This window comes from Anoxybacillus sp. LAT27 (assembly GCF_022030075.1).
GTDB classification, from domain to species: Bacteria; Bacillota; Bacilli; order Bacillales; family Anoxybacillaceae; genus Anoxybacillus; species Anoxybacillus kestanbolensis.
In genome coordinates, this window is record NZ_JAIWYK010000421.1 from 32446 (window position 1) to 89983 (window position 57538).

Annotated in this window: 63 protein-coding genes and 1 pseudogene; 9 read left to right on the top strand and 55 right to left on the bottom strand. The window is 44.1% G+C overall.

Annotation, left to right across the window (positions count from 1 at the left end):
- From LD028_RS10220 to LD028_RS10380, 33 genes and pseudogenes are all read right to left on the bottom strand, one after another.
- Window positions 1-245, bottom strand: a pseudogene (locus tag LD028_RS10220) (NADH-quinone oxidoreductase subunit C); the annotation flags it as partial.
- On the bottom strand, window positions 246-758 hold the full coding sequence (locus tag LD028_RS10225) for a NuoB/complex I 20 kDa subunit family protein (RefSeq protein ID WP_006319894.1): 513 nt from the start codon (window positions 756-758) through the stop codon (window positions 246-248).
- Complete coding sequence (locus LD028_RS10230; protein ID WP_237811754.1) at window positions 749-1147, bottom strand: NADH-quinone oxidoreductase subunit A; 399 nt, start codon at window positions 1145-1147, stop codon at window positions 749-751. The genes LD028_RS10225 and LD028_RS10230 overlap by 10 nt, the downstream gene beginning before the upstream one ends.
- A 121-nt stretch (window positions 1148-1268) precedes the next feature.
- On the bottom strand, window positions 1269-1673 hold the full coding sequence (locus tag LD028_RS10235) for a F0F1 ATP synthase subunit epsilon (protein WP_006319892.1): 405 nt from the start codon (window positions 1671-1673) through the stop codon (window positions 1269-1271).
- 24 nt (window positions 1674-1697) lie between these two features.
- Window positions 1698-3119: a F0F1 ATP synthase subunit beta gene (atpD, locus tag LD028_RS10240; RefSeq protein ID WP_004893005.1), complete on the bottom strand. Its 1422-nt coding sequence runs from the start codon at window positions 3117-3119 to the stop codon at window positions 1698-1700.
- A gap of 28 nt (window positions 3120-3147) precedes the next feature.
- Entirely contained in the window at window positions 3148-4008 is an 861-nt protein-coding gene (locus LD028_RS10245; RefSeq protein ID WP_237811755.1) for a F0F1 ATP synthase subunit gamma, read from the bottom strand.
- 70 nt (window positions 4009-4078) lie between these two features.
- Window positions 4079-5593, bottom strand: coding sequence for a F0F1 ATP synthase subunit alpha (gene atpA, locus LD028_RS10250; protein WP_006319888.1), 1515 nt, complete (start codon window positions 5591-5593; stop codon window positions 4079-4081).
- A gap of 24 nt (window positions 5594-5617) precedes the next feature.
- Window positions 5618-6154: a F0F1 ATP synthase subunit delta gene (locus tag LD028_RS10255; RefSeq protein WP_012576186.1), complete on the bottom strand. Its 537-nt coding sequence runs from the start codon at window positions 6152-6154 to the stop codon at window positions 5618-5620.
- Window positions 6151-6660 (bottom strand): F0F1 ATP synthase subunit B, encoded by a 510-nt coding sequence (atpF, locus tag LD028_RS10260; protein WP_035019917.1) that lies wholly within the window; start codon window positions 6658-6660, stop codon window positions 6151-6153. The genes LD028_RS10255 and atpF overlap by 4 nt, the downstream gene beginning before the upstream one ends.
- A 167-nt stretch (window positions 6661-6827) precedes the next feature.
- The gene (gene atpE / locus LD028_RS10265) at window positions 6828-7040 is read right to left on the bottom strand and encodes a F0F1 ATP synthase subunit C (RefSeq protein ID WP_003253662.1); all 213 of its coding nucleotides are present in this window, start codon (window positions 7038-7040) and stop codon (window positions 6828-6830) included.
- Window positions 7041-7091: 51 nt separating this feature from the next.
- A complete protein-coding gene (gene atpB / locus LD028_RS10270) occupies window positions 7092-7802 on the bottom strand; it encodes a F0F1 ATP synthase subunit A (protein WP_006319877.1) in 711 nt (236 codons plus the stop codon).
- Between the two features lie 6 nt (window positions 7803-7808).
- Window positions 7809-8186, bottom strand: a complete 378-nt coding sequence (locus LD028_RS10275; protein WP_237811756.1) for an ATP synthase subunit I — start codon at window positions 8184-8186, stop codon at window positions 7809-7811.
- Window positions 8183-8410, bottom strand: a complete 228-nt coding sequence (locus tag LD028_RS10280; RefSeq protein WP_004893022.1) for an AtpZ/AtpI family protein — start codon at window positions 8408-8410, stop codon at window positions 8183-8185. Before LD028_RS10280 ends, LD028_RS10275 begins: the two co-directional genes overlap by 4 nt.
- 148 nt (window positions 8411-8558) lie before the next feature.
- Window positions 8559-9713 carry a non-hydrolyzing UDP-N-acetylglucosamine 2-epimerase gene (gene wecB / locus LD028_RS10285; protein ID WP_237811757.1) on the bottom strand — a complete coding sequence of 385 codons (1155 nt, stop codon included), beginning with the start codon at window positions 9711-9713 and terminating at the stop codon, window positions 8559-8561.
- A 10-nt stretch (window positions 9714-9723) separates the two neighbouring features.
- Window positions 9724-10353: a uracil phosphoribosyltransferase gene (upp, locus tag LD028_RS10290; protein WP_006320960.1), complete on the bottom strand. Its 630-nt coding sequence runs from the start codon at window positions 10351-10353 to the stop codon at window positions 9724-9726.
- Window positions 10354-10459: 106 nt separating this feature from the next.
- On the bottom strand, window positions 10460-11695 hold the full coding sequence (glyA, locus tag LD028_RS10295) for a serine hydroxymethyltransferase (RefSeq protein WP_041639136.1): 1236 nt from the start codon (window positions 11693-11695) through the stop codon (window positions 10460-10462).
- Window positions 11696-11767: 72 nt separating this feature from the next.
- On the bottom strand, window positions 11768-12337 hold the full coding sequence (locus tag LD028_RS10300) for a TIGR01440 family protein (protein ID WP_370642790.1): 570 nt from the start codon (window positions 12335-12337) through the stop codon (window positions 11768-11770).
- 22 nt (window positions 12338-12359) lie between these two features.
- Window positions 12360-12803 carry a ribose 5-phosphate isomerase B gene (gene rpiB, locus LD028_RS10305; protein ID WP_006320966.1) on the bottom strand — a complete coding sequence of 148 codons (444 nt, stop codon included), beginning with the start codon at window positions 12801-12803 and terminating at the stop codon, window positions 12360-12362.
- Window positions 12804-12890: 87 nt separating this feature from the next.
- Window positions 12891-14180, bottom strand: a complete 1290-nt coding sequence (locus tag LD028_RS10310) for a methyl-accepting chemotaxis protein (protein WP_370642787.1) — start codon at window positions 14178-14180, stop codon at window positions 12891-12893.
- A 17-nt stretch (window positions 14181-14197) separates the two neighbouring features.
- Window positions 14198-14635, bottom strand: a complete 438-nt coding sequence (locus LD028_RS10315) for a low molecular weight protein arginine phosphatase (RefSeq protein WP_006320970.1) — start codon at window positions 14633-14635, stop codon at window positions 14198-14200.
- Between the two features lie 101 nt (window positions 14636-14736).
- A complete protein-coding gene (locus LD028_RS10320; RefSeq protein ID WP_237811759.1) occupies window positions 14737-15282 on the bottom strand; it encodes a manganese efflux pump MntP in 546 nt (181 codons plus the stop codon).
- A gap of 62 nt (window positions 15283-15344) precedes the next feature.
- A complete protein-coding gene (locus tag LD028_RS10325) occupies window positions 15345-16406 on the bottom strand; it encodes an L-threonylcarbamoyladenylate synthase (RefSeq protein ID WP_237811760.1) in 1062 nt (353 codons plus the stop codon).
- 148 nt (window positions 16407-16554) lie between these two features.
- Window positions 16555-17187, bottom strand: coding sequence for a stage II sporulation protein R (spoIIR, locus tag LD028_RS10330; RefSeq protein ID WP_237811761.1), 633 nt, complete (start codon window positions 17185-17187; stop codon window positions 16555-16557).
- Between the two features lie 90 nt (window positions 17188-17277).
- Entirely contained in the window at window positions 17278-18129 is an 852-nt protein-coding gene (prmC, locus tag LD028_RS10335) for a peptide chain release factor N(5)-glutamine methyltransferase (protein WP_237811762.1), read from the bottom strand.
- Complete coding sequence (gene prfA / locus LD028_RS10340; protein WP_006320978.1) at window positions 18119-19195, bottom strand: peptide chain release factor 1; 1077 nt, start codon at window positions 19193-19195, stop codon at window positions 18119-18121. The genes prmC and prfA overlap by 11 nt, the downstream gene beginning before the upstream one ends.
- 56 nt (window positions 19196-19251) lie before the next feature.
- Window positions 19252-19872 carry a thymidine kinase gene (locus LD028_RS10345; RefSeq protein WP_237811763.1) on the bottom strand — a complete coding sequence of 207 codons (621 nt, stop codon included), beginning with the start codon at window positions 19870-19872 and terminating at the stop codon, window positions 19252-19254.
- Window positions 19873-20114: 242 nt separating this feature from the next.
- Window positions 20115-20315 carry a 50S ribosomal protein L31 gene (rpmE, locus tag LD028_RS10350; RefSeq protein WP_003397039.1) on the bottom strand — a complete coding sequence of 67 codons (201 nt, stop codon included), beginning with the start codon at window positions 20313-20315 and terminating at the stop codon, window positions 20115-20117.
- Window positions 20316-20425: 110 nt separating this feature from the next.
- Window positions 20426-21712 (bottom strand): transcription termination factor Rho, encoded by a 1287-nt coding sequence (gene rho / locus LD028_RS10355; RefSeq protein WP_012576203.1) that lies wholly within the window; start codon window positions 21710-21712, stop codon window positions 20426-20428.
- Window positions 21713-21881: 169 nt separating this feature from the next.
- On the bottom strand, window positions 21882-22844 hold the full coding sequence (gene glpX, locus LD028_RS10360) for a class II fructose-bisphosphatase (RefSeq protein WP_035020150.1): 963 nt from the start codon (window positions 22842-22844) through the stop codon (window positions 21882-21884).
- 26 nt (window positions 22845-22870) lie between these two features.
- The gene (locus LD028_RS10365; protein ID WP_077429160.1) at window positions 22871-24157 is read right to left on the bottom strand and encodes a UDP-N-acetylglucosamine 1-carboxyvinyltransferase; all 1287 of its coding nucleotides are present in this window, start codon (window positions 24155-24157) and stop codon (window positions 22871-22873) included.
- Window positions 24158-24211: 54 nt separating this feature from the next.
- Complete coding sequence (gene fsa / locus LD028_RS10370) at window positions 24212-24859, bottom strand: fructose-6-phosphate aldolase (protein ID WP_035020152.1); 648 nt, start codon at window positions 24857-24859, stop codon at window positions 24212-24214.
- Between the two features lie 83 nt (window positions 24860-24942).
- Window positions 24943-25803, bottom strand: coding sequence for a class II fructose-bisphosphate aldolase (locus LD028_RS10375; RefSeq protein ID WP_009360981.1), 861 nt, complete (start codon window positions 25801-25803; stop codon window positions 24943-24945).
- Between the two features lie 204 nt (window positions 25804-26007).
- Window positions 26008-26367, bottom strand: a complete 360-nt coding sequence (locus LD028_RS10380) for a response regulator (protein WP_006320988.1) — start codon at window positions 26365-26367, stop codon at window positions 26008-26010.
- 172 nt (window positions 26368-26539) lie between these two features.
- Between LD028_RS10380 and LD028_RS10385 the strand changes: the two genes are divergently transcribed.
- Complete coding sequence (locus tag LD028_RS10385; protein ID WP_237811764.1) at window positions 26540-27058, top strand: DUF2529 domain-containing protein; 519 nt, start codon at window positions 26540-26542, stop codon at window positions 27056-27058.
- Window positions 27059-27085: 27 nt separating this feature from the next.
- On the opposite strand, the gene LD028_RS10390 is transcribed toward LD028_RS10385, so the two are convergent.
- From LD028_RS10390 to LD028_RS10430, 9 genes are all read right to left on the bottom strand, one after another.
- Window positions 27086-28681, bottom strand: a complete 1596-nt coding sequence (locus tag LD028_RS10390) for a CTP synthase (protein ID WP_237811765.1) — start codon at window positions 28679-28681, stop codon at window positions 27086-27088.
- Between the two features lie 154 nt (window positions 28682-28835).
- Window positions 28836-29435, bottom strand: coding sequence for a DNA-directed RNA polymerase subunit delta (rpoE, locus tag LD028_RS10395; RefSeq protein ID WP_255706719.1), 600 nt, complete (start codon window positions 29433-29435; stop codon window positions 28836-28838).
- A 71-nt stretch (window positions 29436-29506) separates the two neighbouring features.
- Window positions 29507-32761: a fused isobutyryl-CoA mutase/GTPase IcmF gene (gene icmF, locus LD028_RS10400; RefSeq protein ID WP_237811767.1), complete on the bottom strand. Its 3255-nt coding sequence runs from the start codon at window positions 32759-32761 to the stop codon at window positions 29507-29509.
- A gap of 20 nt (window positions 32762-32781) precedes the next feature.
- A complete protein-coding gene (locus tag LD028_RS10405; protein ID WP_035020162.1) occupies window positions 32782-33405 on the bottom strand; it encodes a TetR/AcrR family transcriptional regulator in 624 nt (207 codons plus the stop codon).
- 10 nt (window positions 33406-33415) lie between these two features.
- Window positions 33416-34555 carry an acyl-CoA dehydrogenase gene (locus LD028_RS10410; protein WP_006320994.1) on the bottom strand — a complete coding sequence of 380 codons (1140 nt, stop codon included), beginning with the start codon at window positions 34553-34555 and terminating at the stop codon, window positions 33416-33418.
- The gene (locus tag LD028_RS10415; RefSeq protein WP_006320995.1) at window positions 34552-35703 is read right to left on the bottom strand and encodes an acyl-CoA dehydrogenase; all 1152 of its coding nucleotides are present in this window, start codon (window positions 35701-35703) and stop codon (window positions 34552-34554) included. The genes LD028_RS10410 and LD028_RS10415 overlap by 4 nt, the downstream gene beginning before the upstream one ends.
- Window positions 35704-35716: 13 nt before the next feature.
- Entirely contained in the window at window positions 35717-36562 is an 846-nt protein-coding gene (locus LD028_RS10420; protein WP_237811768.1) for a 3-hydroxybutyryl-CoA dehydrogenase, read from the bottom strand.
- A 14-nt stretch (window positions 36563-36576) separates the two neighbouring features.
- Window positions 36577-37758 carry an acetyl-CoA C-acetyltransferase gene (locus LD028_RS10425; RefSeq protein ID WP_237811769.1) on the bottom strand — a complete coding sequence of 394 codons (1182 nt, stop codon included), beginning with the start codon at window positions 37756-37758 and terminating at the stop codon, window positions 36577-36579.
- 165 nt (window positions 37759-37923) lie between these two features.
- Window positions 37924-40062 carry a (Fe-S)-binding protein gene (locus tag LD028_RS10430; RefSeq protein WP_237811770.1) on the bottom strand — a complete coding sequence of 713 codons (2139 nt, stop codon included), beginning with the start codon at window positions 40060-40062 and terminating at the stop codon, window positions 37924-37926.
- A gap of 87 nt (window positions 40063-40149) precedes the next feature.
- Between LD028_RS10430 and cls the strand changes: the two genes are divergently transcribed.
- Window positions 40150-41328, top strand: coding sequence for a cardiolipin synthase (gene cls, locus LD028_RS10435; protein WP_237811771.1), 1179 nt, complete (start codon window positions 40150-40152; stop codon window positions 41326-41328).
- 38 nt (window positions 41329-41366) lie between these two features.
- Here cls and argS read toward each other — a convergent pair whose 3' ends face one another.
- From argS to speE, 5 genes are all read right to left on the bottom strand, one after another.
- Window positions 41367-43037 (bottom strand): arginine--tRNA ligase, encoded by a 1671-nt coding sequence (gene argS / locus LD028_RS10440; protein ID WP_006321001.1) that lies wholly within the window; start codon window positions 43035-43037, stop codon window positions 41367-41369.
- Complete coding sequence (locus LD028_RS10445; protein WP_077429149.1) at window positions 43034-43471, bottom strand: YwiB family protein; 438 nt, start codon at window positions 43469-43471, stop codon at window positions 43034-43036. Before LD028_RS10445 ends, argS begins: the two co-directional genes overlap by 4 nt.
- A 90-nt stretch (window positions 43472-43561) precedes the next feature.
- Window positions 43562-43930, bottom strand: a complete 369-nt coding sequence (locus LD028_RS10450) for a cytochrome-c oxidase (protein ID WP_237811772.1) — start codon at window positions 43928-43930, stop codon at window positions 43562-43564.
- Between the two features lie 113 nt (window positions 43931-44043).
- Window positions 44044-44916 carry an agmatinase gene (gene speB, locus LD028_RS10455; RefSeq protein ID WP_004893113.1) on the bottom strand — a complete coding sequence of 291 codons (873 nt, stop codon included), beginning with the start codon at window positions 44914-44916 and terminating at the stop codon, window positions 44044-44046.
- Between the two features lie 12 nt (window positions 44917-44928).
- On the bottom strand, window positions 44929-45756 hold the full coding sequence (speE, locus tag LD028_RS10460) for a polyamine aminopropyltransferase (protein ID WP_237811773.1): 828 nt from the start codon (window positions 45754-45756) through the stop codon (window positions 44929-44931).
- 176 nt (window positions 45757-45932) lie between these two features.
- On the opposite strand from speE, the gene LD028_RS10465 reads away from it, so the two are divergent.
- A complete protein-coding gene (locus tag LD028_RS10465; RefSeq protein WP_237811774.1) occupies window positions 45933-47984 on the top strand; it encodes a transglycosylase domain-containing protein in 2052 nt (683 codons plus the stop codon).
- A 138-nt stretch (window positions 47985-48122) separates the two neighbouring features.
- Here the strand turns inward: LD028_RS10465 and LD028_RS10470 are convergent, their stop codons facing one another.
- Together LD028_RS10470 and LD028_RS10475 are read right to left on the bottom strand one after the other, a co-directional pair.
- Window positions 48123-48629: a YwhD family protein gene (locus LD028_RS10470; RefSeq protein WP_237811775.1), complete on the bottom strand. Its 507-nt coding sequence runs from the start codon at window positions 48627-48629 to the stop codon at window positions 48123-48125.
- Window positions 48630-48646: 17 nt separating this feature from the next.
- Window positions 48647-49315: a site-2 protease family protein gene (locus LD028_RS10475; RefSeq protein ID WP_237811776.1), complete on the bottom strand. Its 669-nt coding sequence runs from the start codon at window positions 49313-49315 to the stop codon at window positions 48647-48649.
- A 130-nt stretch (window positions 49316-49445) separates the two neighbouring features.
- Here LD028_RS10475 and LD028_RS10480 point away from each other — a divergent pair, with 130 nt between their 5' ends.
- Complete coding sequence (locus LD028_RS10480) at window positions 49446-49634, top strand: 2-hydroxymuconate tautomerase (RefSeq protein ID WP_003397075.1); 189 nt, start codon at window positions 49446-49448, stop codon at window positions 49632-49634.
- A gap of 10 nt (window positions 49635-49644) precedes the next feature.
- Here LD028_RS10480 and LD028_RS10485 read toward each other — a convergent pair whose 3' ends face one another.
- The 3 genes from LD028_RS10485 to LD028_RS10495 all read right to left on the bottom strand — a co-directional run bounded on the left by LD028_RS10485 (window position 49645) and on the right by LD028_RS10495 (window position 51812).
- Complete coding sequence (locus LD028_RS10485; RefSeq protein ID WP_237811777.1) at window positions 49645-50157, bottom strand: YwgA family protein; 513 nt, start codon at window positions 50155-50157, stop codon at window positions 49645-49647.
- Window positions 50158-50169: 12 nt separating this feature from the next.
- On the bottom strand, window positions 50170-51492 hold the full coding sequence (locus tag LD028_RS10490; protein ID WP_237811778.1) for an HD domain-containing protein: 1323 nt from the start codon (window positions 51490-51492) through the stop codon (window positions 50170-50172).
- A 95-nt stretch (window positions 51493-51587) separates the two neighbouring features.
- On the bottom strand, window positions 51588-51812 hold the full coding sequence (locus tag LD028_RS10495) for a YuzB family protein (RefSeq protein ID WP_003397078.1): 225 nt from the start codon (window positions 51810-51812) through the stop codon (window positions 51588-51590).
- Window positions 51813-51957: 145 nt separating this feature from the next.
- Between LD028_RS10495 and LD028_RS10500 the strand changes: the two genes are divergently transcribed.
- A complete protein-coding gene (locus LD028_RS10500) occupies window positions 51958-52629 on the top strand; it encodes an RsfA family transcriptional regulator (protein WP_077429144.1) in 672 nt (223 codons plus the stop codon).
- 26 nt (window positions 52630-52655) lie between these two features.
- Here LD028_RS10500 and lipL read toward each other — a convergent pair whose 3' ends face one another.
- Together lipL and pta are read right to left on the bottom strand one after the other, a co-directional pair.
- Window positions 52656-53483, bottom strand: a complete 828-nt coding sequence (gene lipL / locus LD028_RS10505) for an octanoyl-[GcvH]:protein N-octanoyltransferase (protein WP_237811779.1) — start codon at window positions 53481-53483, stop codon at window positions 52656-52658.
- Window positions 53480-54463 (bottom strand): phosphate acetyltransferase, encoded by a 984-nt coding sequence (pta, locus tag LD028_RS10510; RefSeq protein WP_237811780.1) that lies wholly within the window; start codon window positions 54461-54463, stop codon window positions 53480-53482. The genes lipL and pta overlap by 4 nt, the downstream gene beginning before the upstream one ends.
- A 195-nt stretch (window positions 54464-54658) precedes the next feature.
- Between pta and LD028_RS10515 the strand changes: the two genes are divergently transcribed.
- The 4 genes from LD028_RS10515 to gerQ all read left to right on the top strand — a co-directional run bounded on the left by LD028_RS10515 (window position 54659) and on the right by gerQ (window position 57027).
- Window positions 54659-55222, top strand: coding sequence for a YqaA family protein (locus LD028_RS10515; protein WP_237811781.1), 564 nt, complete (start codon window positions 54659-54661; stop codon window positions 55220-55222).
- A gap of 67 nt (window positions 55223-55289) precedes the next feature.
- On the top strand, window positions 55290-56036 hold the full coding sequence (gene hemQ, locus LD028_RS10520; protein ID WP_035020173.1) for a hydrogen peroxide-dependent heme synthase: 747 nt from the start codon (window positions 55290-55292) through the stop codon (window positions 56034-56036).
- A 122-nt stretch (window positions 56037-56158) separates the two neighbouring features.
- Entirely contained in the window at window positions 56159-56581 is a 423-nt protein-coding gene (locus LD028_RS10525) for a cell wall hydrolase (protein ID WP_006321022.1), read from the top strand.
- 14 nt (window positions 56582-56595) lie between these two features.
- Window positions 56596-57027: a spore coat protein GerQ gene (gene gerQ / locus LD028_RS10530; RefSeq protein WP_237811782.1), complete on the top strand. Its 432-nt coding sequence runs from the start codon at window positions 56596-56598 to the stop codon at window positions 57025-57027.
- A gap of 26 nt (window positions 57028-57053) precedes the next feature.
- Here the strand turns inward: gerQ and LD028_RS10535 are convergent, their stop codons facing one another.
- Window positions 57054-57416, bottom strand: a complete 363-nt coding sequence (locus LD028_RS10535; protein ID WP_237811783.1) for a DUF423 domain-containing protein — start codon at window positions 57414-57416, stop codon at window positions 57054-57056.
- Window positions 57417-57538 lie beyond the last annotated feature (122 nt).

Below are 57538 nucleotides of genomic sequence, written 5' to 3' on the forward strand. Positions count from 1 at the left end.
TTCTTCGCTAATTCTTCTTCGCTTATTTCCCCTGTCTCCGCAGCTTTTTGTTTCGCCAATGCTGCTGCTTTTGCTTTCGCTGCTGCCGCTGCTTTTTTCTTCGCAAGCGCAAGGTCATCTTCGCTTTCGAGCGATGGCTCAGTTTGTTCGGCTGCTTGTTTTGCTGCCAATCGCTCTTTTGCTAATTGTTTCGCCCGTTCCGCTGCTTCTTTTTTTAGTTGCTGTAAATCTTTTTCATCACTCATTTACAGCACCTTCTTTCCCGTTTTCGCTTCATAGCGAATTTTTTCTTTTAGTTTATTAATGCCATAAATTAATGCAGCTGGATTTGGCGGACAGCCCGGAATGTATACGTCAACCGGTACAATTTGATCGACACCTTTGACGACGCAATACGACTTCACATATGGCCCGCCTGCTGTCGCACAAGAGCCCATCGCAATGACCCATTTCGGCTCAGGCATTTGATCGTATAAACGGCGAACGATAGGCGCCATTTTCTTTGTCACCGTTCCGGAGACGATCATGACGTCAGATTGACGAGGTGACGTACGGAAAAAAGATCCAAAGCGATCTAAATCGTAATGTGAAGAACCGACCCCCATCATTTCAATGGCGCAACAGGCAAGACCGAACGTCAACGGCCACAATGAATTGCTGCGCGCCCATGCTTTTAACTGTTCTAATGTCGTTAAAAACACATTGCGACGCATTTCTTCCATTTCCTGATCTGATACGTTTAACAATTTTACATCCATTTTAACACCTTCTTCTTCCAAGCATACACAAGTCCAATTAACAACATGACGACGAAAATAAGCATTTCGATGAGCGCAAATGCACCGAGTTTTTCAAACGCGACCGCCCACGGATATAAAAATACAGTCTCTACATCAAAAATGACGAACAATAACGCAAAAATGTAATACCGTACGTTAAATTGCACGCGCGAATCGTGGAAAGGGTCCAATCCGCTTTCGTACGTTGTTTGTTTCGCTGCATTCGGTGCATGTGGACGAAGAAAACGTCCCGCTGTGAGCGCAACGATTGGAAGTAAAATACCTAAACAAAGAAACACAAAGACGACTACATAACTGTTTACATAAACGTTCAACGATGCCCCACCCCTTTGTGACTTTATACACATTTTTCGAAAACATCATACTATTACGACTGTAACCGATAACATTATATCACTTCTTCACATATGTGTCGATAAAACTTGTTCCAAAAATAAACAAAAACCCTAAGAGACGATGCTCTTAGGGTTAAAAGTTACGATTCGCCACATTTAAACGGTTAATCGCACGGCGTAAAGCTAATTCCGCACGCTTATGATCAATATCCTCTTGCTTTGCTTGTAAGCGGCGTTCAGCTCGCTCTTTCGCTGCTTTTGCGCGTGCCACGTCAATATTTTCTGCACGTTCTGCTGCTTGTGCCAAAATCGTCACACGATCAGGGCGAACTTCTAAAAAGCCACCGCTCACCGCTACAAGTTCAGTTGCGTTTCCTTTTTTTAAACGAACCGCGCCAATCTCTAGCGGTGCGACCATCGGAATGTGCCCTGGCAACACGCCGAGTTCGCCGCTTTGCGCTTTAGCGCTCACCATTTCCACATCCGCTTCATATACTGGGCCGTCCGGAGTTACGACACTGACTTTAATCGTCTTCATGAAAAAATCCTCCTCGGTCCCTTATTAAACTTCTACGCCCATTTTTCTCGCTTTTTCAATCACTTCTTCAATGCGACCAACTAAGCGGAACGCATCTTCTGGAAGATGGTCATATTTTCCTTCCAAAATTTCTTTAAAGCCACGAACTGTTTCTTTTACAGGTACGTATGAACCTGGCTGCCCTGTAAACTGTTCAGCGACGTGGAAGTTTTGTGACAAGAAGAACTGAATGCGACGAGCGCGATGAACGACAAGTTTATCTTCTTCTGAAAGTTCATCCATACCAAGGATGGCGATAATGTCTTGTAATTCTTTATAGCGTTGCAACGTTTGTTGTACTTTACGAGCAACTTGGTAATGCTCTTCTCCAACAATCTCAGGAGAAAGCGCACGAGATGTTGATGCAAGCGGGTCTACCGCTGGGTAAATACCCATCTCAGATAATTTACGCTCTAAGTTCGTTGTCGCATCTAAGTGTGCGAACGTTGTCGCTGGTGCTGGGTCTGTATAGTCGTCCGCCGGTACGTAAATCGCTTGAATCGATGTAACCGAACCGACAGCTGTTGATGTAATACGCTCTTGTAATTGACCCATTTCTGTCGCAAGTGTTGGTTGGTAACCTACCGCTGAAGGCATGCGTCCTAATAACGCAGAAACCTCCGAACCTGCCTGTGTGAAACGGAAAATGTTGTCGATGAAGAACAATACGTCTTGTCCTTGCTCATCACGGAAATATTCCGCCATTGTTAACCCTGTTAACGCTACACGCATACGTGCTCCAGGTGGCTCGTTCATCTGACCGAATACCATCGCTGTTTTGTTAATAACGCCAGAGTCTTTCATTTCGTGGTACAAGTCGTTTCCTTCGCGCGTACGCTCACCAACGCCGGCGAATACAGAAATACCACCGTGCTCTTGCGCGATGTTGTTAATTAACTCTTGGATTAAAACTGTTTTTCCTACCCCTGCACCGCCGAACAAACCGATTTTTCCACCTTTAATGTAAGGCGCGAGAAGGTCGACAACTTTAATCCCTGTTTCTAAAATTTCAACTTGTGTAGAAAGTTGTTCAAATTTTGGTGCTGGACGGTGGATTGCATCGCGGCGAGCGTCTGCTGGGATTTCTTCTCCTAAGTCAATCGGCTCACCTAGTACGTTGAATACACGTCCGAGCGTGACTTCACCGACAGGAACAGAGATCGGTGCTCCTGTATCGATAACTTCCATTCCACGCACTAATCCGTCTGTCGTTGACATCGCAATTGTGCGCACTGTATCGTCCCCAAGGTGAAGGGCTACTTCTAACGTTAAGTCGATATCGACTTCTTTTTCGTTACGCGCTTTATGTTTAATTTTTAGGGCGTTGTAAATCGCCGGTAAGTGTCCGTCTTCGAACTTTACGTCTACAACAGGACCCATAACTTGAATAACGCGTCCTTTTGCCATCGTTTTCCCTCCTAACTGCTAATCAATCTTATTGCAATGCGTTCGCTCCGGCAACAATCTCTGTAATTTCTTGCGTAATCGCTGCTTGACGGGCACGGTTATAAGAAAGTGTAAGTGTCCGAATCAATTCTTTTGCGTTGTCTGTTGCGTTTTTCATCGCTGTCATCCGCGCTGCATGTTCGCTCGCTTTCGCATCGAGCAATGCACCGTAAATTAAGCTTTCTGCGTATTGTGGCAACAACACTTGTAAAATTTCTTCTTGTGACGGCTCAAATTCGTATGTCGTTAACTTTTTATCGGAAGCTAAATCCGTTAATGGTAATAGCTTTTTCTCTGTGACATCTTGTTGGATGGCGCTGACGAAATGGTTGTAAAACATATATAACTCATCGAACGTACCATCTGCAAACATGTTTACTGTTTTGTTCGCAATTTCTTTAATATCCGCAAATGCCGGTTGGTCTGGCAAGCCGGTAATATGTAAAGCTACCGGGATGTTGCGGCGTTTAAAGAAGTTTAAACCGACGCGACCAATCGCAATAATCGCATATTCTTCTGGCGAACGGTGACGCTCTTGAATCGTTTGAAAAACGGTACGAAGCACGTTGCTGTTGTAGGCGCCAGCTAAACCACGGTCAGATGTAATAACCAAATATCCTGTCTTTTTGACTGGACGCTTTACAAGCATCGGATGAGAAGCGTCGTTGCTTCCGAGCGCAACGCTCGCTACGACCTCTTGAATTTTTTCCATATACGGCGTAAACGATCTTGCATTATGTTCCGCACGGTTTAATTTTGATGCCGAGACCATTTCCATCGCTTTTGTAATTTGGCTCGTCTTTTTTGTTGTGTTAATGCGCGCTTTTATATCGCGTAACGATGCTCCCAAAGGTTTCACCACCTTTTTCGCTCAATTGTTGAAAGGGGGCGGAACAGCTTAACTGCTCCGCTTACGTTTCTTACTCCGATACGACAAACGTCTTTTTGAACGCTTCAATTGCTTTGTTGAAGTCTTCTTCGTTTGGAAGATCGCCTGTTGTGCGAATATGTTCCATTAGTTTTTGACCGTTTTCGTCTTTATCTAACCATGCATGGAACTCTTTTTCAAAGCGGCGAATGTCTTCGACTGGAATATCATCTAAGAACCCGCGCGTTAATGCGTAAATGATCGCTACTTGCTTTTCTACTGGTAGCGGCTCGTGTAAACCTTGTTTCAACACTTCAACTGTGCGCGCACCGCGAGCAAGTTTTGCTTGTGTCGCTTTATCAAGGTCTGAACCGAATTGCGCGAACGCCTCTAACTCACGATATGCCGCTAAGTCAAGACGCAACGTACCTGATACTTTTTTCATCGCTTTAATTTGTGCGGCTCCACCGACGCGCGATACGGAAAGACCGGCGTTAATCGCTGGACGCACGCCTGAGAAGAACAAATCAGACTGCAAGAAAATTTGTCCGTCTGTAATGGAAATGACGTTCGTTGGAATGTATGCTGAAATGTCGCCCGCTTGCGTCTCAACGAAAGGCAACGCTGTTAACGAACCTGCACCTTTTGCATCGCTTAATTTTGCTGCGCGCTCAAGCAAGCGAGAATGCAAGTAGAATACGTCACCTGGATACGCTTCACGACCTGGCGGACGGCGTAATAATAACGAAAGCTCACGATAAGCTGCTGCTTGTTTTGATAAATCATCATATACAACGAGAACGTGTTGTCCTTTGTACATGAAGTATTCGCCCATCGTTACGCCCGCATATGGCGCTAAGAATAAAAGCGGAGCTGGTTGTGACGCAGACGCTGTAACGACGATTGTGTAATCTAATGCCCCGTATTTACGCAACGTTTCAACGACGTTACGAACGGTTGATTCTTTTTGTCCGATCGCCACATAAATACAAATCATGTTTTTACCTTTTTGGTTGATGATTGTATCTACCGCAACGGACGTTTTACCTGTTTGACGGTCTCCGATAATTAACTCACGCTGACCGCGACCGATTGGCACAAGCGCGTCAATCGCTTTAATTCCCGTTTGTAATGGCTCATGAACAGATTTACGATCCATGACGCCAGGCGCTGGACTTTCAATCGGGCGGGTTGCTGTCGTTTCAATTGGACCAAGCCCGTCAACTGGTTGTCCTAACGGGTTTACGACACGACCGATTAACGCTTCACCGACTGGCACTTCCATAATGCGACCTGTACGACGTACTTCGTCGCCTTCTTTAATGCCTGTGTACGGTCCTAAAATAACGATACCGACGTTGTTTTCTTCTAAGTTTAGCGCCAATCCCATGACGCCGTTGGCAAACTCAACAAGCTCTCCTGACATAACGTTGTCGAGGCCATGAGCACGAGCGATTCCGTCACCGACTTGAATGACTGTGCCGACATCGCTCACTTCGATTTCAGACTGATAGTTTTCGATTTGCTTTTTTATCAGCGCGCTAATTTCTTCCGCTTTGATGCTCATGCATTTCACCCCTATCTATAAATGTTAGCGAGTTAACTGTCGCTGTAATCTTGCTAATTTTCCGCTGACGCTTCCGTCGAAAATGCGGTTTCCGATGCGCACTTTGACGCCACCGATCACATCTTTATCGATGATGTTTGTGATGCGAAGCGTATCGACGCCGACTTTTTTCGCAAACACGTCTGCAAGCGCATTCGTTTCATCTTCCGTCAATGGACGAGCGGAATAAACGATCGCCTCAGCTACACCGCGCGCTTCATTAGCTAGCGCAATAAACGCATCAGCTAAATCGTTGACGATGTCGATGCGATGGCGATCTAAAAGCAACATGAGCGTATGTTGCAACACCGTCGAAATGTTTGCAAATGCTTCTTGAACGAGCGCTTTCTTTTTCGCTAACGCAATTTTTGGATGGTTTAACACAGAAAGAAGCGTCTCATTTTGTGCAAACACTTGTTTAACGACGCGAAGTTCTTGTTCGAGCTGATCAAGAAGCTGCTGTTCTTTTGCAATTTCAAAAAGTGCCGACGCATATCGTTTCGCTACGACCTGTTTGTTCATCGGCTTTCTCCTACCTCTTGAATGTACTCGTTAATCAGCTTCGCTTGATCTTGTTCGCTCAATTCTTTCTCAATAACTTTTGATGCAATAAGTACGGATAACGAAGCGACTTGTTGGCGCAACGCTGCCATCGCTTGTTCTTTTTCTTGTGCGATTTCTTTTTTCGCCGCTTCTTTTAGGCGCTCTGCTTCTTGGCGAGCGGCTTGAATGATTTGTTCTTTTTGTTCTTCGCCGAGTTTGCGAGCTTCTTCGATGAGCGCTTGCGCTTCTTGGCGTGATTTTTTCACTAATTCACGTTGCTCTTCCGCAAGCTTTTTCGCTTCTTGATGATGCTTTTCTGCTTGCTCAATTTCGTTCGCAATATGCTCTTCACGTTGTTTCATGACGCCCATTAACGGACCGAACGCATATTTACGAAGCAAAAACATGAGCAATAAGAACATGACTAATTGGAACACAATATCGCCGCCGTTGAACCCATGTCCACCAGCGCCTAATACAAACATGTTTACCACCGCGCGTTTCACTCCCTTCAAAAATCGCCCGAATGATCGGAACGTGTGCGTACGAACATAAAGGAATGGCGAAGGTTCTCATGGAATGATCTTCGCCATTGTTGAACGAGTTTCGTTTCCGTATGCAGTTATAGCTCGTCTCGAACGAGCGCTCAGTTCTAGCGACCTTGAACCATGAACGCGATAACAACCGCGATGATTGGAATCGCCTCAACTAACGCTACCCCAATGAACATTGTTGTTTGTAACATACCGCGCGCCTCTGGTTGACGTGCAATTCCTTCTACTGTACGAGATACGATTAAACCGTTACCAATACCAGCACCAAGTGCCGCTAAACCAATTGCAATTGCAGCTGCTAATACACCCATTTGAAAAGTCCTCCTTCAATTTTTTTATGTTGAAATGAATGTGTATGAAAATTAATGGTCATGACTCACTTTGTGTGCCATATAAACCATTGTTAACATTGTGAAAATGAACGCTTGGATGGCGCCGACGAAAATACTAAATCCTTGCCATGCGATCGTTGGAATGATCGCCGCAATCGTTCCGCCGACTCCTGTCGCTAAACTTCCCGCCAAGAGCGCTAATAAAATTTCACCCGCAAAAATGTTTCCGTATAAACGGAGACCGAGCGTTAATGTGTTGGCGAATTCTTCAATGATTTTGAGCGGGAACAAAATTGGCATCGGGCTAACGAACCCTTTTGCATATTCTTTAAAGCCGTTAAGTTTGATGCCGTAGTAGTGCGATAACGCCACAACCATCGTTGCCAACGTTAACGTCACAACCGGGTCAGCTGTTGGGGATTTCCACCACAACTTATTGTCAATGACGACTGAAAACGGCAGACCGAGCATGTTTGCCACAAAAATGTACATAATGAGCGTCATGCCAAGCATATGAAAGCGTCCGCCCGTTTTCCAATCCATGTTGCTTTTAATGATGCCTTTGACAAAATCCATGACCCATTCAAGGAAGTTTTGCATGCCCGTTGGCTTCATCGCTAAGTTGCGTGTTGCTAATACGGCAATGACAAACACAATAACGGATGTAACCGTAATCATTAATACGTTGGCTAAGTTAAATGTTAAGCCAAACAACGTGTATAAAGGAGCTTCGTGATGCATCTGTACTCACCTCTCTTCCCCTTTCGTTTTTTGGAAAAAGAAATCTATTATAATGACAATATAAGATGTCATTAATCCCAATACGATCCACCCAATAGAAAACTGCTCTGGCCAGCGAAAAGCAATAAAAACAGCGAGCGCAGCCGCAGCCATGCGCGACATCATGCCGAGCGAGCGCGCTTTTTGTCCAGACGCAACCGCTTGTCCAAATCGTTCCACTTTCCGCACCATCGTCCAACCATTGTACAGGCTGATAACCGTTCCGAGAAACAAACTTGAAAACGTTTGCGAATAAGGCGTAAACGCCCAACCAAGCACGTAAACCGCCAGCAAGTATAGTATGTATGATTTGTGACGTCGCCAATGTTGCTGTAGCTCGTTCATTTTTCCTCTCCTGAAAAAAATGAGCGAATGAGGCGAATCATCGCATAAATACCAGCCGCCAAACCGAGAAGCAAACCGACAATTAAAAAAAGCGGTTCGGTGCCAAAACGTTCGTCGACAAACCGTCCTCCAAAAATCCCAACTAAAACGGAACCGACAAGCTGGGAAGAGATGGCCGTCATCAAACCGATCGCTCGAAACGGATGGCGCTCATGTGGTCGCATACGAAAGCCTCACTTTTCATTTTCAGAATTTACTGTATTTTTAAAAAGGTTATCTTTGTCCCTTTGTAAGCATACAATAGTGAAAACCTGATGTCAATGCGTTCAATCACAAAATCAGGGAAAATTTTTGGTAAGAAAAAAGGATGCATTATGACATCCCTTTTTCGTGTTGAAATGGCGTTGGTGGAACATCACTTTGTTTGAAATAGTAACGAATCGCTTCAACAATCCGCTTTGATGCCCACCCATCACCGTACGGGTTTGACGCTTTCGCCATTTGCTCGTATGCTCTTTCGTCTGTTAATAATTCACTTGCTAGCGCATAAATCGTTTGTTCATCCGTTCCAGCTAGCTTGAGCGTTCCTGCGTCAATGCCTTCCGGGCGTTCCGTTGTATCGCGTAGCACAAGGACAGGCACACCAAGCGAAGGGGCTTCTTCTTGCACGCCACCTGAGTCCGTTAAAATGATATGTGCTCTTGCCGCAAAGTTGTGGAAGTCGATCACATCTAACGGCTCGATTAAATGAATACGTTCATCGTTTCCTAATATGTCGTTCGCTAACTCGCGCACGACAGGATTTAAATGAACAGGATACACGACTTGCACATCATCGTAATCTTCGACAAGCCTTTTCACTGCACGGAACATATTTCGCATCGGTTCACCAAGGTTTTCACGACGATGCGCCGTCAATAAAATCATCCGACCTCCTGCAACTTTTTGTAAAATCGGATGCGTATACGCTTCACGCACCGTTGTTTTTAATGCATCAATCGCTGTATTCCCTGTAATGAAAATGGATTGTTCTGGCTTATTTTCTGCGCGCAAGTTTTCAGCTGCTTTCGCGGTCGGAGCAAAGTGCAAATCAGCTAATACGCCCGTCAATTGTCGATTCACTTCTTCTGGAAACGGAGAGTACTTATTCCATGTTCGAAGTCCTGCTTCCACGTGCCCGACAGCAATTTGGTTGTAAAATGCCGCTAGACTCGCGACAAATGTCGTCGTTGTGTCGCCGTGGACAAGAACGATGTCAGGCTGTACTTTTTTCATCACATCGTCTAGACCAGCGAGCGCCCTTGTCGTAATATCGACAAGCGTTTGACGCTCTTTCATAATGTTTAAATCGTAATGTGGTTGAATGCCGAAAATATCGAGCACTTGATCAAGCATTTGGCGATGTTGTGCTGTCACAGTTACAATCGACTCAATATCTTCATATTTTTGCAACTCTAACACGAGCGGAGCCATTTTAATCGCTTCCGGTCTCGTCCCAAAAATCGTCATCACTTTTCGTTTGTTCATGATGCCCACCTTACTTCGTTCCGAATAGACGGTCTCCAGCATCACCAAGACCTGGTACGATATAGCCGTGATCGTTTAATTTTTCGTCTAACGCGGCAATGTAAATGTCGACATCTGGATGCGCTTGTTGCACCGCTTCGACTCCTTCTGGTGCAGCGATTAAACACATAAATTTAATGTTTTTCGCCCCGCGTTTTTTGAGCGCATGAATCGCCTCAACAGCTGATCCCCCTGTCGCAAGCATCGGATCGACAACAATGAAGTCGCGCTCCTCGACATCTGTCGGAAGTTTCACGTAATATTCAACCGGTTTTAACGTCTCTGGGTCGCGATATAAGCCGATATGTCCAACTTTCGCCGCTGGAATAAGCTTTAAAATACCGTCAACCATTCCGATTCCTGCACGTAAAATCGGGATGATCCCTAGCTTTTTGCCTGCGATGACTTTCGCTTTCGCTTTGCTAACAGGCGTTTCAATGTCAACTTCTTGAAGCGGCAAGTCGCGCGTAATTTCGAACGCCATGAGCGTCGCCACTTCTTCAACAAGCTCACGAAACTCTTTTGTTCCTGTATGTTTGTCGCGAATGTATGTAAGCTTATGTTGAATTAACGGATGATCAAATACGTACACTTTACTCATGTCAGTCGCCCCTTTTTGTAATATGCATTCTTGTAAATTTTACATAAAAACAACGGATGATTCAACTGAAGAAAAGGTGCCCCTTTCGTTTGGGACACCTTTATTATTATACGTACAATGGGAACTTTTCCGTTAATGCAGCAACGCGACGGCGCGCTTCGTCTAATTTTTGTTCATCGTCTTTATGTTTGAGCGCAATCGAAATGATGCGCGCAATTTCATCCATTTCTTCAAGCCCAAAGCCACGGCTTGTTACCGCCGCTGTACCGATGCGAATGCCACTTGTGACAAACGGGCTTTCTGGGTCATATGGAATCGTGTTTTTATTGACTGTAATACCGATCTCATCGAGCACTTTTTCAGCCACTTTTCCTGTTAATCCGATGGAACGGAGGTCAATGAGCAATAAATGGTTGTCCGTTCCGCCAGAAACGAGTGTAAATCCTTCTGCTACGAGCGCTTCCGCTAAACGTTTCGCATTGTTTACAATGTTTTGCGCATACGTTTTGAAATCGTCTTGTAACGCCTCACCGAGCGCCACAGCTTTTGCAGCGATAACATGCATAAGCGGACCACCTTGAATGCCCGGGAAAATCGCTTTATCAATTTGTTTAGCAAACTGTTCTTGGCATAAAATCATGCCTCCGCGTGGACCGCGTAACGTTTTATGCGTTGTTGTCGTGACAAAATGGGCATACGGAACAGGATTTGGATGCAACCCTGCCGCGACAAGTCCGGCGATGTGGGCCATATCGACCATGAAATAGGCGCCTACTTCATCAGCAATTTCGCGAAACTTCGCAAAGTCAATCGTGCGCGGATATGCGCTTGCCCCAGCAACGATTAATTTCGGTTTATGCTTTAATGCTTTTTCACGAACGTCATCATAATTAATACGGTGCGTTTCTGGGTCAACGCCGTATTCAATGAAATTGTATTGAATACCGCTAAAATTCACCGGGCTTCCGTGCGTTAAATGCCCGCCGTGCGATAAGTTCATGCCAAGCACAGTATCCCCATGTTGTAAAATTGTAAAATATACCGCCATGTTCGCTTGTGCCCCTGAGTGTGGTTGAACATTTGCATGCTCGGCTCCGAACAATTGTTTTGCACGCTCGCGCGCAAGCTCTTCCACGACGTCAACATGTTCACAACCGCCGTAATAGCGACGGCCTGGATATCCTTCAGCATACTTGTTCGTTAATACTGATCCTTGCGCTTCCATCACCGCTTCACTAACGAAGTTTTCCGATGCAATCAATTCAATTTTCGTTTGTTGTCGTTTTAACTCATCTTGAATAGCTTGAAATACTTGCGGATCTTGCTGTGACAAGCGACTCATTGACAATCCTCCCCTAAAGTGTGAATATTCTTTTTTATCTTAACACATTTTCAAATGAAAAAGTGAACAAATTTAACCGATCGAACATGATTTGTTCGCCTTTTCTTCTGAATAGACGGCGCGTTCGCCTCCGATGAGCTTCGGTCTCGTTTTTGCAAATGTAACGATCGCATGTCCGATTTGCTTAATCGATGTGCGGACAGGAACCGCCACATGTTTTAAATGCATACCAATTAATGTAGCACCGATATCAATGCCAGCATCTGCTCGAATATGTTCAACGACAACAGGATCATGAAGTTGCGTATATGCGTATGCCGCCATTGCGCCACCCGCGTTGCGAACAGGAATGACGCTCACAATTTCAAGCTGCTTTGTCACAGCGGTTTGTCGTTCCACTACTAATGCCCGGTTTAAATGTTCACAACATTGAAACGCAAGCTGCACTCCTGTTTCATCGCGCCATTGTTTCAGTTCTTGAAACAACATCGCCGCCACATCCATCGTTCCGGCTGTTCCGATTTTTTCTCCAATGACTTCACTTGTACTGCAACCAATGACGACAACGTCATGATTCGTTAGCGGCACTTGCGCACGAAACTCAGCAAGCGCCTTTTGCCATTGACTACGCCATTGTTCCATGTCCGTCACGATACTCCCACCTTTATTGCTCGTTTTCATAAGCGGAAATTTTTTGAATGCGTTTTTCGTGACGACCTCCTTCAAATGGGGTTGTCAACCATACTTTTGCAATTTCGCGCGCCAATCCCGGTCCGATGACGCGTTCGCCCATCGCCAATATATTGCTATCGTTATGTTCACGCGTTGCTTTTGCACTAAATACGTCATGAACGAGCGCACAACGAATGCCTTTCACTTTATTTGCAGCAATGCTCATACCGATTCCTGTCCCGCAAATTAAAATGCCGCGGTCAAATTCACCACTCGCCACTTTTTGTGCGACCGGCAATGCGTAATCTGGATAATCGACCGACGTTTCACATTCACATCCAAAATCTGTATATTCAATTCCCATTTCATCCATGAGTTTTTTAATTTCCTCGCGAATGCGAATACCACCATGATCTGATGCGATTGCTACTTTCACGTTTGAACCCCTCCTTATCGTTATAAAGAAAAAACCGTCTCTCTTCATTTTAACGGGTCGAGACGGTCTTTTCATCATTTATTATGCTTATAAACGAAAACGGGCAATCGTTTGTTTTAATTTTTCTGCTTGCTCACCAAGTTCTGTTGCTAGTTCTCGCATGCTTTCGATGACCGCGGTTTGCTCTTGTGTTGCCGCTGTCACTTCTTCCGCCCCAGCGGATGTTTGTTCGGCAATGGCAGCCACTTCTTGCGATTGAACAGATGTTTGTTGAATGTATTTCGTTTGTTCATCAACAAGTTGGGCAATTTGTTTGACCGCATCTGCTACTTCATGAATGGATGCGCTCATATGTGCAATCGCTTCATTTGTCTCGTTTCCTTTTTTCGCTTCATCATTTGCTTTTTTTACTTGCTCCGTAATTTGGCTAACGACGTTGGCTACTTCATGTTGAATGTTTTGAACGAGCTCGGAAATGCCTTGTACCGCCTTAGCACTTTCATCCGCTAACTTTCTTACTTCTTCCGCAACGACCGCAAATCCTTTCCCGTGTTCACCAGCGCGCGCTGCTTCAATCGAAGCGTTTAATGCTAGTAAATTCGTCTGTCCTGCAATATCCCCAACAAGCGAAATAATTTGTCCTACTTCTTTCGCATGATCTTCTAAACGTCGCACGACATGTAGCGACGCTTCGTTGTTTTTCGCTAATTGTTGAATGCCAGCGATGAGCGAACCGATGACGCGACGGCTTTCTTCAAGCTTTGCAACCATCTCGGTCGACAGTTTTTCCGATTGCATCGCTTTTTGTTGTACGTTTCCTGCGATCGCTAATACATCTTCTACTGCTTCCGCTGTCGTTTGCATCGCAACAGCGGAATTATCCGCTCCTTTTGAAATTTCATCAATCGTGCGCGCGATGTTTTCCGCTTGTTCCGCCGCAACTCGAGACACGTTTGTCATCTCGACAACTTTTTCATTCGTATGGGCAAAGTTTTGTTGAATGCTTTGCACCATTTCGCGTAAACTGCGCAACATATCGTTAAATGCAAGCGCAAGCGAACGAATTTCATCATCCGACTTTGGCACAGGTACATCTTGTCCAATTTCCCCTTCTGCTGCTTTTAACGCCGCTTGTTCAAGTTGAGAAAGCGGTTTCGTAATGAACCGCGCCGCATAATATGCCAATACACCAGACCAAAAAATACCGAGCAATAGCGTTAAAATGGTAAACGTATTTTCCCCAAACGGAAGCCATTGTTTGACGTAGTCATAGAGCACATAAATATAAAAGGCGCTCGTTGAATACGTAATGATCGCTAATACCGTTGTGAAAATGGCTAGCTTTTTTTGTAAGCTAAATGTGTATTTTCCCCCCATCATACATCCCCCTTGCTTTATAGCTTTTCATGTAGCTTTTCAATTGCTTGTTCGAGCTCATCGCGCGTTTGACGATACACGTCAATCGAGCCCCCAAATGGATCGATAACGTCTTTGCTGTCACCAAGAAATTCGTACAACGTAAACGTTTTTCCTTCTGCTTCCGGAAAACGAGACAACACATGTTGCTTGTGACTTTCGGTCATCGTCAATACATACGTTGCCCAGTCAATATGTTCTTTTGTTAGCAACGAAGCACGATGGTCGACATCGATCCCTTTTTCAGCGAGCACCGCTTTCGCATGTTGTGACGCATCGCTCCCCTCAAACGCAAAAACGCCAGCTGACCTCACTTGTACGTGCGGCAGTTGTTTATGTCTAAGTAGCGCCTCCGCCATCGGACTTCGACACGTATTTCCTGTGCATACAAACAAAACGTTCGTTTGACTCACCATTCACACCTCGCATCATTTCCCACATGTTTACTATTATTATAAAGCAAACCGTAAGACAAAATATAGAGCAAAAAAGAAAAAAGAACTGGAAACGCCCCAGCTCATAAAGGAAATAATAGTTTACATGCAAATAAAAGTAAAATGGTGCCACCTAACGCCTCGCTATATGTACCTAACCAACGTTGAAAGCGACGCCCAAGAAGCAACCCTATCCACGTTAACACCATGCTCGTCAAGCCGAATGCGGTCACAGCGAGCACCATTTCCACCCCATAAATCCCTAAACTTAACCCGACAGAAAAACTGTCAAGGCTAACGCTAAACGCAAATAAAAACAAACCGATGCCAACAGGCCTCAGCCAACGTTCTTGTTCATGATGGAAGGAAGCGATGACCATTTGCACACCGAGAACAAACAACAACGCCCCACCGATGTACGTCGCAACATACCCTAATTGAATAGATAACAACCGACCGATCGTCATCCCAGCTAAAGGCATGACAACATGAAAAAAGCCTACCGTTGCTCCAATATAGGCAATTTGCTTCAAACGAAGCTGAAGCAATCCCATGCCGAGGCTGACTGAAAATGCATCCATCCCCAACGCAAATGCCATCATCGCTAATGTGATCATTTCCCCAATCATACAAATGCCTCCTTAGGACGTGCCCTCACGTTAACATATGCACGCGCTAAGGAGTTTAGACGTTATTTTTCCATCATTTGCTCATGCCCTGCTGCTTTTAATAGACGATTCATAATAGCGGCACCGATTCCTTCATGAGGAAACGCTTCGCTATAAATAATATCGACATTCGTTTGATCGAACGTTCGTAACGCATCATATAGCTGTTGAGCGACCGTGCGTAAATCGCTACGTTGTCCACACGAAATAATGGTATCCGCTTCATACGTATGACGTCCTTCTTCCGTCGTTAACACACCCACTTTAAAACCGTTGGCACGTTTTTCATTGACGAGCTGTTGTAAAAACGTAGAAGAACCGTGCACAACAACGAGCGGAGCTTTCGGGGCGTAATGTGTATATTTCATGCCCGGAGATTTTGGCACCGCTTCTTTTTCCACGAGCGCACGATCGATATCCACAACCCCAATCACTTGTTCAACGTCTTCTTTCGTCACACCACCCGGTCGTAAAATGGTCGGGATCGATGTCGTACAGTCAATGACCGTTGATTCAACCCCAACACCCGTCGGTCCTCCGTCAACAATGGCGGCAATCCGTCCATCTAAATCATCAAGCACATGTTTGGCCGTCGTCGGACTCGGTCTCCCTGAACGATTGGCGCTCGGTGCTGCGATCGGAAGCCCGCTTGCTTTGATAAGCGCAAGGGCAATCGGATGGTTCGGCATGCGCACCGCAACCGTATTTAACCCTGCTGTTACGCGCGGAGAGACTGCTTCTTTTTTTGGGAGAACGAGCGTTAATGGACCAGGCCAAAAATGCTCTATCAATGTGTATGCAACAGGAGGAATGTCGCAAGCAATATCATGCAACTGCTCCATTGTCGCAATGTGAACAATAAGTGGATTATCGCTCGGTCTCCCTTTCGCTACAAAAATGTTTTCCACAGCTGCTGTGGACATGGCGTTCGCTCCAAGACCATACACCGTTTCTGTCGGAAAAGCAACAAGCTCGCCTCGTTGTAAATACGCTGCGGCCTGTGTCACTTGTGGACAACTGTTTAACTCATCCACATTTTTATCCACAAAAAACACATGTGTTTTCAATGCTTTCACCTCATACATATTCAAGTTGCTTGTTTGTTGATTGACATTTTACAAGCATTCCACAGCCACTTCTTTCATGAGTATAAAAGATTCATACAAAATACTCAACAACTGTCCACAAATTGTGGATATGTTATTGCTTTTTGTTGATAATTTTGTGGATATGTTATTGCATAAGCTTTTTCCATACTTCTGCAACGAAAAATTTCACTTCTACTTGCTGTTCATCTTCCACAACGAGCGGTTGTTCAGTCATTTGTTCGATCGGTGTCTCTCGTTCCACTTGTTTTTCCACAGGACGAACCGCTTCACCTGTGGAAAAGTCGAGAAAACAGAGCGGTGGGAATAAAACACACCACCAATTCGCTCCTTTTCCTTTTCCGAGCGTAATCAATACCGCATCGTATTCACCTGCTGGATATACATACGAGCCGTATATTTTCGTTGGAAATGATACACGTCCAAATGTCACGTTGTACGACTGATTGCTCTTTTTTTCTTGAAGAACACGAGCGACCGTTTGCTCAATGTCTGGCACATGTTGGGCAATAACTTGCTTTGCTTCTTCAAATGACGTCAAATCGCTTACCCATGTCGTAATTTGTTTATTTACTTCGTCGCGAACTGCACGCTTTAATGCTTGATCTTCCGGCGAATCGCTATTTGCTAAAATGCGCAACCGTACCGCTTCGTTTGGAATCACAACATCGCTTTGCGCCTCTGTTTGTTGGCTATATATCGTCACAAGCGCACCGATCATAATCATTGTTATATATAAAATAATCACGTATTTATTCATCGTTTATCTCCCCTTTCTTGTTATGCAGTGTAACCAGAAAAGGAGTTTGATAAACTATGAAAATGAAAAAATATAAAAAAGCTTCCGATGTTACTCGGAAGCGAGATCGGCGATGACGATGCGCTCTTTGCTGTTTATGTCAAAAAGGACGTCAACATGCGCGGAAGGAAACGTTTGCTGTAACATCGTTTGTACCGCCTGCCCTTGTCCGTGCCCGATTTCAAATGCAATAAGTGCTTGCGAGGTAACTACATGTGGCAATTGTTCCATCAAGCGACGATAAAACAACAAGCCGTCTTCGCCACCGACAAGCGCACGAAGCGGTTCGTTTTGTACGACGGGCGATAGCGCTGGAATGTCAGACGCTGGAATGTACGGCGGATTAGAAACGACAACATCTACTTGTATGCCACGGTCAATGATCGGTTGCAGTAAATCCCCTTCGAACCAATGAACGCAAGCGCCAAGCTGATTGGCATTTCGCTTCGCCACTTCTAGCGACGAAGCGGCAATATCAATGCCATACACATGCCACGTTGGCCGTTCTAACGATAACGTAATCGCAATCGCTCCGCTACCTGTTCCGACATCAACGACGGAAAGCGCTTTTTCGGTTGTGCGGGCAAGCACGTGAGAAACGAGCTCTTCTGTTTCCGGGCGCGGAATTAATACGTGTTCGTTGACGATAAACGTTCGACCGTAAAACTGTTCATGTCCGATGATATATTGAATCGGAACGTGTTGTAGCGCATGCTTTTTTACGTCTGCCATAAACGTTTGCTTGCTTGCTTCATCCATTGGATCACGCAACGAGGCAAATAGTTGCGCGCGCGTCATTTGTAAGTGGTGGCGCAATAACCATTCGGCAGCCGTTTCTTCCTTTCCATGCTCTCGGAAAAAAGAAGAAGCCCATTGCAGGACTTCATATATTTTACTGCTCATTGTTCGCTTGCTCCAATTTTTTCGATTGATCGTCTAAAATGAGCGCATCAATAATTTCATCTAACTTTCCTTCTAACACTTGATCAAGTTTTTGAATCGTTAAACCAATGCGATGATCGGTGACGCGATTTTGCGGGAAGTTGTACGTGCGAATACGTTCAGAACGATCGCCTGTTCCGACCGCTTGTTTGCGCGTTTGGTCGTACTCGGCGCGCGCTTCTTGTTGGTATTTATCGTAAATGCGCGCACGCAATACTTTCATCGCTTTTTCTTTATTTTTAATTTGTGATTTTTCGTCTTGGCACGATACGACGATTCCTGTTGGGATGTGCGTCAAACGAACCGCTGACATCGTCGTATTGACGCTTTGTCCACCCGGACCGCTTGAAGCAAACGTATCAACGCGAATATCTTTTTCGTTAATTTCAATTTCGATTTCTTCCATCTCTGGCAAGCACGCAACTGTCGCCGTCGACGTATGAATGCGTCCGCCTGATTCCGTCTCTGGCACGCGTTGAACGCGATGGGCACCGTTTTCAAATTTTAATTTTGAATATGCCCCTTTTCCTTGAATCATAAAGATGATTTCTTTGTAGCCACCAAGTCCTGTCGGATGAGCTTCAATCACTTCTGTTTTCCATCCTTGCGACTCCGCATAGCGCGTGTACATACGGTATAAGTCGCCTGCAAAAAGCGCCGCTTCCTCTCCGCCTGCCGCTCCGCGAATTTCCATAATGACGTTTTTATCGTCGTTCGGATCTTTCGGAAGCAACAATACTTTTAACTTTTCAACAAGCTGTTCTTCGCGCTCTTCTAGTTCGCTAATTTCCTCTTTCACCATGTCGCGCATGTCCGGATCAAGCTTTTCTTCCAACATCGCTTTCGCATCTGCCAATTGCTCACGCACCGATTTATATTCGCGATACGTTTGTACCGTTTCTGCTAAATCGGACTGTTCTTTTGAATAATCACGTAATTTTTTCGGGTCATTTAATACTTCTGGATCCATTAATAGTTCATTTAATTTTTCATAACGGGCTTCTACTGCCTGTAAACGATCGAACATTTTTCTCACCTCGACTTTTCATTATATCATAAACGATCATACGAAAAAACTCGCCCTTATGGACGAGTCGCCGTTTCTGTACTTGTTTTCTTTTCCGCAGGATGATCAGGCACTTCATGATGATGACGACAACGTGGCTCGTACGATTCGCTCGCTCCGATTAAAATGACGGGATCGTAATAAGACGCCGGACGACCGTTAATGAGCCGCTGCGTGCGCGAAGCAGGAGAGCCGCAGACGGTACAAACAGCTTGCAACTTCGTCACCGATTCAGCGATAGACATTAACGTTGGAACAGGCCCAAAAGGTTCGCCACGAAAATCTTGATCTAAACCAGCGACAATGACGCGATATCCTTCGTCTGCGAGCTGCTGAACAACGTCAACGACATGTTCGTCAAAAAATTGCACTTCATCAATTGCGACCACGTCTGTATGCGTTGTAATATGCTTTCGGATATCCGACGCACACGATACCGGAATGGCGATGACAGATGTACCATTATGTGAAACGACAGCTTCTTCGCTATATCGGTTGTCGATGGCTGGCTTAAACACTTTCACTTCTTGTTTTGCAAACTGTGCGCGACGTACGCGGCGAATAAGCTCCTCTGATTTTCCTGAAAACATACTGCCGCAAATGACTTCGAGCCAGCCGGATTGCTTCATAACATACATCAGGGCGTCCCCTTTCTTTCAAGCTTTCATAAGAAAAGCGCAAAGCGCCCGCCTATCGGCGAAGAGCGCACAAGCCCCACCGAGGAGGCTTAGCCGCCAAAAGAAGGGGCGGCGCGACTCGAGCCGATGGCGCTTGGAGCTAGACAACGCTCCACCTAATCGTAAAATTTTATACTCTCCTATCTTACGAAAAAAACAGGCAAGTGAAAAATGTTCGCTTGCCTGTTTTCATGACATACGGATTACTTAAGGCCGTATTTTTTGTTAAATTTATCAACACGTCCTGCAGCAGAAGCGAATTTTTGACGTCCTGTGTAGAATGGATGGCACGCTGAGCAAATTTCTACGCGCACTTCGTCTTTAACAGAACCGCTCTCAAACTCGTTTCCACACGCGCATTTAACCATCACTTTTTTATAGTTTGGATGGATTCCTGCTTTCATCTCATTTCATCTCCTTCCGCCCTGAATCTTTTCGAAACAGAGTTTATATGCAATGAAAAACACACATGATAAAATTATAACAACCGTTCCGTTGTTTTGCAACTATCCATTTATAACCGTTTTAAATTTCCAGCTGCTTTCCACTCTTCGTCTAACATCGCAAAAAACTCTTCATTCGTTTTCGTTTGCTTTAGTCGGTGAATAAAACGCTCAATAAAGTCTGGCGTATCCGACATCGTCTTGCGAATAGTCCACAATTTTTCTAAATGTTCTCTCGGAATTAACAATTCTTCTTTTCGTGTACCTGAACGACGAATGTCAATGGCAGGGAAAATCCGTTTTTCCGCTAATGAGCGATCAAGATGAAGCTCCATATTTCCCGTTCCTTTAAATTCTTCGTAAATGACATCATCCATGCGCGACCCTGTATCAACAAGAGCGGTCGCTAAAATCGTTAAACTGCCACCTTCTTCAATATTCCGCGCCGCTCCGAAAAACCGTTTCGGACGGTGGAATGCAGCCGGATCAATTCCTCCTGAAAGCGTTCGTCCGCTCGGCGGAATGACTAAGTTGTATGCGCGCGCTAAACGCGTAATACTATCCATTAAAATGACGACGTCACGTTTATGTTCAACAAGACGCATCGCGCGTTCAAGCACAAGCTCCGCCACTTTAATATGATTTTCTGGCACTTCATCAAACGTCGAGCTCACGACATCAGCCGATACGGAACGTTCAATATCCGTCACCTCTTCTGGACGCTCATCAATGAGTAAGACAATGAGCTCAACATCTGGGTGATTTGTTGTAATGCTGTTGGCAATTTCTTTTAACAACATCGTTTTTCCCGCTTTTGGAGGCGCGACAATTAAACCGCGCTGACCGAATCCAATCGGAGCGATTAAATCGATGAGGCGAGTCGATAGTTTGTCCGGTGTCGTTTCGAGCTTCATTTGTCGGTTTGGATAAAGCGGCGTAAGCGCTGGGAAGTGAACGCGCTCTTTTGCGATTTCTGGGTCTTCTCCGTTTACAGCTTCGACATGTAGCAGACCGAAATATCGTTCGTTTTCTTTTGGAGGGCGTACTTTTCCTGATACTTTATCACCGTTGCGCAAATCAAAGCGGCGAATTTGCGATGCGGAAATATAAATATCTTCCGAACTAGGGGAATAGTTAATTGGACGTAAAAAACCAAATCCTTCTGATTGAATAATTTCAAGCACACCTTCCATGAAAAAGAGGCCGTCTTGTTCCGCGCGCGCTTTTAAAATGGCAAAAATCAATTCTTTCTTTGTCAGTTTACTGTAATACGAAATTTTGTATTGGCGAGCTAACTCATATAGCTCTTTAATCGTCATATTTTCTAGCGTTGCAATCGTTAAATCTCCTAACTCCATACTTACACCACTCTTTTATTTAATTTTCATGAATTGCTCGTTGGATTGGAAACAGCGAAGATGAAAAGATGATTACGAGAAGAGACATGACACGACTATTTTACCCTTTTTTTATATTGTCAATCAATAGAAAAAGAGCGAGAGCGCGAAAAGTTCGCGCATCCCGCGATTATTTGATGACGAGGTTCGGCTTTTTCTTTAAGCTGTGCCGTCCTTCAATGAAACGAACCGTGCCCGATTTCGCACGCATAACAACGGAGTGTGTTTCGCCATATGCCCCTTTAAATTGTACCCCCCGCAACAATTCTCCGTCCGTTACACCCGTTGCTGCAAAAATAGCGTCGTCTCCTTTGACGAGATCTTCCATACGCAATACACGGTTCACATCTAGCCCCATTTTTTTGCATCGTTCCAACTCAGCATCGTTTTGTGGCAATAGTTTCCCTTGTATTTCTCCACCGAGACATTTCAGCGCGACAGCCGCTAATACCCCTTCTGGTGCGCCTCCTGAGCCAAATAAAATGTCTACACCCGTATGGTCAAACGCTGTATTAATGGCAGCGGCGACGTCACCGTCATTGATGAGCTTAATACGTGCCCCCGCCTCGCGCAATTCCGCAATAATGCGCTCGTGGCGTGGACGATTTAAAATAATCGCCACAACGTCTTCAATATCCTTGTTTTTCGCTTTCGCTACCGCTTTTAAATTATCGATAATCGGAGCGTTAATGTCGATCATGCCGACCGCTTCCGGACCAACAGCAATTTTATCCATGTACATATCTGGCGCATGAAGCAAGTTACCATGATCCGCCACAGCGACGACCGCTAACGCATTCCAGCCACCAGAGGCGACAATGTTTGTTCCCTCAAGCGGATCGACTGCGACATCGACGCGCGGGCCGTAACCGTTGCCAAGCTTTTCCCCAATGTATAACATCGGTGCTTCATCCATTTCCCCCTCACCGATGACAACCGTTCCTTTCATCGGGACTGTGTCGAATACATCGCGCATCGCAGACGTGGCTGCCTCATCCGCTTCATCTTTTTTGCCGCGCCCCATCCAGCGCGCTGCAGCTAGTGCTGCGGCTTCTGTTACACGGACAAGCTCCATCGATAAGCTTCTTTCCATCGTTTCTCCCTCTCCCCTTTGTTGCATTATGTGTTCTTTAGTTGTTCGATTTCTTGCTCGGTCATTTGTTCGCGCCAAATCGTTGCGCCAAGATTAGCAAGTTTGTCAACTAAGTTGCTATAGCCACGGTCAATATGTTCCAACCCTGTAATTTCTGTAACCCCTTCGGCCATTAATCCCGCGACCACAAGTGCAGCTCCTGCACGCAAATCAGTGGCACGCACTTTCGCTCCTTGCAGTCGGGATGGACCTGTAATGATCGCTGAACGCCCTTCGACTTTTACGTTCGCATTCATGCGCCGCAACTCATCGATATGTTTAAATCGGGCGCTATAAATTGTATCTGTCACAATGCTCGTCCCAGACGCTTTCGTTAATAGTGAAGTGAATGGCTGTTGTAAATCGGTCGGAAAACCAGGGTAAACGAGCGTTTTAATATCGACAGCACGAAGATGTTCTTTCGTCGCAACAAAAATTTGGTCATCGCTCGTTTCGACAACAACGCCCATTTCACGCATTTTTGCAATGACAGCCTCTAAATGTTGCGGAATGACGTTGTCAATAATCATTTCTTTCCCCATAGCCGCACCGATAATCATATACGTTCCCGCTTCAATGCGATCCGGAATAATGGAATGGCGGCAACCGTGCAACTGTTCCACGCCGTCAATACGAATGACGTCTGTTCCTGCCCCTTTAATGCGCGCACCCATGTTTGTCAATAGCGTCGCAACGTCAATAATTTCTGGCTCTTTTGCCGCATTTTCAATAATCGTTCTCCCTTTCGCCAAGACGGCAGCTAACATAATGTTAATTGTCGCCCCCACGCTAACGACGTCCAAATAAATGCGTGCCCCGCGAAGCTCTTCCGCCCGTAAATAAATGGCACCTTGTTCGTTTGTCACTTTTGCCCCAAGCGCCTCAAAGCCCTTGATGTGCTGGTCAATTGGGCGCGGCCCTAAATGGCAACCACCGGGAAGACCGATGACCGCTTTTTTAAACCGTCCAAGCATCGCGCCCATCAAGTAATAGGAAGCGCGTAATTTTTTTACTTTTCCGTTCGGCAAAGGCATAGAAACGATATGTGACGGATCGATGACGACTTCGTTTTCATCGAAATGAAAAGCACCGCCAATTTCTTCGATTAATTGTCCGAGCACATGAACGTCTGAAATGTTCGGCAATCCTTCAATGACTACAGGTGAGTTTGCTAAAATAGCGGCTGGAATGAGCGCGACGGCGCTATTTTTCGCTCCACTAATGCGCACGGAACCTTGAAGGAGGTCACCGCCAACGATTTTTAACTTTTCCATATACGTCTCCCTTCTCGCAAAGCAAGTCATAAAATGCGACGGAAAACTGCTTTATTATTTTTGATTTGCTTTGTTCCAGTCTGCTAAAAACTTTTCGATGCCTTGGTCTGTTAACGGATGTTTAAATAGTTGCATAAGTACATTGTAAGGAACGGTCGCAATGTGCGCTCCTTTTAATGCGGCTTCGGTCACATGTTGTGGATGACGAATGGACGCAGCGATAATCTCTGTGTCGATGTCGTGAATCGCAAAAATGTTAGCGATCGTTTCAATTAAGTCTAAACCATTATGACCGATATCGTCTAAACGGCCTAAAAACGGCGATACGTACGTCGCACCGGCGCGTGCCGCTAATAACGCTTGGTTGGCACTAAAGACAAGGGTCACGTTTGTTTTAATACCTTTTTCGCTAAATACTTTAACCGCTTTGAGTCCTTCTGGCGTCATCGGCACTTTAATTGTAATGTTTGGCGCAATTTTCGCTAATTCTTCCCCTTCTGCGATCATCCCTTCTGCGTCTGTAGCAATGACTTCGGCGCTAACGGAGCCAGAAACGAGAGAAGTAATTTCACGAAGACGATCGTGGAACGATACGTTTTCTTTTGCGACGAGGCTCGGGTTTGTCGTTACTCCCGCTAAAATGCCAAGTTCATGGGCGTGGCGAATTTCATCAATGTTCGCTGTGTCAATAAAAAATTTCATAATTTTCAACCTCCTAAACGCTTTCAAAATTGGAATGAAACAAAACCGCCCGCTTCAGCAAGGCTGAAACGGTGCGGCTTGCCTTACAACGCTTTGCCGGAAGAACCGAATTCGCGCATTTTGCCAATCACTGTTTCTTTAATCGCATCGCGGCCAGGGCCGAGGAATTTGCGCGGATCGTACACTTTTTCATCTTTTGCTAATACTTCGCGCACCACTTTTGTAAACGCCATTTGGTTTTCTGTATTGACGTTAATTTTTGATGTACCGAGCGAAATAGCACGTTGAATTTGTTCTGTCGGAATACCTGTGCCACCGTGTAATACGAGCGGTACACCTGTACGATCGCGAATTTCTTCCATCTCTTTAAAACCTAATTTCGGTTCTCCCTTGTATGGACCGTGTACAGAACCGAGCGCTGGCGCTAAACAGTCAATGCCTGTGCGCTTCACAAGCTCTTCGCACTCATCTGGATTTGCATAAATGATCCCTTCTGCCACCACATCATCTTCTTGTCCACCAACAGTTCCGAGCTCCGCTTCAACCGATACACCACGCGCATGAGCGTACTCGACAACTTTTGATGTAATTTCAACGTTTTCTTCAAACGGATGATGCGATGCATCGATCATGACTGATGTAAATCCAGCGTCGATCGCTGCTTTACATTTTTCAAAGCTTGAACCGTGATCAAGGTGAATAGCGACAGGAACAGTAATGTTCATGTCTTCCATTAACCCTTTCACCATGTTCACGACAGTTTTAAAGCCGCCCATGTAGCGAGCTGCCCCTTCTGACACACCGAGAATGACAGGAGATTTTTCTTCTTCCGCCGCTGCTAAAATTGCTTGTGTCCATTCTAAGTTGTTAATATTGAATTGACCGACCGCATACTTGCCTGCCAATGCTTGTTTAAGCATTTCCGTCATTGAAACTAAAGGCATCGCTGAATCCTCCTTAAATGTAGCCATAATTCACTATCCGAAAGCGCCTTTCACATGTACAATGACCAAAATACGACAAATTTATACAAGACGACATCGAATAGTATGTACATTATAAGAATAACAAACTTTGTTTCCACACATCAACATTATTCACTGAAACGGACGAAACTTTGTGAAAAAAGTTCAAAAAGCTGTCAATGGTTAACCGATATATTTTTTCACTGCATCACGCATATCGTCTATGTCAAAAGGTTTCGCAAAATGAGTCAGCGCACCGAGCTTTTTCGTCTCATGAATCATATCTAGTTCACCGTAGGCCGTCATGACGATAACTTTAACGTTTTCATTCATCTCTTTCATTTTCTTTAAAATTTCAACCCCATCCATGCCTGGGATTTTCATATCTAACAACACTAAGTCTGGAGAATGTTGCGCAAATAAATCAAGCGCCTGAACACCATTGGCTGCCTGATACGTTTCGTATCCTTCTTTTTGAAACACTTCGTTTAATAAAATACGAATGCCAAACTGGTCGTCCACAATTAAAATCTTCCCCGCCATATAAACACCTCTTATTTTCTCTTTTTCGTATGGAAAGTTCCTATTTTTATTATCGTATCATTACTTCGAAATTTTTACCATTTATCCTGCCTTATGTTCGAATTTTGATCATTTTTTTATTTTTTAATATAATGAACAACATAAATGATGTCGCATGAAAAGGGGATTTACCATGTTAAAAATATTATCGACACAACTTACAGGTGTGTTTCAACGAATAAGCACACAAGAAGAGGAACAGTTTGAAGATGCTGCCCGCCTACTCGCACAAGCAGTCATTAGTAACGGAACGATTTTTATTTACGGCATCGATGAAATGGAAGCAGTTGCTGCGGAGGCGCTTTATGGAGCTGAAAAGCTACCAAACGTAAAACGGCTAGATATAAACGAAGTGAAAACTGCTGATCGCGTGCTTATCGTTTCACGTTTTTGTACAAATGAAGAAGCGATTCGCATCGCTAAACAACTTCAAGAACAAAACATATGGACGATCGGTATGTCATCCATCATAGAAGAAACGACACAAACACTTGTTGATTACGTCGACGTGCATATTGATTTATGTTTAAAACAGCCGCTCGTTCCCGCAGAAGATGGCACGCGCATCGGCTTTCCTTCCGCTGTTGCCGCTTTATTTGCGTATCATAGCTTAGCGCTCATGACGCAAGAAATTGTCGCAGAATACGAGTAAGAGGATGCCCATATCGGACATCCTCCTTTATTTTTGCAACGATGCGCGAATAAATTCGCGGAAAAGCGGCTGTGGACGCGTCGGACGAGATGTAAACTCCGGATGGAACTGTGCCGCAACAAACCATGGGTGATCTTTCAATTCGACAATTTCGACAAGACGGCCATCTGGGCTTGTACCTGAAAAAACAAAACCGTTCTCTTCCATCATCGTACGGTACTCGTTGTTAAACTCATAACGATGGCGATGGCGTTCATAAACGACCTCATCTTGATATGCGTCGTACGCTTTCGTTCCTTCCACAAGCTTGCACGGATATAAGCCGAGGCGAAGCGTTCCACCTAAATCTTCAATGTCCTTTTGTTCTGGCAATAAGTCAATAATTGGATGCGGTGTGCTTGGATCGATTTCCGCTGAATGCGCACCTTTTAAGCCGACGACATGACGAGCGAACTCGACAGACGCTAGCTGCATACCTAAACAAATGCCAAGGAATGGGATACGCTGTTCACGCGCATAGCGAATCGCCTCAATTTTTCCTTCGATGCCGCGGTCGCCAAATCCGCCCGGAACGAGAATACCATTTACCCCTTGAAGCAACTGAGCGACATTGTTTCGATCGACATGCTCGGAGTTAATCCAACGAATATCGATGTCAGCATCAAAGGCATATCCTGCATGACGTAACGCTTCGACGACAGAAATATACGCATCTTGTAGTTCAACATATTTTCCAACGAGCGCAATCGTCGTTTTGTTTGATAAGTTGCGCACTTTTTCAACAAGCGCAACCCACTCTGTCATATCCGCTTCGTTGCAGTTTAGTTTTAAATGTTCACAAACAATTTGATCTAATTTTTGTTCTTGAAGCATAAGCGGTACAGCGTATAGCGTATCGGCATCGCGCGCTTCAATAACCGCTTTCGGATCGATGTCGCAGAACAAAGCAATTTTATCTTTCATATCTTGAGACATCGGCATTTCTGTGCGCACGACGATGACGTTTGGCTGAATACCTAAGCTGCGCAATTCTTTGACGCTATGTTGCGTCGGTTTCGTTTTCATTTCACCTGCCGCTTTAATATACGGCACAAGTGTACAATGAATGTACATCACATTGTCGCGACCGACATCGCTTTTAATTTGACGAATGGCCTCTAAAAATGGAAGAGATTCAATGTCGCCAACCGTTCCACCGATTTCGGTAATAACAACATCCGCATTCGTCTCACGTCCTGCCCTAAACACACGCTCTTTAATTTCGTTCGTAATGTGCGGAATAACTTGTACCGTTCCTCCTAAATAATCGCCGCGACGTTCTTTTTTCAATACGGTGGAATAAATTTTTCCTGTTGTGACGTTGCTGTATTTGTTTAAATTAATGTCAATAAAGCGCTCGTAATGGCCTAAATCTAAGTCCGTTTCCGCCCCGTCATCTGTGACAAACACTTCTCCATGTTGATACGGACTCATCGTTCCTGGGTCAACGTTAATGTACGGATCAAATTTTTGAATGGTCACTTTCAAGCCGCGATTTTTTAATAAGCGACCAAGTGAAGCAGCCGTAATTCCTTTCCCAAGCGATGATACGACGCCACCTGTTACAAAAATATATTTTGTCATGACCTTCCCCCTCGATTCATTTGGAATAGTTACAGTGTGTGCGAATTCGGGGAAAAATAAAAACGCTCCGCTTACAAATATGTAAGGGAGCGAACGTATCTCTATGAAAAGAGCCCAAACAGAATTCTACATATATCGAGGTAAAAAGTCAAGGTTATAATTCCTCATCTTCTCCTAACTCTAATTCTTCATCGACGACATCTAGCTCTTCATCAATCGGTTCATCATCTAAATCTAGTTCTTCGTCTAATAAGTCGTCAATCACTTCTTCATCTTCATCTAATTCAAAATCGTCGTCTAACAATTCTTCGTCGTCCAATAATTCCTCATCTAAATCGTCATATACTAATTCGTCCTCATCGACCATGTCATCAAAGTCATCAAAGTCATCCGCCACTTTTTTCTTCTTCTTCACGCGTTCTACAGGCACCGCTTCGTCTTCTGTTTGATCATACGGATACCATGAACGTAAGCCCCAAGCCGTTTCCCCAACACAAATAAACCGGCCGTCGACGTTTAAATCTGTATAAAACTGCGCTAGTCGTGCGCTTACTTCACTTTCAGATAGCCCTTTCATCGCGACGAGTTGCTCGACCATCTCTTGAAATGACACCGTCTGTTTTTTCTCACACAATAGCAAATACGCAAGTTCGACGAAAGACATCTCTCGCAATTGTTCTTGAGAGTATTGCTCCAAACTCACTTTCCGCACTCCCTTTCTCCAACGTATGAAAACAACAAAAATCCATACCATTCATTATAAACAAATTCATTTACTTTATGCTAGACGGTTGCCCAAAAAAAATGTCGGGACATCCCCCGACATTACATATTGCGGCGATATTGTCCACCGACTTCATACAACGCTTTCGTAATTTGTCCTAAGCTTGCTACTCTGACTGTTTCCATCAACTCAGCAAAAATGTTGCCACCGCTTACTGCGACATGTTTTAAACGAGCGAGCGCCGCTTCCACTTCGTCTTTATGTTCTTCATGGAATTTGCGTAAGTTTTCAAGTTGTAATTGCTTTTCTTCGTATGATGCGCGTGCAAGCTGTAGGCTTTCAATTTCTTCTTCAACCGCTGCGTTCGGGTTTAAATATGTGTTTACCCCGATGATCGGCAGTTCTCCGCTATGTTTTTTCATTTCATAATACATCGATTCATCTTGGATTTTACCGCGTTGATATTGCATTTCCATCGCACCAAGCACGCCACCGCGTTCATCAAGGCGCTCAAACTCTTTTAATACCGCCTCTTCCACTAAGTCGGTTAATTCTTCGATAATAAATGAACCTTGTAGCGGATTTTCGTTTTTCGTTAATCCATGCTCTTTTGTAATGATGAGCTGAATCGCCATCGCGCGACGAACAGACTCTTCGGTCGGTGTTGTGATCGCCTCATCGTAGGCGTTCGTATGCAATGAGTTACAGTTATCATGAAGCGCCATAAGCGCCTGTAGTGTTGTACGAATGTCGTTAAAGTCAATTTCTTGCGCGTGAAGCGAACGTCCTGATGTTTGGATGTGATATTTCAACTTTTGGCTTCGTTCATTTGCCCCGTATTTTTCACGCATCGCAACCGCCCAAATGCGTCGGGCTACGCGACCGATGACAGTATATTCTGGATCGAGACCGTTGCTGAAGAAAAATGATAAGTTTGGCGCAAAATCATCGATGTGCATGCCTCGGCTTAAATAATATTCCACGTACGTAAAACCGTTTGCTAGCGTAAATGCCAATTGCGTAATCGGGTTTGCGCCTGCTTCGGCAATGTGGTAGCCTGAAATCGACACAGAATAATAGTTACGAACGCGATTGTCAATGAAATATTGTTGAATGTCCCCCATCATACGCAACGCAAATTCCGTTGAGAAGATGCACGTATTTTGTCCTTGATCCTCTTTTAAAATATCCGCTTGAACTGTTCCGCGTACCGTCTGTAACGTTTGCGCTTTCACTTGCTCATATTCTTCTTTCGTCAACTTTCGCCCAAGCTCTGCTTCTTTTTTCTCTACTTGTTGATCAATCGCCGTATTCATAAACATCGCTAAAATGATCGGCGCAGGACCGTTAATTGTCATCGATACGGATGTAAGTGGGTCGCATAAATCAAATCCTTTGTATAGCTTTTTCATGTCGTCTAACGTACAAACGCTTACGCCGCTTTCGCCAATTTTCCCGAAAATGTCTGGACGTTCATTCGGGTCTTCTCCATATAACGTCACAGAGTCGAAGGCGGTGCTTAACCGTTTCGCCGGATCGTCTTTGCATAAGTAATGGAAGCGCCGATTCGTTCGCTCTGGCGTACCTTCTCCTGCAAATTGCCGCTTCGGATCTTCCTCTTGTCGTTTAAACGGGAACACACCTGCTGTAAACGGGAATACACCTGGCACATTTTCCTTATAAAGCCATCGTAAAATTTCTCCGTAATCTTTAAACTTTGGTAACGCGACCTTTGGAATATCTAAACCTGCTAAACTTTTCGTTGTGAGCGGGGTGACGATTTCTTTATCGCGCACTTTCGTCACAAACTCTTTAGCGGCATATTTCTTTTTGACATCTTCCCATGAAGCTAATAGTTTTCTTGACTCTGGCGTTAATTTTTCTTCATATGACCGCTTTGCCTCTTGCAAGGCTGCTAATGCTTGTTCATGATGGCGCTCATTCATCGTTTCGATGGCGCCTTCGAGCTGAAATACGCGACGAGCAATTTCACATTGTTCATTGACGCGCTTATGATATTGTCGGATCGTATCGGCAATTTCACGCAAATAATGGCGGCGTTCGTTCGGAATAATGACGTTTTGTTTTTCAACATGATCGACTTTTTGCAGCGTCGTCGTCCAATTCGTGCCCATTCGCTCATTAATTAAGTCGACTAATGCGACAAATAACGTATTTGTTCCCGGATCGTTAAATTGGCTTGCGATCGTGCCGAATACAGGCATTTCGCTTACGTCGCGATCAAATAATTGGTGGCTTCGCTGATATTGCTTCTGTACTTGACGCTTCGCATCTTCTGACCCTTTGCGCTCAAATTTATTAATGACGATGAGATCGGCATAGTCGATCATATCAATTTTTTCAAGCTGAGATGGGGCGCCAAATTCGCTCGTCATGACGTACATCGCAATATCGCAAATATCTTTAATTGCTGCATCCCCTTGTCCGATGCCGCTCGTTTCCACAATCACTAAGTCAAAACCCGCTGCTTTCACGACTTCAATCGCGTCTTGAATGGCAAGCGACAATTCCGAACGTGAACTACGCGTTGCTAAGCTGCGCATATATACGCGCGGAGAAGAAATGGCGTTCATACGAATGCGATCCCCAAGCAACGCACCGCCCGTTTTTTGCTTCGTCGGGTCAACCGATAAAATCGCCACTTTTTTCTCGGGAATTTCGTTTAAAAAACGACGCACAAGCTCATCAGTAAGCGAACTTTTTCCCGCACCACCGGTTCCGGTAATTCCGATAACTGGTACGCGTTTCGCCATCGCTTTCACTTGTTGCAAAACCGCTTCCGTTGTAGCGGCAACTTCGCTATGAGTATTGACGCGATTTTCGCATACGGTAATTAAGCGCGCCACCGCTTGAACGTCCCCGTTCGCTAATCGCTCTACTTCATCGGTAATTTCCTTGACGGTCGGAAAATCACATTCTTCCATCATGATGTTAATCATTCCTTGCAATCCATAGCGACGCCCGTCTTCTGGTGAGAAAATGCGGGCGATGCCGTATTCGTGCAACTCTTTTATTTCCCTTGGAATAATGACGCCACCGCCACCGCCGTAAATGCGAATATGCCCTGCGCCACGCTGTTGTAATAAGTCGTACATATATTTAAAAAACTCCATATGGCCGCCTTGATATGAAGATACCGCAATTCCTTGTACATCTTCTTGAATGGCGGCGTTCACAATTTCCTCAACGGAGCGGTTATGGCCGAGATGAATGACCTCCGCTCCGCTTGCTTGTAAAATGCGACGCATAATGTTAATGGCTGCATCGTGCCCATCAAATAAACTAGACGCCGTCACAAAGCGAACGTGATGTTTTGGACGATAAATGTGAGCCATGTTTCTCCCATCCCCTTTCGCTACCGCTTCATAATGCCTTCAAGCAATAGCTTTGTTTGCAATTCAATATATTCATCGAGCGTATACATTTTTTTCAACGCCCAACGACGGAATCCCCACATTTGACCGAGAACGAAAATGTTATGTGCAAACAATTGAATTTCTCGTTCCGTTAATGAAAATACCCCATTGTCTACGCAACGTCGTAAAATATGTTCGAACATCGCAACCATTTGCAATTCTTTATTAAGCACATACGGAAGCGATTCTTTGCCGAGCGACTTTGCCTCTTGATACATGACGAGCACTTCGTCTTGCAGCTCGTCAACGACACGGAAATAGTAATCAATCGCTAATTTTAAACCGTCTAAATCCCCTTTTGTCGTATCGATTGCTTGCTCCATACGATCGCGCACTTCATCGTAAATCCGATCGCACACTAAATAAAGGACATCTTCTTTTTTGCGAATGTATTCGTATAACGTTCCGATGCTAAAGCCAGAAGCGCGGGCAATTTCGCGCGTCGTCGTTTGATGAAACCCCTTTTGCTTAAATAGCGAAATCGCCCCTTTTATCATTTGATTGCGCCTTTTTTTCACAAGCCGTTCGTCTTTCACAGACGCGGGCACTTCACGTTTTTTCATCACATCACTCCTATTTCGTCAACATTCTTGAAATGACGATGCGTTGAATTTCTTGCGTGCCTTCATAAATTTGCGTAATTTTTGCATCGCGCATAAACCGTTCGACTGGATAGTCTTTCGTATAACCGTAGCCACCGAAAATTTGTACTGCCTCAACGGTGACTTTCATTGCTGTATCCCCTGCAAACAATTTCGCCATCGCAGATTCTTTTCCGTACGGTAAACCGTTTGATTCGAGCCACGCCGCTTGATACGTTAGTAAACGCGCAGCTTCAATGGCAGTTGCCATATCAGCTAGTTTAAAGGCAATGCCTTGTTGTTCTGCAATCGGCTTGCCGAATTGAATACGTCCTTTCGCATATTCTACCGCTGCATCTAACGCCCCTTGCGCGATGCCAACCGCCTGCGCTGCGATACCATTTCGACCGCCATCAAGCGTCATCATCGCAATTTTAAATCCTTCTCCTTCTTCACCGAGCAAATTTTCTTTCGGAATGCGACAATCTTCAAAAATAAGCTCCGTTGTTGGCGATGAACGAATGCCGAGCTTTTTCTCTTTTTTCCCGATCGAAAAACCAGGCGTTCCTTTTTCAACAATAAATGCGCTAATGCCGCGATGTTTTTTCTCTGGATCTGTCACCGCAAAAACGACATAAATGTCCGCTTCTCCACCGTTTGTAATCCATACTTTTGAACCGTTTAATACGTAATGATCACCATCACGCACCGCACGCGTTTTCATCGCTGACACGTCAGAACCTGCACCCGGCTCAGATAAACCGTACGCCCCAAGCTTTTCCCCTGTCGCTAGTGCTCGTAAATACGTTTGTTTTTGTTGTTCTGTCCCAAATTTATAAATTGGCCAACTTGCTAATGAAATGTGAGCAGAAAGCGTCACTCCCGTCGATGCGCATACCTTTGAAAGCTCTTCCACCGCGATGACGTATGCCAAATAGTCGCTACCGATACCGCCGTATTCCTCTGGCCATGGGATGCCCGTCAAACCGAGATCTGCCATTTTATTGAAAATGTCGCGGTCAAAACGTTCTTCTTCATCGCGTTCTGCTGCGGTTGGTGCAACTTCGTTTTTCGCAAAGTCGCGCACCATTTTTCGTATCATTTCATGCTCTTCGCTTAATTGAAAGTTCATTTCCCCATCCCCCTAAACAAATGTTTACTAATGACGAGCCGCTGAATTTCGCTCGTTCCTTCGTAAATTTCACATACTTTCGCATCGCGGAATAATCGTTCAACCGGATAGTCTTCGGTATAACCGTTGCCTCCGAAAATTTGTACCGCTTCAATAGCGTTTTCCATCGCCGTTTTCGATGCAAAAAGCTTCGCCATCGATGCTTCTTTTCCACACGGCATGCCGTTTGAGCGTAAAAACGCTGCACGATAAACAAGCAGTTTAGCCGCTTCAACGTTCGTGGCCATATCGGCTAGTTTAAAAGCAATACCTTGTTGTTCGGCAATCGGCTTTCCAAACTGAATGCGTTCTTTCGCATAATTCGTCGCGTGTTCAAGCGCTGCTTCCGCAATGCCGAGCGATTGCGCTGCAATTCCGATGCGACCGCTATCTAAATTAGCCATCGCGATTTTAAAGCCATCGCCTTCTTGACCGAGCAAATTTTCTGCTGGTACGCGCATATCTTCAAACGATAATTGAACGGTGCGCGATCCGTGAAGCCCCATTTTTTTCTCGTCTTTTCCGATGACAAGACCTGGGGTATGTTTTTCAACGATAAATGCGCTTACTCCTTTACTTCCTTTTTCTTCTGGATTTGTACGGGCAAATACGATGTACGTGTCCGCTTCTCCACCATTTGTAATAAATACTTTCGAACCGTTTAATACGTAATGATCGCCGTCGCGAATAGCTGTCGTTTTTAAGCTTGCCGCATCCGATCCTGACCCTGGCTCCGTTAAGCAAAACGCCCCTAAATATTCCCCGCTCGCTAGCTTCGGCACATATTTTTGCTTTTGCTCTTCCGTTCCAAAATATAAAATCGGATTGGTGCCGACAGACGTATGGACAGATAAAATGACTCCAACGGTTGCGCTCACTTTTGAAATTTCATGTATCGCAATGATATATGATGTAAAATCCATCCCCGCTCCACCGTATTGTTCAGAAACGGTAATGCCCATTAACCCAAGCTCCGCCATTTTTTCAAGAATGGGCCGCGGAAACTCCCCACGCTCCATGCGCTCGACGAACGGTGCAATTTCATTTGCTGCAAACTCGCGCACCATTTGACGCATCATTTGTTGTTCTTCTGTAAAATGAAAATTCATGGTGTCAACTCCTTTATTCGTACGTGTAAAATCCTCGCCCTGTTTTTCGTCCGAGCCAACCCGCTTTCACATATTTGCGTAAAAGCGGACATGGGCGGTATTTATCGTCACCAAGCCCATCATGAAGCACTTCCATAATGTATAAACACGTATCTAAGCCAATAAAATCCGCTAAAGTGAGCGGGCCCATCGGATGATTCATTCCGAGCTTCATCACTTCGTCGATCGCTTCTTTTGTGGCAACGCCTTCGTATAAACAATAAATCGCTTCGTTAATCATCGGCATTAATACACGATTGGAAACAAACCCTGGGAAGTCGTTCACTTCAACCGGTACTTTTCCTAACGTTTTTGTCATTTGCTCAATCGCTTCATACACTTCGTCAGCCGTCGCAAGACCGCGAATAATTTCGACAAGTTTCATAATTGGTACCGGATTCATAAAATGCATGCCAATGACTTTTTCTGGTCGTTTCGTTGCTGCGGCAATTTCTGTAATCGGTAAAGAGGACGTATTTGTTGCTAGAATGGCATGCGAAGGTGTAATTTCGTCTAGTTGTGCAAACAGTGCTGTTTTCACATCCATATTTTCAACAACAGCTTCAATGACGACATCGACATCGCTTCCATCTTGCAAATTTGTCGATGTACGAATGCGATCCATCGCTTCATCGCGCTGTGGTTCGCTTAACGTTCCTTTTTCAACAAATTTATTGATGCTTTTTGCAATATTGTTGAGCCCCCATTGTACACGCTCTTCGTTGACATCATTTAAAATGACATCATACCCTGCCGTTGCGCACACTTGGGCAATTCCTGATCCCATTTGGCCTGCGCCAACAACCATCACTTTTTTCATGTCCCCATCCCCCATTAATGAACTTCAATCATTATTGCATCGCCTTGACCGCCTCCGCTACAAATCGCTGCAATGCCAAGGCCGCCTCCGCGACGCTTCAATTCATGAATTAACGTAATCATAATGCGCGCTCCGCTCGCTCCGATCGGATGCCCAAGCGCAATGGCACCGCCGTTTACATTTACTTTTTCTTCTGGCAAGTCAGCAATTTTCATGCTTGCTAAAGCGACAGTAGCGAACGCTTCGTTAATTTCAAATAAGTCAATGTCGTTTACGGTTTTGCCTGTTTTACGCAACAATTCGTTGATGACGATGCCTGGTGTTTTCGGAAAATCTTTCGCTTCAATCGCAATCGCCGTATGGGCTACAATTGTCGCAAGTGGCGTGAGCCCTTCTTTTTGCGCGCGCTCTTCGCTCATTAATACGAGTGCAGCTGCTCCATCGTTTACCCCCGGCGCATTGCCTGCTGTAATCGTGCCTGTTGGATCAAATACGGGCGCAAGTTTCGCTAATTTTTCAAGCGATGTATCCTTGCGCGGTGATTCATCCACCGCTACGGTGATCGGTTCCCCTTTTCGTTGTGGAATAGAAACAGGGACGATTTCTTCAGCAAATTTGCCGCTTTCGATCGCCGCAATCGCTAATTGATGACTGCGATACGCCCAGCGGTCTTGTTCTTCGCGCGTAATGCCTAACTCTTTTGCTGTTTCACTTCCGTAAATACCCATATGCACACCTGTAAAACTGCATGTCAATCCATCATAGACCATTAAATCTTTCACCGTCGAGTCGCCCATACGCAATCCCCAACGTGCTTTCGGTAATATATACGGCGCATTGCTCATCGATTCCATTCCACCTGCAACGATGACGTCCGCATCTCCAGCACGAATGATTTGATCGCCGAGCGTGACGCTACGCATCCCTGAGGCGCACACTTTATTAATCGTTTCGGTTTTTGTCTCCCACGGAATCCCCGCTTCTCTCGCTGCTTGCCGCGATGGAAGTTGTCCTTGTCCACCTTGCAATACGGTGCCGAATACGACTTCATCAACATGTTTTGCATTCATATTTGCGCGCACGAGCGCCTCTTTGATCGCGATACCTCCAAGCTGCGCTGCGCTCAATGCGCTTAAACCGCCACCAAACTTTCCAAAAGGTGTACGTATCCCACTAACAATGACCGTTTTCCCCATGTTTCTCCCCCTTTTCGTTATAAGAAAGCCCTTTCAAAAATATTGAGCGAACGCTCGTTCAATGATGGACGGGCAAAGAAGGCGCACGAAACCGCACACCTTCCTATTGTTTTCATTATACCAGAAATATCTTAAAAATAAAACTATTTATTTTTTTTAGAATTTTTAATGAACAGGTCCAAATACCGCCTTTTCTAACAACTCCGCCACATCATACGTGCCAACTTTTTCTTCTACTTCTTTTGCTTTCGTACCATCTGATAACATTGTTAAGCAGTACGGACAGCCAGAGCTAATAACTGTCGGATTCACTTCTAGCGCCTGTTCTGTGCGCGCGACGTTAATGCGGGTGCCTGTTGTTTCTTCCATCCACATTAATCCGCCACCAGCGCCACAACACATGCCTGTTTCACGATGGCGTGCCATTTCAACAAGTTTCACACCCGGAATCGCTTTCAAAATTTGACGCGGTGCATCGTATACGTCGTTATATCGACCTAAATAACATGAATCATGGAATGTCACGACTTCGTTTACTTCATATTTCGGGACAAGACGGCCTTCTTCAACAAGCTTTGCTAGTAACTCCGTATGGTGATATACTTCCGCTTCAAAGCCGAAATCTGGATATTCGTTTTTGAATGTGTTATACGCATGCGGGTCGATCGTCACAATTTTTTTCACGCCCGCTTTTTCAAATTCGGCAATATTGGCTGTCGCTAATTCTTGGAATAAAAATTCGTTTCCTAAACGGCGTGGCGTATCGCCCGAGTTTTTCTCTTTGTTTCCTAAAATCGCAAATTTCACGCCTGCTTCATTTAATAGACGCGCAAAGGCTAACGCAATTTTTTGACTTCGATTATCGAAAGAACCCATCGAACCAACCCAGAATAAATATTCGAATTCTTCCCCTGCTTTTTGCATTTCTTTTACTGTCGGAATGCGGACATCTTCACGCAACTCGCGCCAATTTTCTTTTTCTTTGCGATTGAGTCCCCATGGGTTTCCTTGACGTTCGATATTTGTCATCGCCCGTTGTGCATCTGGGTTTAACTTTCCTTCTGTTAATACGAGGTAACGACGCAAATCAATAATTTTATCGACATGTTCATTCATCACTGGGCATTGGTCTTCACAGTTGCGACACGTCGTACATGCCCAAATTTCTTCTTCCGTAATGACATCGCCAATTAAGTTCGGCATTTCAATCGTTGCGGCTTGTTCTTGCATTCCTTGTGCCATAAAAGCGAGCTGGTTTCCTTTTGTGTTCGCAAACGCAAACGTCGGCACCCAAGGAGCTTTCGATGTAATGGCTGCACCTTTTTCTGTTAAATGGTCGCGCAACTTTAAAATAAGATCCATCGGTGATAACATTTTCCCTGTCCCCGTTGCTGGGCACATGTTCGTACAGCGCCCGCACTCGACACAGGCATATAAATCGATAAGTTGCGTTTGCTTAAAGTCTTCAATCTTCCCGACGCCAAACGATTCTTGTGTCTCATCTTCAAAGTTGATTTTTTCAAGTTTCGGTCTCGTTAATCGGCTGAAAAAGACGTTAACTGGTCCGGCAATTAAATGGGCGTGTTTTGATTGTGGCACGTACACTAAAAACGTTAATAAAATAAGCAAATGCACCCACCAAGCGACAAAAAACAACGCCGCTGCTCCTGTTTCGCCTACCCAACTAAACGCAAGCGCAATGGCAGAAGCGACAGGTTCGCTCCACGATGATCCTTCGTTATGCCAAATGCGTCCCATACCGTTACCGAATAACACCGAAAGCATTAGTCCACCGATAAAAATAAGGACAAGTCCTGCTTTGAAATCACGTTTTAAACGGACGAGCTTTTCGATGTAACGGCGATAAAACGCCCATAACACCGCCACTAAAATAAGCAATGTGATAATTTCTTGGAAAAACGTAAACGCTGGATAAAGTGGCCCAAGCGGCAAGTGAGCCCCTGGCACAAGCCCTTTAATAATGAAATCAATGGCACCAAACTGAACGAGAATAAAGCCGTAAAAGAACATGACGTGAATAATACCGCTTTTTTTGTCTTTTAACAGCTTTTTTTGCCCAAAGACGTTCACCCATATGTTTTGTAGACGCTCTTTCACTTTTCCATCAAACTCAACTTTTTTCCCTAACTTAATATACGCAATGCGCGTTTTCACGAGATACACAAACAAATGAACGGCGTACGCTGTCACAAGTAAAAAAGCAATCCAGTTCAACCAAAGCACAATACCCTTCCCCCTTTGTTGTAAAAATAAAATAAATTTTCTGAACAAACTTACTTTCATTATATAATGAATGAGCATTCAGTCAATATTTTTTCTCATTTTTTATTTTCTTTTTGGGAAAACTACAACAATGAAAGGAGTGGGGGCATGCGCTGGCTCATAGTTGCTATTATTTTATTGTTTCTTCTTTTGCTCGATTATAAATGGGGCGATAAAGTGTCAAAAACGACAGCACGAAAAAAAATCGGTGTCGAACGACAAAGCGACATCACGCTATTTACGACGGGTGAAACGTTGTTTGAAGACTATTTCGCGCAACTAGAACAAGCGAAACATCATATTCACATTTTATTTTACATCGTACGCAATGATGAAATCGGGCAACGATTTTTTTCTTTACTTGAGCAAAAAGTAAATGAAGGAGTAGAAGTGCGTCTACTTGTTGATTGGGTTGGCAGTTTCGGGCTACCGTCATCCCTCCGACAAAAAAGCGGGCAATTTGCCTTTGCGAATCGTCCGACATTGCCGTTTTTTTTCTACAAATTGAACGAACGAAATCACCGAAAAATTACCGTGATTGATGGAAAAGTTGGCTATTTAGGTGGGTTTAACGTCGGAAAAGAATATATTGGTCAAGATCCGAAGTTTGGCCATTGGCGCGACTATCATTTAAAAATTATGGGAGAAGGGGTTCATGATTTGCAGCGACAATTCCAAGAAGATTGGAAAAAAGCGACTGGGCAATCGTTTGGAGATGATGAACGGTATTTTCCACCTCTTCAAAAAGGAACGGTGAAACACCGCTTTCTTCCGACAAATGGAGCATATTTAGAGGATGAGTTTATTCAACTGATCGAACAGGCGAAAAGGGAAATCTTGATCGGTACCCCGTATTTCATTCCGAGCCAAAAATTGATGAACGCTCTTTTGAAAGCGATGAAACGAGGTGTTCAACTAACCATTATTGCCCCGATGCAAGCGGATCATCCGTTTGTCAGAGAAGCTTCATTTCCTCATTTTCGTCAGCTTCTTCGCGCAGGAGCTCGTATTTATCAGTTTTATAACGGGTTTTACCATGCAAAAGTAATTGTCATCGATGACGATATATGTGATATCGGCACAGCGAATTTCGATCATCGCAGCTTGTTCATCAACTACGAAATGAATTGTTACATATATGACAAACCGTTCATTCAATATGTGAAACAAACGATCACTCGCGATATCGACACATCCACGTTGTTGACAGCGGAATATTTTCGCAAGCAATCTTGGCTTGACCGACTAAAAGAAGGCGTTGCGACTTTGATGTCTCCATTGTTGTAATGAGAAAGGGTGCCCTATTTGGGACACCCTCTTTTGCATTACATTTTTTCCGGTGCATGTACACCAACAAGCGCTAACGCATTTTTCAATGTAATTTGTACAGCTTTCATAAGCGCCAGGCGAGCGCGGCTTTTTTCAACATTCGTTGCATCAAGCACTTTTTCCGCGTTGTAAAAACTATGCAACGCTGAAGCAAGATCAAAAATGTAGTTCGTCATGCGATGTGGTGAACGTTTCACCGCTGCTTCCGCAACAGCTGAAGGAAACTCTCCAAGTTTTTTCAATAAGTCTATTTCTTTTTCCGCTAATTCGTATGTGAAAGAGAGTTGTCCATCATAAGATAATCCTTGTTCTTCACCTTGACGAAGCATGCTGCATACACGTGCATGAGCATATTGCGCATAGTACACAGGGTTTTCATTCGATTGCGACACCGCTAAGTCCATATCAAAATCTAAATGCGTATCCGATGAGCGCATCGCAAAGAAATAGCGCGTGGCGTCTAGTCCGACTTCTTCCATTAAGTCGCGCAACGTAACCGCCTTTCCTGTCCGCTTGCTCATGCGCACTTTTTCACCGTTTTGATACAAGCTGACAAGCTGAATAATTTCAACTTCCAATACATCAGGGTCGTATCCGAGCGCAGCGATCGCCGCCTTCATGCGCGGAATGTAACCGTGATGATCGGCTCCCCAAATGTTAATAATTTTTTCAAACCCGCGCTCAAGTTTATCTTGATGATACGCAATATCTGGCAATAAATATGTGTACGTGCCATCTTGTTTGATGAGCACGCGGTCTTTGTCGTCACCGAATGTCGTCGAACGGAACCATGTCGCGCCATCTTGTTCGTAAATATGTCCTTTTTCGCGCAATGTCTCAAGCGCCTTTTCGATTTTTCCGTTATGGTAAAGAGACGTTTCCGAATACCATACGTCAAACGTGACGCGGAAGTCCGCTAAATCTTTTTTAATTTTATCCATTTCAAACGCTAATCCGTACTCGCGAAACTGTTGAAGTCGCTCTTGTTCATCGAGCGCGACAAACTTGTCGCCATGTTCTTCTGCTAATTTTTTCCCTAGTTCAATAATATCTTCACCGAAGTAGCCGTCTTCTGGCATATCTTTATCAATGCCAAGCGCTTGAAAATAGCGCGCTTCGACCGACTTGGCTAAGTTGGCAATTTGGTTGCCGGCATCGTTAATGTAATATTCTCGCGTGACGTCAAAACCTGCTTTTTTCAAAATGTTGCATAACGAATCACCAACCGCTGCTCCACGTGCGTGACCTAAGTGCAAACTACCTGTCGGGTTTGCGGAGACGAACTCAACTTGCACTTTTTGACCGTTGCCGACGTTTGTTTCGCCGTATGCGTCCCCTGCTTGTAAAATGGTTGGAACGAGTTCTGTTAAATAGCGATTGTCCATGTAAAAATTAATAAACCCTGGTCCAGCAATGTCCACTTTTTTCACGAACACAGCTTCACCGTTAAAATGGCGTACAATGTCTTCCGCAATCATGCGTGGTGCCTTTTTTGCAACGCGCGCGAGTTGCATCGCAACGTTTGTTGAATAGTCGCCGTGCGCTTTATCTTTTGGCGTCTCTAAAATGACGTTTGGAACGTCTGCTTCTGTCGCGACTCCTGAGCGAATGACTGCTTCCCTGATTTCTTCTTTTAACTTTTGTTTCATTTGTTCAACAATGTTCATTTTTTTGCCTCCTTAAACGAAATCGTCACCGTATGACGACCAACGTGTTTCCCTGATAAATGGAGTATGTAAGAAAAAAACAACTGCCCTTTTTTCGTTTTCTCGTTATACTGATACAGCACTTGTTCTGTTTTTGTTTTCATTTCCCAGCGCGCCATCGGGCTTTCGTACGTGCCGATCGTTTCCGACTGCTTGCGAAACGTATGTCGCATCGAGATCGCACCGGAACGAAGAACGACGACTTCATCATTGGCAATTTTCACAACGTTTTTGATCGTTTCTCCTTCATACGTCTCTTCAAACGTTACATACGTTGCGTCTCCTTTTAAGTAGTATAAACCATTTGCCTCAATGACAACAATTTCTTTTCGTGCACCGTCGCGAATTTCTGTCACCTGCTTTAGCTGTATCGGTACTCCGTTCACCTTCCCCACATCCTCGCTGTTGTTGTGACTGTAGATAAGTATAGAAAAAGAGGCGCATACATGCAATAGGCGGCCTCTTTTTAGAGACCGCCGAACAGGTTATGCTTGCTTTAAGTTTTTTAATACATTCCATGCAAACACGAGCACCGCGAGCGTCACAAGAGTACCTCCGATCGCTGTGAGCGGAATGAATGCTTCATTTCCAGAAACGACAAACGCTAAACCGATCATCATCACTGGTAATCCGATGTTATGAAGCCAAAAGTGTGCTTTCGCCGTTTTTGTTTCCGCAATATGAGGGAATAAATGATATAAAATGCCAGCAAGCGTCAACGCCGTCCAACCGAGCAAGTTAATATGGACGTGGACAGGTGTAAATGTAAAAACGTGCGTCATCGACATATAAAGCCCTAAACAGACGCCAATTGCGAAATAAACAGCCGAAATTTTAATCAATCGAATACCCATTTTTCTCACCTCCTTTCAAACGTTTCCATCATGTAAATGTTACTTTCAATGTATGACGTTGGAAATACTTTTATGAAAAAAAATCCCTGTCGCGCTGACAGGGATTTTTGTCTTTATTTTACCCAACCGAGAAGCATTTCGCGCACGAGTTTGCTTGCTGTGTTGGCTGTTTGTTCAGAGTGATCATATACAGGCGCAACTTCGACTAAATCTGCTCCGACAACGCGCACATCGGAGCGCGCAATCGCATGAATCGCAGCTAATAGCTCTTTCGATGTAATGCCTCCTGCATCGACAGTTCCTGTTCCCGGCGCATGCGCTGGATCTAATACGTCAATGTCGATTGTCACATATACCGGGCGGCCTGCAAGCGTTGGAAGCACCTCTTTTAACGGCTCAAGCACGTCAAATTTCGCAATATACATCCCGTTTTGTTTCGCCCATTCAAATTCTTCTTTCATTCCAGAACGGATACCGAAAGAATATACATTTTTCGGCCCAATGAGCTCAGCAATTTTACGAATTGGCGTCGAGTGCGACAACGGTTCACCCTCGTAATGTTCGCGTAAATCTGTGTGCGCATCCATATGAATAATTGCTAAGTCTGGATATTTCTTATATACCGCTTTCATAACTGGCCAAGACACTAAATGCTCGCCGCCAAGACCGAGCGGAAACTTTCCAGCTTCCAATATACGATCGACAAACTGTTCAATCATGTCTAAACTGCGCTGAGCGTTACCGAACGGTAAAGGAATATCACCCGCATCAAAATATTTCACTTCATCAAGCTCGCGGTCTAAATATGGACTATATTCTTCAAGCCCGATCGACACTTCGCGAATGCGCGCTGGACCGAAGCGAGAACCTGGGCGATAGCTCACCGTCCAGTCCATTGGCATTCCATAAATAACCGCCTGGCTTTCTTCAAAATTTGGGTGGCTCTTAATAAATACGTTGCCAGAATACGCTTCATCAAATCGCATCGTTTTCTCTCCTTACTTCACTAAGTCTTCAACAAATTTCGGCAATACGAAGCATGCTTTATGAAGCTGTTTTGTGTAATATTTCGTTTCGATGTCATGGAAACGATCATCGCTTACTTCAAGCGGATCATACTTTTTCGAACCGAGGGTGAACGTCCACATACCGCTTGGGTACGTCGGAATGTTTGCGATATATAAACGCGTAATCGGGAAAATTTCGCGCACATCACGTTGAACGGTGCGAATTAAATCTGCTTTAAACCAAGGGTTATCTGTTTGCGCAACAAAAATACCGTCTTCTTTTAACGCTTTCGCAATGCCTGCATAAAACCCTTTTGTAAATAAATTCACCGCTGGACCAACAGGTTCTGTCGAGTCAACCATAATGACGTCATATTCATTTTCACTTTGCGCAATATGCATAAAGCCGTCATCTACTTTCACTTCAACGCGTGGGTCGTCCAATTGACCGGCGATTTCTGGCAAATATTTTTTCGAATACTCGATCACTTTGCCGTCAATTTCAACAAGCGTCGCTTTTTTCACGCTCGGATGCTTTAACACTTCACGAATGACACCGCCGTCTCCGCCACCAACAACAAGAACGTTTTCTGGATTTGGATGCGTAAATAACGGAACGTGCGCCACCATTTCATGATAGACGAACTCATCTTTTTGCGTTGTCATCACCATTCCGTCTAAAATAAGCATGTTCCCGAATTCTTCTGTTTCGACCATATCGAGCTTTTGGAATTCCGTTTGCTCTGTATGTAAAGTGCGTCTAATTCGTGCTGTAATTCCAAAGTTGTCCGTCTGTTTTTCAGTAAACCAAAGTTCCATATTGAACACCCTTTCGTCAATAATGCACCGCTTATCATGCCCAAAAAATAAAATGCTAAACATGAAAAAGTATAGAGCAATCTAGCAAAATTTCAAGTAAAAATTGCTAGAAAACGTTTAAAAAAATAAAAATGTCTTTATACTAAATTGTAAACGTAAAAAATGAGGTGATGGCTATGGAGACGATTGCCATCGAACGATGGAAACGAACGTTTAAATATATGCGACTCTTTCTTTTGTTCGCTTTTGTTGCTAGCTTGTTATGCACACTCACGATCGCTGGGCTTATTATATTTGCGAAATGGAAAGGTCCTCCCCCTTTAGCCGTTCCGCAATCCACAATTTTTTATGCAGAAGACGGAACGAAAATTGGTGAAAATCATTACGGAGGAAAAAGATATTGGATAAAACTATCCGATATGTCTCAACACGCCATTGAAGCGACGATTGCGGTGGAAGATCGAAAATTTTTTGACCACTATGGTTTCGACTTGAAGCGCATCGCTGGGGCGATCGTCGCAGATATTAAAGCGATGAAAAAAGTGCAAGGAGCAAGCACAATTACTCAACAATATGCCCGCAACTTATTTTTAAGCTACGAAAAAACGTGGTGGCGAAAAATACAAGAAGCACTGTATACGATTCAACTGGAAGCAAACTACGAAAAAAACGACATTTTAGAAGGATATTTAAACACCATTTATTACGGACATGGTGTATACGGCATTGAGGCAGCCGCCAACTTTTATTTCGGAAAATCGGCCCGCGATTTAACCGTAGCGGAAGCAGCGATGCTCGCAGGCATTCCGAAAGGCCCGAGCTACTATTCGCCGCTTGTCGATATGGAACGAGCAAAAAAACGGCAACGCATTGTCTTACATTCGATGGTCGAGGCAAAATTTTTATCCGAGAAAGAAGCCGAAAAAGCAGCAAATGAACCGCTTCATTTTTCAAACGGCGAGCATATGAAAACAAAAACGATTGCCCCGTATTTTCAAGATGCGGTCAAACAAATGTTAAAAACAAAACTCGGATTTGATGAAGAAACGATTGAAATGGGCGGATTGCGTGTGTATACAACGCTCGATATCGACATGCAAGCAATTGCAGAAGCAAAAATAAAAGAAACGATTCATTCGCAGTCTAACATTCAAGTGGCGCTTGTCGCGATGGAGCCGAAAACAGGTGAAGTGAAAGCACTTGTCGGAGGGCGTGACTATGAGAAAAGTCCATTTAATCGGGCAACACAAGCAAAACGTCAACCTGGCTCTACATTCAAGCCGTTTTTATATTATGTCGCGCTACAACATGGGTTTACCCCATCAACGTTGTTACGTAGCGAACCAACGACGTTTACACTTGAAGACGGTTCGACATATGCACCGCGCAACTTTAACAACTATTACGCGAACGATACAATTACACTCGCCCAAGCGATTGCCTTATCTGACAACGTCTATGCCGTAAAAACGCATTTGTTGCTCGGACAAGACAAGCTTGTCGCCATCGCCAAACAACTTGGCATTACAAGCAAACTGAAACAAGTGCCATCGCTTGCGCTCGGGACGTCGCCCGTTAAGTTGATGGATATGGCACGCGCCTACAGCATTATCGCCAACGGTGGAAAAAAGGTCGAACCTGTATTTATTAAAAAAGTGACAAACTTCGAAGGAAAAGTGCTATACGAACAACAATCAAACGATGAACAAATACTCGATCCTGCACTTGCTTTTGTGACGACGCATTTAATGACCGGCATGTTTGATCCGACATTAAATGACTATGCTTCGGTGACAGGACAATCAATCATTCCGCGCATCACTCGACCGTATGCTGGAAAATCAGGGACGACGAAAACAGATAGTTGGATGATCGGTTTCACGCCGCAACTTGTCACAGCCGTCTGGACGGGATATGACCGAGATGAAACAATTGATCGCACAGATGAAAGACAATACGCAAAACATATTTGGATCAATTTTATGGAAGACAGTTTACGCGAAAGAAAAGTCGCGACATTCGAACCGCCAGAAGGCGTCGTTGGCGTATATGTCGATCCTCATAGTGGGAAACTTGCGACAACCGCTTGTCCGATCAAACGGTTAAGCTACTATGTCGTCGGTACAGAACCGACCGACTACTGCAAGGACCATCCAGCGGAAAAGAAAAAGAAGAAAAAGAAAAAGGAAAAAGATTCGTGGTTAAAACGGTTGTTTGATTGGTTTTAAACATAAACGCCCAAGCGAGTATGCTTGGGCGTTTATGCGTCCTAGTTTTATCATGTGTTACATTTGTATTTTTAGTTTACTCCTTTTCCCACTCAACGACAAGTATACATAGGTTTTCGTTCACAAAACCGTCACATTTTATCCATGATTTTGAAGCTGACGTTTTAACTCCTCGCTTGAGCGTTCCCACATGTCGCGGTTATGTTGTTGTAAAAACGAAGCTAACACCTCTTTTGACCGCTCATCCATATGATCAACAATAATATGTCGCTTTAACGATTTGTCCATGCGGTTCACATGTTCGGGAAGCGATTTATATCCGCGACGCGCCTCGCGATCGACCGTCATTTCGCATGCCGTCACCCCGGCATAATACGCCCCTTCTTCCGCCTGATCAATCGTTACCCAGACGAGCCAATAAGGTTTGCCGTTTGGCACTTCATCACGATTTGGTGTGAACTTAATGCCTTTTTCTACGACGCTGCGCGCATGCATCGCTCCCATATCAATAAACGCTTCGCCTGCTTCAACATCGATAATGACAGGAGAAACGTTCGCCAAACTAAGCACCCCTGTACCAAACGTTCCGTGCACTTTCGGCTCTTTTTTAATAATGTTAAACATCGGCTTTTTTTTCTCTTCCACGATCGTTCATCCTTTCATCATAAAATGAGCGTTGAAAATATGTCTTGTAGCCATTGAGCAACCGTTGGAATGGCTACGTGGAAAATTGGTCGAATCGTATATTGATCTAATGGCGTGAAAATGAGAATTAAAAAAATGAGCGCTCCATAATTTTCAAATTGTGTCATTTTTGCACGCATATGCATCGGCGCTAAATCTTCGATGATGCGATACCCGTCAAGCGGAGGAAACGGCAATAAGTTAAAAACGAACAGTAAAATATTCAATCCGATATAAATTTCAAAAAACTGATACAACCCGTCTCGAAACCATATTGGAATAAAGTCAAATATGCCGATGCGAATCATTCCATACCATAAAGCAAAACCGATAGCCGCAAGCAACAAATTGCTGAGCGGGCCAGCGACAGAAACGAGAATACCCGCCACACGTGGATGACGGAAATAGCCACGATTGACCGGCACCGGACGCGCCCAACCAAATCCGGCAATGAAAATAAGCAACGTCCCTAATATGTCTAAATGAGCGAGCGGCGACAACGTCAGTCTCCCTTGTTGTTTTGCCGTCGGATCGCCAAATTTATACGCCACGTATGCGTGCGCAAATTCATGAACAGAAAACGCAAGCGCAAGCGCCAATACAACATACGGTATTTCCCGAAGCGGATATGCTAAAAATTGGTCCACGTTCCTTCTCCTTTTCAAACGTTTTTATTTTTTGATTATTATACACGAAAAACAAGGGGAAGCACTACTGAGAACGGTCGATGAATGGTATAATAACGATTGTCGAATGAAGAGGAAAGGGGCGGTGGCCATGCCATATGTAACAGTAAAAATGCTTGAAGGACGCACAGAAGAACAGAAACGAGCGCTCGTTGAGAAAGTAACAGAAGCCGTTGCGGAAACGACAGGTGCACCGAAAGAAAAAATTGTCGTCTTTATTGAAGAAATGTCGAAAAATCATTATGCGATTGGCGGAAAGCGATTAAGCGACGAAAGCTGACCTGTGGAGGTCAGCTTTTTATGTACGCTTGTGCACGCAACTGCTCGATGTAACGATACGCTTCTTCCACTTCTTCTTCCGTATATCGCTGTTTGCTTTTTAATGTAAATACTTTTTCTTTCACTTCATCTTTACTTAAATCTTCAAAATATAAAATCGTCGAAACTAGCTCTAAAAATCTTGCACTTTGTTCATTTAAACTGCGCAAACAAACGTCTAAATCAGGCATGTCCAAATGATAGTGCTTCAAAAACTGCTCGCCCGCTTCCGTCAACACGTAACGATATTGATAGTACCCGCCTTTTTTTTCTTTCATTTCTTGCACAAAGCCAACGTTACATAACTCTTCCATACGCAACGTCAATTCTTCCGAATACGGACCGTAAAAATGAAAATCGAACTTTTCATAAAAAGGAAACTTCATCTTTTTCGCAATGTAAATCATTTTTTGTAGTTTTTTTCGACCGACAATTTCCCCTACTGCTGCTAACGCTTTCAACATTTTCGCATGCTCGAAAAGCAACGCCCTCATCTCCTATTCATATAAAAGTTGTTTAATTTTTTTCTTCACGTTTCGTTTTGTCGATAAATCATCGAGAAGATCTTGCGGAAAGTATAATTTATGATCGGTGCGACGCTTCCCGGAAATCGCATCAACAATCGTCGATTCCCGCGATAATTCACGCAACTCCCCATTCGGCATTAACAAATAAATCGGAAGCCTCTCCTCTTCTTCCCCCGGTCGGTAAAAATCGTAAGGAAGATCCGATGAAGAATCAACGACTAAATAATAATCCGGGTCAATGCCTGCTTTTTTAAACAACGTCGTCAATTCCACTAGCTTTTTCATTTCCTCATTCGTCGGTTGAAATTCGACGTATTTAAATAAATTACGATGCATAAAGCGACAGCATAAATCGCTTAAAATCGCATCTCGTTCATCTTGCCATTGTTGAAAATAATATAATGTTACCGCTTCATCTAGTTTCAAGTAGTCTTCTAGTTGCATATTTCCATGAAAAAGAGATTGGAAATGAACAGGAGGTGTTTGAAATGTATAACCAGCTAAATATAGATGTTTCGCACGGTGCAAAATTTTCGTTAAAATGACTTCGGCGCTACGCGTGACGGGATGGAAATATACTTGCCAATACATTTGATATCGGCTCATAATATAATCTTCTACCGCATGCATGCCGCTTCGTTTAATGACGACTTGCTCTTCACGAGGACGCATGACACGCAAAATACGTTCCATATCAAAATGCCCGTAACTGACGCCTGTATAGTATGCATCGCGCAATAAATAGTCCATACGATCGGCGTCAATTTGGCTTGAAATGAGACTAACGACAAGCTTATTTTCGTACGTCTTCGCAATCACTTCCGCCACTTTTTTCGGAAAATCAAACGATACGCGACGGAGCACCGCATTTACTTCCGTATCGCCTAAAATAATTGCGCGGGTAAATTGTTCATGATCAAGATGAAACACTTTTTCAAACGAATGCGAAAACGGTCCATGTCCTAAATCGTGCAAAAGCGCAGCGCATAAACAAAGCAAGCGCTCGTTTTCATCCCAATCTGGTCGACCGGCGAACACATCGTCAACGATGCGACGGACAATTTCATAGACACCAAGTGAATGATTAAAGCGACTATGCTCCGCGCCGTGAAACGTCAAATACGTCGTACCGAGCTGTTTAATGCGGCGCAACCGTTGAAATTCTTTTGTGCCAATTAAATCCCAAATAACTTTATCACGCACATGCACATACCGATGCACCGGATCTTTAAACACTTTCTCTTCGCTTAATTTTTCGTTGGGATACAATCCTTCTCCCTCTCTTCCGTTCATAACATAGCTTTATTATAGAGCGTTCTTTTTAAAAAACAAAGATTCCTTTTTTCAGAAATAAAGAAAAAAATCACCTTCGAACACAAAGGCGATTTTTATTTTTTCAACTTCGCAGCAATCTTTTCTATTAATTCATCTTCCGTCATCGCTGATACAGGGCGATTGTTGACGAACGCAAACACTTTTTTTCGACCAGGACCGCAATACGATTGACAGCCAATTTCAATAGTCGCGTTCGGGTCTAATTTTTTTAACCTTGGCAACAACGTTTTTAAATTTGTTGCTTGACAGTCATCACAGACGCGAAATTCATTTTGCATACCGTCCTCACTCCTTTTCGCTAACGAGTATTCTAACGCGTATACGCGAACAATGCAAGCTACATCTATTTCCTTTGAAAAATAGTATATCTTTCTTGTTTTTTGGTGATTATGAAAGTAAAAGAATGCGAAAGGAGTTTTTTTCATGACAAAAAAACGACAAGATGCTTGGACTGAAGAAGAAGATTTATTGCTAGCTGAAACGGTGTTGCGCCATGTGCGCGAAGGGAGCACGCAGTTAAATGCGTTTGAAGAAGTGGGCGATAAATTAAACCGCACGTCAGCGGCATGCGGGTTTCGCTGGAATGCAGTCGTGCGTCAACAGTACGAAGAATCGTTACAAATGGCAAAGAAGTTCCGTAAACAACGGCAACGCGCACTTGGAAATAAACATGCGTTGCGAAAACGGCCGCTTTATACACCTCCTGTACCTTCGCTTGAAGAGTTAGGAATGGAACCGTTAGAAGTGCAGGCGAATGAATATGAACATGTCGAAACAAGTCAGTTAACGCTTGACCATGTCATTGCTTTTTTGCACTCTTTAAAACAATCGTATATCGGTCAAGAAACAGCGCTAGTGGAAAATAAGCAGCTAAAACTTGAGCTCGAACAACTACAACAACAATATAAACAACTAGAACAACAATTTACAAAACTTCAAAAAGAAAATGAAGAATTACGCGAAGATTACGGAACGATGGCACGCATCATTAACCGTGCAAGACAAATGGAAATTTCAGAAGATGAGTTTAAGCCCCCTATTTTCAAAATGGATCGCAACGGAAATTTAGAAAAAATCGAAAAGATTGCCGAGTAAAAAAGCTGTCGCATCGGACAGCTTTTTTATTTCGGCAACATCGTCTCGTTTCGATCAATCATACGCTGAAAATACATGTAATATCGCTCCCATTCTTCCGGGGTGAGCGATGATGGCTCGAGCCTACTTCCAAACGCTTGGAGCGCTTCATATAGTCGGATGATCAGCACTGAAACAGTCATTTCTTTACCGAGCAGTTCACTTAATGATGCCATCGTATGTGGAACGATTGTCGGATACGTAAACTTCGTTTGTTCTCCCGCCAACGCTCGCTCATAAAACTGACGAATAAACTCCGCTCGTGTTGCGCCGCTTCCGTTTACACATATATACACTTGTACCGCGACACCGCCCCGAATGCGACGTTGTGAAATGCCTGCAAATTTTTTCCCGTCAATACTCAAGTCAAAACTTCCCGGGCAATACGAACCGACAACTTCTCCTGTTTGCACATGCGCTTCTGGCAGCATGTGTGCAATGAGTGTCGCCATCGCTTCATATCCTCGATCAATATCAATTCCTTTTTTTGTATCAGGAAAAATAAGCGAAACGTTTAAAACCCCTTCATCTAATACGACCGCCAATCCACCAGAGTTGCGGACGATCGTACGCCAACCTTGTTCATGTAAGTAGGCGAGTCCTTTTTCAATGTACGGCAATTTCGTATCTTGAATGCCGAGCACAACCGTCTGATGATGCACCCATAAGCGAACAACCGGCTGTGACTGACCGCTACCAACCGATTCACAAAGCGCATCATCAAACGCAAATGACTGCTTCGCATCAAACGATGGCCCGAGGGTTGTATGGTCGATCACTCGCCACATTTGTTGTTGCAACAATTCGCTCATCATTCCATCGCCGCAAGCGCCTGCGCTGCTGTGATAAGTGATAATTTGTATACATCTTCGGCGTTGCATCCGCGCGATAAATCGTTTACTGGCTGATTTAATCCTTGTAAAATTGGACCAACTGCTTCAAAATTGCCGAGACGTTGAGCAATTTTATAGCCGATATTTCCCGCTTCTAAGCTTGGGAAAATAAAGACGTTCGCATCACCTTGAATAACGGAATCTGGCGCTTTCTTTTTCGCCACAGATGGAACGAACGCGGCATCAAATTGAAACTCGCCATCAAGCGTTAACTCTGGCGCCATTTCTTTTGCGATGCGCACCGCTTCGATCACTTTTTCTGTTTCTGGCGATTTCGCTGATCCTTTCGTTGAGAAGCTAAGCATCGCTACACGCGGCTCAATATCAAACATTTTCGCTGTTTGTGCACTCTCTACAGCGATTTCTGCTAAATCTTGGCTATCTGGTGCAATGTTAATCGCACAATCGGCAAATACATATTTCTCATCACCGCGCACCATAATGAACACACCTGATGTTTTGCGAATACCCGGTTTTGTTTTAATAATTTGTAACGCAGGACGAACCGTATCCGCTGTCGAATGTGCGGCACCGCTCACAAGTCCGTGCGCTTTTCCCATATACACAAGCATCGTACCGAAGTAATTTTCATCGAGTAAAATGTTGCGTGCATCTTCTTCTGTCACTCTTCCTTTGCGACGTTCAACAAACGCAACAACCATCTCATCCATTTCTTCATACGTATGTGGGTTGATAATTTCTACTTTCTCAAGCGTCAAGCCAAGTTCTTTCGCTTTTTGAACAACCGCTTCTTGCTCGCCGATGACAATCGGATGTAATACATTTTCTGCCGCTAGACGTCCGACAGCTGTTAAAATACGTTCATCTAATCCTTCCGGAAACACGATCGTTACATTTTTCCCTGCCACCTTTTGTTTTAAGGCTGCAAATAAATCACTCACGAAATGTTCCTCCTTAGTTTTAAAAAATTCGTCTATCTATTAGAATACTCTTATTGAGACGAAAAGCAATGAATTACACCATAAACGAAAATAGTCTTTTTTTTATAACAATTCTGTTTTTTAAACTGAGTGATATATCGCCTAAAAAGTGATATATTTGTTAAGGAATATGTACAAAACAAAGGAGCGTTATTTATGTCACAATGGATTCATTATATTGAACAATGGTTGCTTGAATTTGGTGTGATTGGTCTCGTCATCGTTTCGTTTACAGAATCTTCATTTTTTCCGATTCCGCCTGATGTATTATTAATTCCGTTAAGCATCGCCCAGCCGGAAAAGGCGCTATGGTTTTCTTTTTTAACAACGATCGCCTCCGTCTTTGGCGCACTGCTTGGGTGGTACATTGGAAAAAAATTCGGCAGACCGATTTTACGTTATTTTATTTCTAATGAAAAAATGGACAAAGTAGAACAATACTTTCAACAATACGGAGCCATGGCGATTGTCATCGCAGGATTTACCCCAATTCCGTATAAAGTGTTTACGATTTTTTCGGGCATTTCGAACATCAGCATTCGCACGTTGCTTTTTTGGTCGTTTATTGGTCGTGGGGCGCGCTTTTTCGCTGAAGGTCTTATTATTTTCATCTTAGGTGCGCAAGCGAAAACATTTATTGAACAGCATTTTACAACAATCACGATCGTCGGCGGCATCGTTATTGTTATTGCTTTTCTTATTTACAAACGATTCAAATAGTGCGTTTGGCATAAACGAAACGCATATGATACAATTTCGGTAGTACATAACAAAAGGAGTGTTGGACATGAGCGAAGCAGCGCAAACGTTAGACGGTTGGTATTGTCTGCATGATTTTCGCACGGTTGATTGGGCGGCTTGGAAAACGCTCACAAACGAAGAGCGCCAAGAAGCAATACAAGAGTTTTTCACATTAGTAGAAAAATGGGAAAATACAGAAGCTGCCAAAGAAGGGAGTCATGCGATTTACACGATTATGGGGCAAAAAGCAGATATCATGTTTATGCTTTTACGTCCAACGATGGAAGAACTTCACGAAATTGAAACAGCAATCAACAAAACAAAGCTTGCTGAATATCTCGTGCCAGCCTATTCGTACGTCTCTGTCGTTGAACTAAGCAACTACTTGCCAGCAGAGGCAGGCGACCCGTACGAAAATCCAGAAGTACGTCGCCGTTTATATCCGATTTTACCAAAAACAAATCACGTTTGTTTTTATCCAATGGACAAGCGCCGTCAAGGAAACGACAACTGGTACATGCTTCCGATGGAAGAACGTCGCAATTTAATGCGCGCACACGGCATGACGGGTAGAAAATACGCTGGAAAAGTCGTACAAATCATTACGGGCTCGGTCGGCTTTGACGACTATGAATGGGGCGTCACGCTCTTTTCAAACGATGTACTTCAATTTAAGAAGCTCGTATACGAAATGCGATTTGATGAAGTGAGCGCAAGATTTGGTGAATTCGGCTCGTTCTTTGTCGGCAACATTTTGCCGAAAGAAAAAATGGAACAGTTTTTACATGTGTAGGCCTCCGATTTGGAGGTCTTTTTTTTTCATCTCTCTCATACATATAACAATGACGACTTTCCTCACATTTTCATACGTCTCATCATAGGCTAATAGCGATTTTCATAAAGTGAGGTGAAGGGATGGCTGTTGTTGCATATACAGAAGAAGATGTCAAATTGCTTGCGCGTCTCATGCGCGCAGAGGCAGAAGAAGACGGACAACTCGGCATGTTAATGGTTGGAAATGTTGGAGTGAATCGTGTGCGTGCAAACTGCCTAGACTTTGACGGTCTTCGTACGATTCGTCAGATGGTATTTCAAAGCCCTGGAGGATTTGAAGCGGTACAAAAAGGGTATTTTTATCAACGGGCACGTGAAGAAGATATTCGTCTTGCCCGACGCGTCATCCGCGGCGAGCGTTTCCATCCTGCTACAAATTCGCTTTGGTTTTTTCGACCGAACGGATCATGTCCGCCGCAATGGTTTAATCAATGGAATGCTGGACGATTTAAGTCGCATTGTTTTTATGCGCCAACACGTTCGAATTGTCCACGCGTATATTAGAAGGAGGGGTTACGATGAGTGACGAACGTCAACAAATGCCGTATTATCCATATCCGTACTACTATCCATACCAAATGCCGACGTATCCGTTTGGCATGCCTACACCACAAACGGGAGCGATGCAAACGCCAACAACCGCAAGCCAACCGCTACCAGGTATGCTTCCAATTGAAGAATCATATATTGAAAATATTTTACGTTTAAACAAAGGCAAAATCGCAACCGTTTATATGACGTTTGAAAACAACCGTGAATGGAATGCAAAGATTTTCCGAGGAGTCATTGAAGCCGCTGGTCGCGATCATCTTATTTTAAGCGATCCACAAACAGGAATGCGTTATTTATTACCGATGATTTACCTCGACTATGTGACATTTGATGAAGAAATTAATTATGAATATCCATTTGCATCAGGTGGCGGATTAAGCACATATGCTCCGCGTTAAAAACGAGGCGTCAAACACGCCTCGTTTTACATTTGTTTTATCGCGATATACGCTAAAAGTAGCCAAGCGATAATAAACGATACCCCCCCTAACGGTGTAATCGCTCCAAGTATTTTGATTTGTGTTAAGCTTAGCACATATAAACTACCCGAAAATAACACGATCCCTACAAGCATAAACCATCCAACCGGCGTCACGTTCGGCCATTTTGTCGCCAGCAATGCAACAATAAACAAACCGATCGTGTGGAACATTTGATATTGAACGGCCTTTTGCCACGTGTCGATATATCGCTCTGGAATTCTCCCTTCGAGCACATGCGCTCCGAATGCACCGAGCGCGACACATAATGCTGCGCTAATGGAAGCGATAATTGTAAATAGTTTCATGTTCATTCCGTTACAGAAAACTTACAAGACTTTATAAAAAACTTATAAAAGTCTATGTTTCCTTCCTTGTTCATCGCGCCCGATTTCGCGAAAAGCTACTCTCGTTTCCTTGGCGCTCCGAA

Excerpts from the sequence above, each read along its gene's own strand:
- LD028_RS10225 (WP_006319894.1), bottom strand. The coding sequence starts at position 758 with ATGGATGTAAAATTGTTAAACGTATCAGATCAGGAAATGGAAGAAATG.
- LD028_RS10230 (WP_237811754.1), bottom strand. The coding sequence starts at position 1,147 with ATGTGTATAAAGTCACAAAGGGGTGGGGCATCGTTGAACGTTTATGTA.
- LD028_RS10235 (WP_006319892.1), bottom strand. The coding sequence starts at position 1,673 with ATGAAGACGATTAAAGTCAGTGTCGTAACTCCGGACGGCCCAGTATAT.
- atpD (WP_004893005.1), bottom strand. The coding sequence starts at position 3,119 with ATGGCAAAAGGACGCGTTATTCAAGTTATGGGTCCTGTTGTAGACGTA.
- atpA (WP_006319888.1), bottom strand. The coding sequence starts at position 5,593 with ATGAGCATCAAAGCGGAAGAAATTAGCGCGCTGATAAAAAAGCAAATC.
- LD028_RS10255 (WP_012576186.1), bottom strand. The coding sequence starts at position 6,154 with ATGAACAAACAGGTCGTAGCGAAACGATATGCGTCGGCACTTTTTGAA.
- atpF (WP_035019917.1), bottom strand. The coding sequence starts at position 6,660 with ATGTTTGTATTAGGCGCTGGTGGACATGGGTTCAACGGCGGCGATATT.
- atpE (WP_003253662.1), bottom strand. The coding sequence starts at position 7,040 with ATGGGTGTATTAGCAGCTGCAATTGCAATTGGTTTAGCGGCACTTGGT.
- atpB (WP_006319877.1), bottom strand. The coding sequence starts at position 7,802 with ATGCATCACGAAGCTCCTTTATACACGTTGTTTGGCTTAACATTTAAC.
- LD028_RS10275 (WP_237811756.1), bottom strand. The coding sequence starts at position 8,186 with ATGAACGAGCTACAGCAACATTGGCGACGTCACAAATCATACATACTA.
- LD028_RS10280 (WP_004893022.1), bottom strand. The coding sequence starts at position 8,410 with ATGCGACCACATGAGCGCCATCCGTTTCGAGCGATCGGTTTGATGACG.
- wecB (WP_237811757.1), bottom strand. The coding sequence starts at position 9,713 with ATGAACAAACGAAAAGTGATGACGATTTTTGGGACGAGACCGGAAGCG.
- upp (WP_006320960.1), bottom strand. The coding sequence starts at position 10,353 with ATGAGTAAAGTGTACGTATTTGATCATCCGTTAATTCAACATAAGCTT.
- glyA (WP_041639136.1), bottom strand. The coding sequence starts at position 11,695 with ATGAGTCGCTTGTCACAGCAAGATCCGCAAGTATTTCAAGCTATTCAA.
- LD028_RS10300 (WP_370642790.1), bottom strand. The coding sequence starts at position 12,337 with ATGGAACAATGGCGTAGTCAATGGCAAAAGGCGCTTGCTGAGTTTCGT.
- LD028_RS10310 (WP_370642787.1), bottom strand. The coding sequence starts at position 14,180 with ATGGGGGGAAAATACACATTTAGCTTACAAAAAAAGCTAGCCATTTTC.
- LD028_RS10315 (WP_006320970.1), bottom strand. The coding sequence starts at position 14,635 with ATGGTGAGTCAAACGAACGTTTTGTTTGTATGCACAGGAAATACGTGT.
- LD028_RS10320 (WP_237811759.1), bottom strand. The coding sequence starts at position 15,282 with ATGATTGGGGAAATGATCACATTAGCGATGATGGCATTTGCGTTGGGG.
- LD028_RS10325 (WP_237811760.1), bottom strand. The coding sequence starts at position 16,406 with ATGTATGAGGTGAAAGCATTGAAAACACATGTGTTTTTTGTGGATAAA.
- spoIIR (WP_237811761.1), bottom strand. The coding sequence starts at position 17,187 with ATGAATAAATACGTGATTATTTTATATATAACAATGATTATGATCGGT.
- prmC (WP_237811762.1), bottom strand. The coding sequence starts at position 18,129 with ATGAGCAGTAAAATATATGAAGTCCTGCAATGGGCTTCTTCTTTTTTC.
- prfA (WP_006320978.1), bottom strand. The coding sequence starts at position 19,195 with ATGTTCGATCGTTTACAGGCAGTAGAAGCCCGTTATGAAAAATTAAAT.
- LD028_RS10345 (WP_237811763.1), bottom strand. The coding sequence starts at position 19,872 with ATGTATGTTATGAAGCAATCCGGCTGGCTCGAAGTCATTTGCGGCAGT.
- rpmE (WP_003397039.1), bottom strand. The coding sequence starts at position 20,315 with ATGAAAGCAGGAATCCATCCAAACTATAAAAAAGTGATGGTTAAATGC.
- rho (WP_012576203.1), bottom strand. The coding sequence starts at position 21,712 with ATGGAGTTAGGAGATTTAACGATTGCAACGCTAGAAAATATGACGATT.
- glpX (WP_035020150.1), bottom strand. The coding sequence starts at position 22,844 with ATGGAAAGAAGCTTATCGATGGAGCTTGTCCGTGTAACAGAAGCCGCA.
- LD028_RS10365 (WP_077429160.1), bottom strand. The coding sequence starts at position 24,157 with ATGGAAAAGTTAAAAATCGTTGGCGGTGACCTCCTTCAAGGTTCCGTG.
- fsa (WP_035020152.1), bottom strand. The coding sequence starts at position 24,859 with ATGAAATTTTTTATTGACACAGCGAACATTGATGAAATTCGCCACGCC.
- LD028_RS10375 (WP_009360981.1), bottom strand. The coding sequence starts at position 25,803 with ATGCCTTTAGTTTCAATGACGGAAATGCTTAAACAAGCATTGGCAGGC.
- LD028_RS10380 (WP_006320988.1), bottom strand. The coding sequence starts at position 26,367 with ATGGCGGGGAAGATTTTAATTGTGGACGACCAGTTTGGCATTCGTATT.
- LD028_RS10385 (WP_237811764.1), top strand. The coding sequence starts at position 26,540 with ATGTTAAAAATATTATCGACACAACTTACAGGTGTGTTTCAACGAATA.
- LD028_RS10390 (WP_237811765.1), bottom strand. The coding sequence starts at position 28,681 with ATGACAAAATATATTTTTGTAACAGGTGGCGTCGTATCATCGCTTGGG.
- rpoE (WP_255706719.1), bottom strand. The coding sequence starts at position 29,435 with ATGGTATGGATTTTTGTTGTTTTCATACGTTGGAGAAAGGGAGTGCGG.
- icmF (WP_237811767.1), bottom strand. The coding sequence starts at position 32,761 with ATGGCTCACATTTATCGTCCAAAACATCACGTTCGCTTTGTGACGGCG.
- LD028_RS10405 (WP_035020162.1), bottom strand. The coding sequence starts at position 33,405 with ATGAAAAAACGTGAAGTGCCCGCGTCTGTGAAAGACGAACGGCTTGTG.
- LD028_RS10410 (WP_006320994.1), bottom strand. The coding sequence starts at position 34,555 with ATGAACTTTCAATTAAGCGAAGAGCATGAAATGATACGAAAAATGGTG.
- LD028_RS10415 (WP_006320995.1), bottom strand. The coding sequence starts at position 35,703 with ATGAATTTTCATTTTACAGAAGAACAACAAATGATGCGTCAAATGGTG.
- LD028_RS10420 (WP_237811768.1), bottom strand. The coding sequence starts at position 36,562 with ATGAAAAAAGTGATGGTTGTTGGCGCAGGCCAAATGGGATCAGGAATT.
- LD028_RS10425 (WP_237811769.1), bottom strand. The coding sequence starts at position 37,758 with ATGGGGAAAACGGTCATTGTTAGTGGGATACGTACACCTTTTGGAAAG.
- LD028_RS10430 (WP_237811770.1), bottom strand. The coding sequence starts at position 40,062 with ATGAAAGTAAGTTTGTTCAGAAAATTTATTTTATTTTTACAACAAAGG.
- cls (WP_237811771.1), top strand. The coding sequence starts at position 40,150 with ATGCGCTGGCTCATAGTTGCTATTATTTTATTGTTTCTTCTTTTGCTC.
- argS (WP_006321001.1), bottom strand. The coding sequence starts at position 43,037 with ATGAACATTGTTGAACAAATGAAACAAAAGTTAAAAGAAGAAATCAGG.
- LD028_RS10450 (WP_237811772.1), bottom strand. The coding sequence starts at position 43,930 with ATGGGTATTCGATTGATTAAAATTTCGGCTGTTTATTTCGCAATTGGC.
- speB (WP_004893113.1), bottom strand. The coding sequence starts at position 44,916 with ATGCGATTTGATGAAGCGTATTCTGGCAACGTATTTATTAAGAGCCAC.
- speE (WP_237811773.1), bottom strand. The coding sequence starts at position 45,756 with ATGGAACTTTGGTTTACTGAAAAACAGACGGACAACTTTGGAATTACA.
- LD028_RS10465 (WP_237811774.1), top strand. The coding sequence starts at position 45,933 with ATGGAGACGATTGCCATCGAACGATGGAAACGAACGTTTAAATATATG.
- LD028_RS10480 (WP_003397075.1), top strand. The coding sequence starts at position 49,446 with ATGCCATATGTAACAGTAAAAATGCTTGAAGGACGCACAGAAGAACAG.
- LD028_RS10490 (WP_237811778.1), bottom strand. The coding sequence starts at position 51,492 with ATGAACGGAAGAGAGGGAGAAGGATTGTATCCCAACGAAAAATTAAGC.
- LD028_RS10495 (WP_003397078.1), bottom strand. The coding sequence starts at position 51,812 with ATGCAAAATGAATTTCGCGTCTGTGATGACTGTCAAGCAACAAATTTA.
- LD028_RS10500 (WP_077429144.1), top strand. The coding sequence starts at position 51,958 with ATGACAAAAAAACGACAAGATGCTTGGACTGAAGAAGAAGATTTATTG.
- lipL (WP_237811779.1), bottom strand. The coding sequence starts at position 53,483 with ATGATGAGCGAATTGTTGCAACAACAAATGTGGCGAGTGATCGACCAT.
- LD028_RS10515 (WP_237811781.1), top strand. The coding sequence starts at position 54,659 with ATGTCACAATGGATTCATTATATTGAACAATGGTTGCTTGAATTTGGT.
- hemQ (WP_035020173.1), top strand. The coding sequence starts at position 55,290 with ATGAGCGAAGCAGCGCAAACGTTAGACGGTTGGTATTGTCTGCATGAT.
- LD028_RS10525 (WP_006321022.1), top strand. The coding sequence starts at position 56,159 with ATGGCTGTTGTTGCATATACAGAAGAAGATGTCAAATTGCTTGCGCGT.
- gerQ (WP_237811782.1), top strand. The coding sequence starts at position 56,596 with ATGAGTGACGAACGTCAACAAATGCCGTATTATCCATATCCGTACTAC.
- LD028_RS10535 (WP_237811783.1), bottom strand. The coding sequence starts at position 57,416 with ATGAAACTATTTACAATTATCGCTTCCATTAGCGCAGCATTATGTGTC.